The organism is Flavobacterium sp. W22_SRS_FP1 (assembly GCF_052113685.1).
In the GTDB taxonomy this organism is placed as follows: Bacteria; Bacteroidota; Bacteroidia; order Flavobacteriales; family Flavobacteriaceae; genus Flavobacterium.
This window is the reverse complement of the sequence record NZ_JBGQOE010000021.1, coordinates 1-56,193: the sequence shown is the minus strand read 5'-3', so window position 1 is coordinate 56,193 and position 56,193 is coordinate 1. Positions and strand designations below refer to the sequence as shown.

46 protein-coding genes, 1 tRNA gene, 1 other RNA gene and 2 pseudogenes are annotated in these 56,193 nt (G+C 35.1%); 18 read left to right on the top strand and 32 right to left on the bottom strand.

Annotated elements, in window-relative coordinates:
• The coding region (locus ACEN2H_RS11960; RefSeq protein WP_441732662.1) for a hypothetical protein at window positions 1-3,349 on the bottom strand (3,349 nt) is incomplete at its 3' end.
• A gap of 657 nt (window positions 3,350-4,006) precedes the next feature.
• Between ACEN2H_RS11960 and ACEN2H_RS11955 the strand changes: the two genes are divergently transcribed.
• The 3 genes from ACEN2H_RS11955 (at window position 4,007) to ACEN2H_RS11945 (ending at window position 7,526) form a co-directional block, all read left to right on the top strand.
• Entirely contained in the window at window positions 4,007-4,492 is a 486-nt protein-coding gene (locus ACEN2H_RS11955; RefSeq protein ID WP_441732661.1) for a SixA phosphatase family protein, read from the top strand.
• A gap of 8 nt (window positions 4,493-4,500) precedes the next feature.
• Window positions 4,501-6,570: a polyphosphate kinase 1 gene (gene ppk1, locus ACEN2H_RS11950; RefSeq protein WP_441732659.1), complete on the top strand. Its 2,070-nt coding sequence runs from the start codon at window positions 4,501-4,503 to the stop codon at window positions 6,568-6,570.
• A 65-nt stretch (window positions 6,571-6,635) separates the two neighbouring features.
• Window positions 6,636-7,526, top strand: coding sequence for a Ppx/GppA phosphatase family protein (locus ACEN2H_RS11945; protein WP_441732658.1), 891 nt, complete (start codon window positions 6,636-6,638; stop codon window positions 7,524-7,526).
• 193 nt (window positions 7,527-7,719) lie between these two features.
• On the opposite strand, the gene ACEN2H_RS11940 is transcribed toward ACEN2H_RS11945, so the two are convergent.
• The 4 genes from ACEN2H_RS11940 to ACEN2H_RS11925 form a co-directional block, all read right to left on the bottom strand.
• Window positions 7,720-8,169 carry a DNA polymerase III subunit gamma/tau gene (locus ACEN2H_RS11940; RefSeq protein WP_441732656.1) on the bottom strand — a complete coding sequence of 150 codons (450 nt, stop codon included), beginning with the start codon at window positions 8,167-8,169 and terminating at the stop codon, window positions 7,720-7,722.
• Between the two features lie 197 nt (window positions 8,170-8,366).
• Window positions 8,367-9,452: a DNA polymerase III subunit gamma/tau gene (gene dnaX, locus ACEN2H_RS11935; protein ID WP_441732654.1), complete on the bottom strand. Its 1,086-nt coding sequence runs from the start codon at window positions 9,450-9,452 to the stop codon at window positions 8,367-8,369.
• Between the two features lie 609 nt (window positions 9,453-10,061).
• On the bottom strand, window positions 10,062-10,361 hold the full coding sequence (locus ACEN2H_RS11930) for a hypothetical protein (RefSeq protein ID WP_441732652.1): 300 nt from the start codon (window positions 10,359-10,361) through the stop codon (window positions 10,062-10,064).
• Between the two features lie 80 nt (window positions 10,362-10,441).
• Entirely contained in the window at window positions 10,442-10,741 is a 300-nt protein-coding gene (locus tag ACEN2H_RS11925; RefSeq protein ID WP_441732651.1) for a hypothetical protein, read from the bottom strand.
• Between the two features lie 122 nt (window positions 10,742-10,863).
• Here ACEN2H_RS11925 and rnpB point away from each other — a divergent pair.
• Together rnpB and ACEN2H_RS11915 are read left to right on the top strand one after the other, a co-directional pair.
• An RNA gene (gene rnpB, locus ACEN2H_RS11920) (RNase P RNA component class A) lies at window positions 10,864-11,187 on the top strand.
• Between the two features lie 133 nt (window positions 11,188-11,320).
• Entirely contained in the window at window positions 11,321-12,256 is a 936-nt protein-coding gene (locus ACEN2H_RS11915) for a ketopantoate reductase family protein (protein ID WP_441732649.1), read from the top strand.
• A 105-nt stretch (window positions 12,257-12,361) separates the two neighbouring features.
• Here the strand turns inward: ACEN2H_RS11915 and ACEN2H_RS11910 are convergent, their stop codons facing one another.
• Window positions 12,362-12,958, bottom strand: coding sequence for an RsmD family RNA methyltransferase (locus ACEN2H_RS11910; protein WP_441732647.1), 597 nt, complete (start codon window positions 12,956-12,958; stop codon window positions 12,362-12,364).
• On the bottom strand, window positions 12,955-13,776 hold the full coding sequence (locus ACEN2H_RS11905) for a DUF3822 family protein (RefSeq protein WP_441732645.1): 822 nt from the start codon (window positions 13,774-13,776) through the stop codon (window positions 12,955-12,957). Before ACEN2H_RS11905 ends, ACEN2H_RS11910 begins: the two co-directional genes overlap by 4 nt.
• Window positions 13,777-13,929: 153 nt before the next feature.
• On the opposite strand from ACEN2H_RS11905, the gene ACEN2H_RS11900 reads away from it, so the two are divergent.
• From ACEN2H_RS11900 to ACEN2H_RS11890, 3 genes and pseudogenes are all read left to right on the top strand, one after another.
• The gene (locus tag ACEN2H_RS11900) at window positions 13,930-15,351 is read left to right on the top strand and encodes an ATP-dependent DNA helicase (protein WP_441732643.1); all 1,422 of its coding nucleotides are present in this window, start codon (window positions 13,930-13,932) and stop codon (window positions 15,349-15,351) included.
• Between the two features lie 202 nt (window positions 15,352-15,553).
• Window positions 15,554-16,036, top strand: a pseudogene (locus tag ACEN2H_RS11895) (ATP-binding domain-containing protein); the annotation flags it as partial.
• A 202-nt stretch (window positions 16,037-16,238) separates the two neighbouring features.
• Window positions 16,239-16,727 (top strand): annotated as a pseudogene (locus ACEN2H_RS11890) (ATP-binding domain-containing protein); the annotation flags it as partial.
• Window positions 16,728-16,882: 155 nt separating this feature from the next.
• Here the strand turns inward: ACEN2H_RS11890 and ACEN2H_RS11885 are convergent.
• From ACEN2H_RS11885 to ACEN2H_RS11830, 12 genes are all read right to left on the bottom strand, one after another.
• Entirely contained in the window at window positions 16,883-19,381 is a 2,499-nt protein-coding gene (locus ACEN2H_RS11885) for a hypothetical protein (RefSeq protein WP_441732641.1), read from the bottom strand.
• A 122-nt stretch (window positions 19,382-19,503) separates the two neighbouring features.
• Window positions 19,504-20,067 carry a hypothetical protein gene (locus ACEN2H_RS11880; protein ID WP_441732639.1) on the bottom strand — a complete coding sequence of 188 codons (564 nt, stop codon included), beginning with the start codon at window positions 20,065-20,067 and terminating at the stop codon, window positions 19,504-19,506.
• Window positions 20,068-20,192: 125 nt separating this feature from the next.
• Complete coding sequence (locus tag ACEN2H_RS11875) at window positions 20,193-21,059, bottom strand: molecular chaperone (protein WP_441732637.1); 867 nt, start codon at window positions 21,057-21,059, stop codon at window positions 20,193-20,195.
• A gap of 101 nt (window positions 21,060-21,160) precedes the next feature.
• Complete coding sequence (locus ACEN2H_RS11870; protein ID WP_441732635.1) at window positions 21,161-21,697, bottom strand: DUF4402 domain-containing protein; 537 nt, start codon at window positions 21,695-21,697, stop codon at window positions 21,161-21,163.
• Between the two features lie 633 nt (window positions 21,698-22,330).
• A complete protein-coding gene (pgl, locus tag ACEN2H_RS11865; protein WP_441732633.1) occupies window positions 22,331-23,050 on the bottom strand; it encodes a 6-phosphogluconolactonase in 720 nt (239 codons plus the stop codon).
• The gene (zwf, locus tag ACEN2H_RS11860; protein WP_441732631.1) at window positions 23,050-24,639 is read right to left on the bottom strand and encodes a glucose-6-phosphate dehydrogenase; all 1,590 of its coding nucleotides are present in this window, start codon (window positions 24,637-24,639) and stop codon (window positions 23,050-23,052) included. The genes pgl and zwf overlap by 1 nt, the downstream gene beginning before the upstream one ends.
• A 17-nt stretch (window positions 24,640-24,656) precedes the next feature.
• Window positions 24,657-26,063 (bottom strand): NADP-dependent phosphogluconate dehydrogenase, encoded by a 1,407-nt coding sequence (gene gndA, locus ACEN2H_RS11855; protein ID WP_441732629.1) that lies wholly within the window; start codon window positions 26,061-26,063, stop codon window positions 24,657-24,659.
• A gap of 77 nt (window positions 26,064-26,140) precedes the next feature.
• On the bottom strand, window positions 26,141-26,782 hold the full coding sequence (gene hxlA, locus ACEN2H_RS11850; protein ID WP_441732628.1) for a 3-hexulose-6-phosphate synthase: 642 nt from the start codon (window positions 26,780-26,782) through the stop codon (window positions 26,141-26,143).
• A 43-nt stretch (window positions 26,783-26,825) separates the two neighbouring features.
• The gene (hxlB, locus tag ACEN2H_RS11845) at window positions 26,826-27,392 is read right to left on the bottom strand and encodes a 6-phospho-3-hexuloisomerase (RefSeq protein ID WP_441732626.1); all 567 of its coding nucleotides are present in this window, start codon (window positions 27,390-27,392) and stop codon (window positions 26,826-26,828) included.
• A gap of 287 nt (window positions 27,393-27,679) precedes the next feature.
• Window positions 27,680-28,567 carry an AraC family transcriptional regulator gene (locus ACEN2H_RS11840; RefSeq protein WP_441732624.1) on the bottom strand — a complete coding sequence of 296 codons (888 nt, stop codon included), beginning with the start codon at window positions 28,565-28,567 and terminating at the stop codon, window positions 27,680-27,682.
• Window positions 28,568-28,915: 348 nt separating this feature from the next.
• Window positions 28,916-29,323: a response regulator gene (locus ACEN2H_RS11835; protein ID WP_441732622.1), complete on the bottom strand. Its 408-nt coding sequence runs from the start codon at window positions 29,321-29,323 to the stop codon at window positions 28,916-28,918.
• 69 nt (window positions 29,324-29,392) lie between these two features.
• Entirely contained in the window at window positions 29,393-30,154 is a 762-nt protein-coding gene (locus ACEN2H_RS11830; protein WP_441732620.1) for a LytR/AlgR family response regulator transcription factor, read from the bottom strand.
• Window positions 30,155-30,599: 445 nt separating this feature from the next.
• On the opposite strand from ACEN2H_RS11830, the gene kdsB reads away from it, so the two are divergent.
• The 3 genes from kdsB (at window position 30,600) to ACEN2H_RS11815 (ending at window position 34,185) form a co-directional block, all read left to right on the top strand.
• Entirely contained in the window at window positions 30,600-31,325 is a 726-nt protein-coding gene (gene kdsB, locus ACEN2H_RS11825) for a 3-deoxy-manno-octulosonate cytidylyltransferase (protein WP_441732618.1), read from the top strand.
• A gap of 141 nt (window positions 31,326-31,466) precedes the next feature.
• Entirely contained in the window at window positions 31,467-32,780 is a 1,314-nt protein-coding gene (locus ACEN2H_RS11820; protein WP_441732616.1) for a M16 family metallopeptidase, read from the top strand.
• A gap of 4 nt (window positions 32,781-32,784) precedes the next feature.
• Window positions 32,785-34,185: a M16 family metallopeptidase gene (locus ACEN2H_RS11815; RefSeq protein WP_441732614.1), complete on the top strand. Its 1,401-nt coding sequence runs from the start codon at window positions 32,785-32,787 to the stop codon at window positions 34,183-34,185.
• A gap of 105 nt (window positions 34,186-34,290) precedes the next feature.
• Here ACEN2H_RS11815 and ACEN2H_RS11810 read toward each other — a convergent pair whose 3' ends face one another.
• Both ACEN2H_RS11810 and ACEN2H_RS11805 read right to left on the bottom strand, forming a co-directional pair.
• On the bottom strand, window positions 34,291-34,995 hold the full coding sequence (locus tag ACEN2H_RS11810) for a potassium channel family protein (RefSeq protein ID WP_441732612.1): 705 nt from the start codon (window positions 34,993-34,995) through the stop codon (window positions 34,291-34,293).
• Window positions 34,996-35,059: 64 nt separating this feature from the next.
• The gene (locus ACEN2H_RS11805; protein WP_441732610.1) at window positions 35,060-35,725 is read right to left on the bottom strand and encodes a spermidine synthase; all 666 of its coding nucleotides are present in this window, start codon (window positions 35,723-35,725) and stop codon (window positions 35,060-35,062) included.
• 62 nt (window positions 35,726-35,787) lie between these two features.
• On the opposite strand from ACEN2H_RS11805, the gene ACEN2H_RS11800 reads away from it, so the two are divergent.
• Window positions 35,788-36,339 (top strand): 1-acyl-sn-glycerol-3-phosphate acyltransferase, encoded by a 552-nt coding sequence (locus ACEN2H_RS11800; RefSeq protein WP_441732608.1) that lies wholly within the window; start codon window positions 35,788-35,790, stop codon window positions 36,337-36,339.
• 37 nt (window positions 36,340-36,376) lie between these two features.
• On the opposite strand, the gene ACEN2H_RS11795 is transcribed toward ACEN2H_RS11800, so the two are convergent.
• Window positions 36,377-36,853, bottom strand: a complete 477-nt coding sequence (locus tag ACEN2H_RS11795; protein WP_441732607.1) for a helix-turn-helix transcriptional regulator — start codon at window positions 36,851-36,853, stop codon at window positions 36,377-36,379.
• Window positions 36,854-37,164: 311 nt separating this feature from the next.
• Here ACEN2H_RS11795 and ACEN2H_RS11790 point away from each other — a divergent pair, with 311 nt between their 5' ends.
• The 4 genes from ACEN2H_RS11790 to ACEN2H_RS11775 all read left to right on the top strand — a co-directional run bounded on the left by ACEN2H_RS11790 (window position 37,165) and on the right by ACEN2H_RS11775 (window position 42,091).
• Window positions 37,165-38,319 carry a M14 family metallopeptidase gene (locus ACEN2H_RS11790; RefSeq protein ID WP_441732605.1) on the top strand — a complete coding sequence of 385 codons (1,155 nt, stop codon included), beginning with the start codon at window positions 37,165-37,167 and terminating at the stop codon, window positions 38,317-38,319.
• An 80-nt stretch (window positions 38,320-38,399) separates the two neighbouring features.
• Entirely contained in the window at window positions 38,400-38,879 is a 480-nt protein-coding gene (locus tag ACEN2H_RS11785) for an Lrp/AsnC family transcriptional regulator (RefSeq protein WP_441732603.1), read from the top strand.
• Window positions 38,880-38,978: 99 nt separating this feature from the next.
• The gene (locus ACEN2H_RS11780) at window positions 38,979-41,564 is read left to right on the top strand and encodes a phosphoenolpyruvate carboxylase (RefSeq protein WP_441732601.1); all 2,586 of its coding nucleotides are present in this window, start codon (window positions 38,979-38,981) and stop codon (window positions 41,562-41,564) included.
• An 11-nt stretch (window positions 41,565-41,575) separates the two neighbouring features.
• The gene (locus ACEN2H_RS11775; RefSeq protein ID WP_441732599.1) at window positions 41,576-42,091 is read left to right on the top strand and encodes a DinB family protein; all 516 of its coding nucleotides are present in this window, start codon (window positions 41,576-41,578) and stop codon (window positions 42,089-42,091) included.
• A 1-nt stretch (window position 42,092) separates the two neighbouring features.
• On the opposite strand, the gene ACEN2H_RS11770 is transcribed toward ACEN2H_RS11775, so the two are convergent.
• The 6 genes from ACEN2H_RS11770 to aroB form a co-directional block, all read right to left on the bottom strand.
• A complete protein-coding gene (locus ACEN2H_RS11770) occupies window positions 42,093-42,569 on the bottom strand; it encodes a DNA-deoxyinosine glycosylase (protein ID WP_441732597.1) in 477 nt (158 codons plus the stop codon).
• Between the two features lie 9 nt (window positions 42,570-42,578).
• Window positions 42,579-44,693 (bottom strand): DNA helicase RecQ, encoded by a 2,115-nt coding sequence (gene recQ / locus ACEN2H_RS11765; protein ID WP_441732596.1) that lies wholly within the window; start codon window positions 44,691-44,693, stop codon window positions 42,579-42,581.
• A gap of 105 nt (window positions 44,694-44,798) precedes the next feature.
• Window positions 44,799-45,209, bottom strand: a complete 411-nt coding sequence (locus ACEN2H_RS11760) for a DNA primase (protein ID WP_441732594.1) — start codon at window positions 45,207-45,209, stop codon at window positions 44,799-44,801.
• A 9-nt stretch (window positions 45,210-45,218) separates the two neighbouring features.
• Entirely contained in the window at window positions 45,219-46,190 is a 972-nt protein-coding gene (locus ACEN2H_RS11755; protein WP_441732592.1) for a deoxyhypusine synthase family protein, read from the bottom strand.
• 88 nt (window positions 46,191-46,278) lie between these two features.
• The gene (locus tag ACEN2H_RS11750; RefSeq protein WP_441732590.1) at window positions 46,279-47,679 is read right to left on the bottom strand and encodes an arginine decarboxylase; all 1,401 of its coding nucleotides are present in this window, start codon (window positions 47,677-47,679) and stop codon (window positions 46,279-46,281) included.
• A 288-nt stretch (window positions 47,680-47,967) separates the two neighbouring features.
• Window positions 47,968-49,035 (bottom strand): 3-dehydroquinate synthase, encoded by a 1,068-nt coding sequence (gene aroB, locus ACEN2H_RS11745; protein WP_441732664.1) that lies wholly within the window; start codon window positions 49,033-49,035, stop codon window positions 47,968-47,970.
• A 92-nt stretch (window positions 49,036-49,127) separates the two neighbouring features.
• Between aroB and ACEN2H_RS11740 the strand changes: the two genes are divergently transcribed.
• Complete coding sequence (locus ACEN2H_RS11740; protein WP_441732588.1) at window positions 49,128-50,297, top strand: proline dehydrogenase family protein; 1,170 nt, start codon at window positions 49,128-49,130, stop codon at window positions 50,295-50,297.
• Between the two features lie 103 nt (window positions 50,298-50,400).
• Here ACEN2H_RS11740 and ACEN2H_RS11735 read toward each other — a convergent pair whose 3' ends face one another.
• Window positions 50,401-52,188, bottom strand: coding sequence for an ABC transporter ATP-binding protein (locus tag ACEN2H_RS11735; protein ID WP_441732586.1), 1,788 nt, complete (start codon window positions 52,186-52,188; stop codon window positions 50,401-50,403).
• 215 nt (window positions 52,189-52,403) lie between these two features.
• On the opposite strand from ACEN2H_RS11735, the gene ACEN2H_RS11730 reads away from it, so the two are divergent.
• Window positions 52,404-52,478: transfer RNA gene (locus ACEN2H_RS11730), tRNA-Val, on the top strand.
• Window positions 52,479-52,787: 309 nt separating this feature from the next.
• Here ACEN2H_RS11730 and ACEN2H_RS11725 read toward each other — a convergent pair.
• From ACEN2H_RS11725 to ACEN2H_RS11715, 3 genes are all read right to left on the bottom strand, one after another.
• Window positions 52,788-53,885, bottom strand: coding sequence for a peroxiredoxin family protein (locus ACEN2H_RS11725; protein WP_441732584.1), 1,098 nt, complete (start codon window positions 53,883-53,885; stop codon window positions 52,788-52,790).
• 322 nt (window positions 53,886-54,207) lie between these two features.
• Entirely contained in the window at window positions 54,208-55,107 is a 900-nt protein-coding gene (locus ACEN2H_RS11720) for a fibronectin type III domain-containing protein (protein WP_441732582.1), read from the bottom strand.
• A gap of 441 nt (window positions 55,108-55,548) precedes the next feature.
• A complete protein-coding gene (locus ACEN2H_RS11715; RefSeq protein WP_441732580.1) occupies window positions 55,549-55,830 on the bottom strand; it encodes a hypothetical protein in 282 nt (93 codons plus the stop codon).
• Window positions 55,831-56,193 lie beyond the last annotated feature (363 nt).

Here is a 56,193-nt window from a genome sequence, read left to right as displayed (position 1 = left end):
CACCAGTTGCAGTTGCAGTTAAAGTTTGTGTTGTAGTTCCATCTGTACACACAGTTTGATTGCTTGCAGTTGGCGCAGCAGGCGCATCATTTATTGTTAATACAACCGCAGTTCTAGTTAAAGAAGAACAAGTTGCGTTAGAAGCTTGAGCGTATACTGTTTTAGTTGCAGCAGTAGTACTTATTAAAGTTGCTGTAGTTGTGTTTCCACCAGTTTGTGCATCATACCAAGTGATTGTAGCACCTTCTGGTACGGTTGCCGTTGCTGTTAAAGTTTGTTCAACATCAGATTGACATACTGTTACATCCACTGGAGCAGTTGGAGCTGCAGGAGTTGCTGGTTGAGCAGCGATAGTTTTGGCAGTGGGTAACGAAGTACAGCTTACTGCATTAGTAGTTGTTACATTATAGGCACCAGCGGCTAAACCTGCAAAAACTCCAGTTGCATTTGTTACAGCTGCTACAGCAGGATTTGTTCCAGTAACAGTATAGGTAATTCCGGTTGCATTGGCAGGAGCAGTAACAGTAATCGTTCCAGTGGCTACTGCACAAGTTGGATTAGTTACAGTTGCAGTTGGCGGATTAACTAAAGCAGGTTGAGATATGGTTACTGATAATTCAGGCGAAACACACTTATCAGCATCTGTTACAATTACATTATATGTACCAGCGGAAAGGCCGGATTGGTCTTCGTCGGTCGGTTGTAAACCACTTCCGTTTTCAGTTGTCCAAGCATATGTGTATTTAGATCCTCCTGTTGCGGTAATATCAACGCTCCCCGTACCTCCATTGCAAGTAGGGTTTATTGTAACTCCTGTAACTTTGATATCTATCACCTTAACATCGAACAAACACTCATCAACAATTGGGCTTCCAGATAATGGGGTATATGTTGCTGTATATTTAACTGGAGTGGTTCCAGTAGAAAAAAGATCTCCAGGCTTGTGAGTAGAAGTAACTGCAAAGTTAATTCCCCCTGTACAAGCCGTACCTACTATATAAGCATTATAAAATACCCTGTCAACCTCAATTTTATCTCCTCCTCCAATAGTAGAGCTTGAAAAATTAAATTTCAATTTATATAAGCCACTGGCTACATCTGTATTTAGAATGGTTAAGGTTTTCTTACCACTGGTACTAATATTGGGTAGTGAATAGGTTTTAATCACCGCATTAGTAGTTGGATTCAGTACTATTAAAGACCATGTAAGTGAATTTGTAACGTCTTTTAATTCAATATTAACATCAGTTCCGTTTCTATTGTCAAAGTATTGCTGTGGACCGATGAAAAATGAGTCGGTTTCTTTACTTCCAACATTGCCTTGAGATTGAAATAATCTTAAATTATCTCCTCCTCCAACTCTTTGCGTGTAATTAAAAGTCCAACAACTTGAACTGAATGAACTTTCAGGTAAATTAAAATCCACGACATAAGAATATTTATCAGCCTCTAAACGTGTACAACATTGGTATGAAAAACTTGGCGGAGTCCAGGAAACTGCTTTTTGTCCTCCAGTACCATCATTGCATACTGGAGCTAAATCTGAAGGGGGACAATTAGCTTTACGAATAGCGCAAGTACTTACAGCTGGCTCTGTTAGTATGACTTGGATTGTCTTACCACAATCGTTTTGGTCAGTTATCGTTAAATTATAAGTACCCGCTCTTAAACCTGTTAAATCTTTATTTGAAGATGCAAAAGCAGCTGGTCCAGACCAAGCATAACTGTAGGTTGGTTCTCCTCCTGAAGGCGTAATCTTTATTTCGCCGTCGCTGCTTCCATTACATATTAAATCTACCTTGTTTACCGCCACTGAAATAGGAGGGTTTACTGTGATTGTAGAAATATATTTTGCCGTAATTGGATTTGCACAAGTGCCGGATGGGGTACTTTTAACGGTTAGTGTAACTTTGTATATTGTAGTCGAAGAAATTATAGAAGGTACTGTTATATTAGTTGTAGGACTATTTGCTGAGGAAAATGAAAGTGCACCGCCGTTTCCTGATAAAGTTTCAGACGCCCAAGCATAAGTAATAGTACCTGTTGCACCAGTAACTGAAGCGGAAGCAGAAATAACTGCAGCAGGACAAGCAGATTCTGTATTTGCTAAATTTGTCACAGTAATCTGCGGCGCTTTTTCTAAAGCTGATTGTAATAGAAAGTTTCCAAATAAACGGGCTTCGCCAACCCACTCGGGATTATTACCGCTGCTTATATGTGAGCCTTGATATAAGACTGAACCATAGTTTGAATTACCATAAGCTGGACCATAAGCTATTATAGCTGCTTTTCCAGAAGATTTATTATTAATAACGTCCGGATGTGTTGGGTCATAAAAACCAACCGTAGTGCTTGGCCTCCATGCACCATTATTAAGAGGTAAATAAACACTTTCAGAATTACCATCTAGCGCGTTATGTATTTTTCCCATAAATTGCATAATAGGATTTGATGCCGAAGATAAATCGTAAAGCACTTTATCCTTATCAAAGCCTTTCTCGTGTACAGGAAGTGTGGGAGTGAAGATACTCGTTGAACCATCATCTTTATAAGGCATCAAGCCTATTGTTGATAAAAAATTTAATTTTGAATTTGATTTACCAGTAGTTGTTAGGCTTTCAGAAATACTGACATCATGGCAACCCATCCACACATTTCCACCTCTTAAAACAAAGTCATGTATTATATTTACATCTGCCTGACTCCAATTTTTATCGGGCTCTGTATGATGTGACAATACATAAAACTGGTCACAAACTGTAAGATTTTCAGGCTTTCCAACTCGAAATGAGCCTAATATTCCTGCTCTATTGTAAAAACCTATTTCAATATCTGTTGAAGCTGTTGAGTTTAAATTTCCATCTTTCGGATAAATTACAATATTAGGAAATGAAGTAATTATTCCTCGTACTGGTGCATTAGTAATTGCATCTAACTGCCAATACACTGTCAGTCCAGGATTTGCAGTTACCCAAGATTGAATAATTGGTCCCGCTGTATCCATGAATTCAGCAGCAATCAAGAAAGGTCCTGCTTTTAGGTCTTTATTTCCAGTTGAAATAGTACCCGTACGTGTTGTTTTACCCGAAACTGAAAAGTCTTTCTGATCAACTTTATTTGATTCACTACCAAAATTTTTGTTAGGGTCGATTATCCAATTTATGGGAATTCCACTTTTTACTAATTCATATACTAGGCCATAAGGTTTTAAAGCATTATTATCTGTTTGAGGCGTAATACCCATGTCAATAACTGCAGCTCCTGCTTTAAAATTGGTATAAGTGGTTTGTGAATAAGCATTACCAACGAAGAAAAAGAAGGTTAGTAAAAGAAAAGTAATTTTATTCATAATGTTATTTTTAAATGTGATTTGGGGGGATACATTATAATACTATTCTAAAAAAAATAATAGTGAATTAATGAACGAATGTAATTACATTAACTAAACATTAATTACATTTTCCTTTATCAACCAAAAAACTCGATAAACGGCATGTTTTTAATACTTTTTTGTTAAAAAAGACAGAGAAGTTATCGTTAGAATCCGGTATTTAACTAAATATTTGTTAATTTAATCTCTATTAAAGCAATTCTAAAGCAATTATTTTAACAAATTAATTAATAATGTAGCGTTACTATTTAATATAATTCACTGTTTTTAAAGCTTTTATGTATTTTTTACTGCGAGACATGAAGCTATTGCTGACTTTTTTGTTTTCACCTATTGTTTTTTGAGGAGTATATTGTTTTTCCTGCTAAGCCAAAAATTTATTATAAAACAGCAGATTTTTATGGTTAAATATTTAGTTTACAAACGTTTATCTATTTTTTTTACGAAAATTAATTAATTAATAAAGTGATATAAAAACAAAAAAAGTATAAAATGATTATTTCAAAAGGCGAATGGAATTATGTAGTTTTTAATTAAAAAAAGCAAGTACACTAAATTATATTGTACCTTCTATGCGACATTACTCTTATTTAAATTAATTAGAAAATTTTATCTATGAAAAATCTAATATTGATTCGACATGCTAAGTCTTCCTGGGAGGCTCCGCTCCAAGATATTGATAGACCATTAGACCAAAGAGGAATTAAGGATGCTCACCTGGTTTCTTTAAATATTCACGATTTTATCCCTAAAACGTACCTACTTTGGAGCAGCATAGCTAAAAGAGCTGTGGACACTGCGGGAATTTTTGCGCAAAATATTTTATATCCCATCCAAGACATCGTTTATAAAGAAGATCTTTATACTTTTGACGAAAAACATTTGGAAAAATGCATCAAATCCTGTGACAATAAAATTGATAGTTTGATTATTTTTGGGCATAATCCAGCAATAACGAATTTTGTTAATAAATTTGGGACTGTTTTAATTAATAATGTGCCTACCTGCGGTTTTGTATCTTTGCAATTCGATACGGATTATTGGGAGAAAATTGAGAAGGCTAAAACCAAAAAAATAATAGTTCCAAAAGATTTTAAATAATACATATAGTGCAAGAAATAAAATATTTAGATAGAGAAAAGAGTTGGTTAGCATTTAATGCAAGAGTACTTCAGGAAGCCGCTGACGAATCAGTACCACTTTTAGATAGACTGCGGTTTTTAGGAATTTTTTCAAATAATTTAGATGAGTTTTTTAGGGTTCGGTTTGCAGCAATAAGAAGATTAAGTCTCTCTGGTAAATCAGGCGAAAAAATTCTTGGAGGCATCTCAGCACAACAATTAGTCAAAGACATTACTGAAATTGTAATTAATCATCAAACAGAAAGCTTATTGATTCTAAAGGAAATTGAAGACGAACTTCAAACTAAAAATATTTTCATTATCAAAGAAGATGAAATTTCTGAAGAGCAAGAAATATTTTTAAAAGATTTCTTTATTCAACAATTAAGTCCGGAATTAGTTACTATTATACTGAATGATTTATCAGAGTTTCCTTTATTACGAGATAATATAGGTTATTTAGCTATCAAGTTAGTAATGAAAAAAGATTCGGAGGTTCGTTATGCAATTATCGAAATTCCAAAAACGATGAATCGATTCGTTGTTTTACCTTCCTACCTTAATAAGCAATACGTTATCCTTATAGATGATGTAATTCGTCATAATTTAAAAAGTATTTTTAATATTTTTGACTACGAAAGTGTTTCGGCACATATGATAAAAATTAGTCGTGACGCCCAGCTAGATATTGATAGCGACTTGAGTAAGAGTATGCTTGAAAAAATCTCTATCAGTGTAAAGGACAGATTAGTAGGGGAGCCCGTTCGTTTTATTTACGATCAAATGATAGGAAAAGATACGCTGGCCTTTTTCTTAGAAAAAATGAAAATTGTTTCTACAGATAGTATTATCCCTGGCGGAAGATATCATAATAGAAGAGACTACATGAATTTTCCAAACTTAGGGAGATTCGATCTTTTATATCAAACAAATGACCCATTACCCATTCCAGGTTTAAGTCTTGAAGGTAGTATTCTAGAAAAAATAAGTCGAAAAGATTATTTATTAAATGCGCCATATCAATCCTTCTCCTATCTTACTAAATTTCTACGTGAAGCTGCGCTAGACCCTAAGGTGACAACTATAAAAATTACTCTTTACAGATTAGCAAAAAATTCCCAAATCATTAGCTCACTTATCAATGCTGCTAAAAACGGTAAAAAAGTAACCGTTCAGATAGAATTACAGGCCCGTTTTGACGAAGCTTCAAATATTTCTTATGCTGAACAAATGCAAACAGAAGGTATTGAACTTATCTTCGGGATAAAAGGCTTAAAAGTGCACAGTAAAATATGTGTTATCGAAAGAATTGAAAAAGGTAAAATAAAACGTTACGGTTTCATCTCAACAGGTAATTTTAACGAGGCAACAGCAAAAATATATACAGATGTCACCCTTTTTACCAGCCATCAACAGATTTTAAAAGATATTGCTAAAATATTTGAGTTTTTTGATATTAATTATAGGATACATCGCTACAAGCATCTTATTGTGTCGCCACATTATACTCGCATGAGGTTTTATAAACTGATTGACCGCGAGATTCTTCATGCACGCGCTGGCCGAAAAACACATATAAAATTAAAAATGAATAGTTTATCTGATTTTGAAATGATCGATAAACTTTATGAAGCCAGTAACGCGGGTGTAAAAATACAATTGGAGGTGAGAGGTATTTGTGCTCTTATACCTGGTATAAAAGGAATGAGTGAAAATATTGAGGCTATTAGTATTGTTGATAATTATTTAGAGCATTCTAGAATTTACATCTTTGGAAATGCTGGGCAAACGGAAGTTTTTATTTCCTCAGCAGACTTTATGAGACGAAATCTTGACGGTAGGGTAGAAGTGACCTGTCCTATTTATGACCAAGGGATAAAAGACGAATTAATTGACAACTTTGATTTAGGATGGAAGGGTAATGTAAAAGCTCGGTACCACTCTTATAAATTGGATAATAAATACCGTGAAAGAAATGACCAGCCTATATTTAGAGCGCAATTAGAAACCTATAAATACTATCAACAAAAAGTTGATTTAGTAGACGAAAAATCATAAAGTGTGAAATATTTATTTTTTACTTATTCTTAAGCAAAATAGTAGATTTAAAATCAGAATAGAGAATGATGAAAATAAAGAAATATGCCGCTATCGATATTGGGTCAAATGCCATGCGTTTATTGATAGTCAATATCGTGGAGCAAGAGGGCAAAGAGCCTCAGTTTAACAAGAGTTCATTGGTGCGCGTGCCTATTCGTCTGGGGCAAGATGCCTTTACGGTGGGTGAAATATCTGAAGAGAATGTTGATAGAATGTGCGATGCCATGAAAGCTTTCAATCTATTGATGAAAGTACATAGAGTAGAGTCTTACAAGGCTTTTGCTACTTCGGCAATGAGAGAAGCGTATAACGGAAAAGAAGTAGTTGATATTATAAAGGATAAAGCAGATATCATAATTGAAATTATAGACGGGAAAAAAGAAGCGGCAATTATCGCTTCAACGGATTTACATCATTTGATAAAAACAGATGAAACCTATCTGTTTGTAGATGTTGGCGGCGGAAGTACAGAGTTTACATTGTTTTCCAATGGTAAACTAGTCAACTCTAAATCATTTAAAGCGGGAACTGTTCGTTTATTAAATGAGATGGTTTGTGACGTGGTATGGGAAGAAATCGAAAAATGGATTAAAATAAATACCGCCGATTTTGAAGAAGTTACACTAATTGGGTCCGGTGGAAATATAAATAAACTCTTTAAAATGTCCGGAAAGTCGCAAGAAAAAGCCTTGTCCTATATTTATTTGAACTCACAATACTCTTTCTTGAATTCATTAACCTACGAGCAAAGGATTTCAGAATTAGGACTCAATCCAGACCGTGCAGATGTAATTGTTCCTGCGACTAGAATCTACCTAAATGCTATGAAATGGAGTGGTGCCCGACATATTTATGTCCCTAAAATAGGACTGTCCGATGGTATTGTAAAAGCAATGTATTACGGTAATATTTAAACAACAGACTTTAAATGGTATAGTTGTTTGAGCTGCATGAAACACAACTGCTGTAATGATAAGCTAGGACTTACAATGTTTAAATAGGCAGATAAAACAAGGTGAAAAACGAATTTTTTCTTTAGTGCTTAATGGAAAAAAAGCAAAGGAAGTAAATGATCTTTAAGATAGAACGGATTTTAAATCAGCAGTTTTAGGCATCTAAATCCAGTCCAAACGTCGTCCTTAAAAGTTCGATATTCGGGTTTATTTCATGAAGTCTATTATACCGGTCTTGGTCATTAAAGTTCTTTCTGTTTTGGACACTTTCGTTTACAATAACCTCTATTGTAATGTCATGATTGTGAAGATGACCGTGCAAATAGCCCAATAACCCCTTTAATTCTTTTTCAAAATCTAATTTCGATCCTTCATTAGGTAATTCAAGTGTGATAGCAACACCGCTTAAAACAGGATCGTTAATGAGTAATAATGATTCCATTATTCTGAAACCTTTTTCTCCTAGTCTTTTAGCGTATTTTGTCCAATGCAGTAACATTTCTGTTTCTGAAAAAGCTTCTGTTGGCAGATGAACTTCTTCCTTTACAAAGGCTTTATTACTTTCTTCTAGTGCTTTTTTGGCACGAACACTAGATAAGGACAATGCCGAAACTTTAGTCTCAGTTGAGCTAGGAGGATTAGTTTTTGCGGGTTCAATGGAATCCAGTTTATGCTCAGGCTTCTCATCTACCGGAGTTTCATCCGCTTTTATAGCAGGAATAACGGCAGCCGCAGTATGCTCAATAGTCTTTGTTTTATCAGCTATTGAATAGTCGTTTTTTCTAAAATGAGTGGGTGGGATTATAAATGCGTCAACTTTTTTTTTTCTCCATCAAAAGTGATAGAGGCTAATTGCATTAGACAAAGTTCAACGAGTAATCGTTGGTTTTGACTGAGCTTAAATTTTAGATCACAATCATTTGCAATTGTAATTCCCTTCAGCAAAAGATCCTGACTGCATTTTTGCGCTTGTAAAGCGTACATTTTTTGTGCTTGTTCTCCAACTTCCAATAATGATAAGGTGGAAGGAGTTTTACTTACTAATAAATCTCTGAAATGAGAAGCTAATCCCGATACAAAATGATGACTATCAAATCCTTTGGAAAGTATTTCATTAAAAGAAACCAATAATTCAGGAATCTTATTTTCAATTATTAAGTCGGTAACCGTAATATAGGTTTCGTAGTCAAGAACATTCAAGTTTTCAGTAACTGCTTGGCGGGTTAGATTAGTACCACAATAAGAAACAACTCTGTCAAAAATAGACAAGGCATCACGCATGGCACCATCTGCTTTTTGGGCAATGATATTTAAAGCATCGTCTTCGTAAACGATTCCTTGACTTGTGGCTACCTCTGCAAGATGTTCTTTGGCGTCTTTTACCGTAATTCTTTTAAAATCAAATATTTGACAACGAGATAATATCGTTGGAATAATTTTATGTTTCTCGGTCGTAGCCAAAATAAAAATGGCATGTTTTGGCGGCTCTTCTAATGTTTTTAAGAAAGCATTAAATGCTGCTGAAGATAGCATATGTACTTCATCAATAATATAAACTTTATACTTTCCAGTTTGAGGGGGAATACGAACCTGATCAATCAAACTCCTGATATCATCAACAGAGTTATTTGATGCTGCATCCAGCTCAAAGACATTAAAGGCAAAATCTTCTGTGGGGTCATCATAACCCGGCTGATTGATTTTTCTAGCTAAAATCCTAGCACAGGTAGTTTTTCCAACTCCTCTGGGACCCGTAAATAACAGGGCAGTAGCAAGATGATTGCTTTCTATGGCATTCAATAAAGTATTGGTAATGGCTTTTTGGCCCACTACATCGTTAAATGTCTGTGGACGGTATTTACGCGCCGATACTACAAATTGTTCCATAGGATTTTTTATTCGAAAGCAAATATAGGCAAAGCGGTTATATTATGGAAAGGATAGTTTGTTTAATTCTAAAATTAACACTTCCAGAAAAGGCGGCTAACTTGTGTTGGTCTGCAGTTACTAAAAAGTTAGAAAATTCAATGTAATAATGGGCTCTACTTCTATTTTTTTGTTGGGTCAGTACTCTGAAATCTGCTGATATATTGAGAAGCAGTTTCTTATAAAACTGGACTCGTCATTATCTACACGCCTTTGTGTAATGCTTATATCAAAGCGTCAGATTAGAGTTTTTTTTATGAGGGATAGTAGAAAATATGTCTTGGATATTAATTAAGAAGGCTTAAGCCCAGCAACTCAAAGTAGAAAATTTTTAGGTGGCCTAATAGTCTATAGTATTAAGGTATCCTAATCTTGGATAACAGAAAGTGATTTGTAGAAAAGAATTAAAGTACTACAGTTTTCTTTTTTTAACCTTCTCATGATTATTTCTAAAATTGTCATCACACGATGGTTAAAATCAGTTCTAAAAACAGCTATTATAGAAATGGAATTTTTGGAAAAGAATCCTCTAATTTTAAAAAAGCAAGTGATAATAGTAATCGTCTTCCTTTACTTATTTCTGTTTTGTATACTCAGTTTAATTAGTACTTCAGCTGCTTCTGAAACGGAGTTAGCAGCAAATCCTGTTACAAACACACCTTTCTTGCCTGATCTTGATTTAATTCCAAATACTACTGCCTCATCATCGGGGTTTGAATTTCCTTCGTACCGATAAACATGAACAATTTCATATTTGTCAGGGTTTTTGGGAATGTCTTCCTCGTGCAGGTTAAAATCGTAGGTAAAACCTAGTTCATTCAATTCATCCAATGCTTTGGAAACCGAGGCATAATGATAGATATTTTTCATAATGTATTATGGTTAGTTATGGAGTTTGAAAAAAGCTTCTCTTTTTAGTATTCAAGAAAAACGATAGCCTTGTCCGTGATTTACTTAATTCTATTTTTCATGCTTATTTGGATTAAGGCTTGGGCAGCTTCAGTAATTGAATTTGCAGAAAAACCGGTTACAAAGACCCCTTTTTTGCCTGAAGAGGATTGTATACCATAAACGACAGCGGCGTCTCCAGGATCAGTATCCCCTTCGTACCGATAAACATGTTTTATCTCATATTTATTGGGGTTTTTTGCTATATCCTCTTGATGAAGATTAAAATCATAGGTAAAACCATTTTCATTTAATTCGTCTAAAGCTTTTGAAACGGTCGCGTAATGATACATTTGTGTCATAATACAGAAAAGGTTAGCGGTTATAGTTTAAAGGTAATTATTTTTTAAATGTGTTTTTACAAAACTGTTGTTAAACTAAATTATTAAAATTGAACTTCATTGATAAATTGTCGTAAATTCGCGGAACAGACCGCCTTATCGCCGTTTTGAGCAATCAAGAAGGAGGAAAGTCCGGACACCATAGAGAAGCATAGCGGGTAACACCCGTCGGTTTTGTCCGCAAGGACCAGATTAGGACAAGTGCAACAGAAAGTATGTACAGGTAATGCTGTAGTGAAACCAGGTAAACTCTATGCGGTGAAATATCAAGTATATCAGCATTTAAGGGCGTCTCGTCCGTTGTTGAAGGGTAGATAGTTTGAGCTTATGAGTAATTGTAAGCCTAGATAAATGATAAGGGTTCGCCTCGGCGAATACAGAATCCGGCTTATAGGTCTGTTTTTTTTTATATTATTGAAATATTTTAGAAATATAAGTATTGTAAATCATAAGAAGAGAACCAGTATGAAATTAAATTTCAATAATTTCAATAATTTCTATACTGCTTAATGGTTTAATTATTATTACAAATCTTAAGGTATGCAAACAAGGATAGGGATTTTAGGATTAGGCGGTGTGGGCGGTTTTTTTGGTGGACTTTTAGCAAAAGCATATAAAGAGTCGGAGCAAATAGAAATAATCTTTATCGCTCGTGGAGAAACTCAAAAGGCAATAGCAGAATCAGGTTTGAAAATTATAGCTGATGAAAATGAGACTGTAGTATTTCCGAGTATCGTTTCAAATGACCCGGAAGTTATTGGGAAACTGGACTATCTTATTTGCGCCACAAAGACTTATGACATTGAAGATAGTCTGCAATCAACAAAAAAATGCATTAACAAAAACACTATTATTCTCCCACTATACAATGGTGTCGACGCTCCAGAACGAATAAGTAACTTATTTCCTGACAATAAAGTGCTACAGGGTTGCGTTTATATTGTTTCAATGATTGAAGCTCCAGGTGTCATAAAAAAAGTGGGGCCCTATCAGAAACTATTTTTTGGGTCCAGAACCGCTTCGATTTATAAACTGAATGCACTCCAAGCTATTTTTAAAAAAGCGAGTATAGATAGTCAGCTTATCGACGCAATAGAAGAAACTGTTTGGGAAAAATTCATATTTATTTCAGCTTTGGCATCGGCAACTTCGTACTTGGATCAGAATATCGGAGAGATTTTAGAAAATGAATCGAACCGTAAATTTTACCTTTCTTTGCTCAACGAAATCACCATGATTGCGGCAATAAAAGGATTGGAATTGCCCAAGGATATCATAATGAAAACAATTGTCAAATTAGAGAAAATGCCGCATGAAGCCACTTCTTCGATGCATCGTGATGTATTAGCAGGTCGCAAATTCGAACTCGAGTCATTGACCGAGTTTGTTGTCAATGAAGGTGTAAAATATGAAATGGAAACACCGAGTTATAATTTGGTTTTGGATAAATTGATTGGAATAGTTGCAGAAAATTAATTTTTTAGTTTGAGGTCTGAAAACTACCTTTTCAGTACGTGACAAGTCTACAAAAGCCTTTCTTTTTTAATAAGAATTTTTACAAATAAATTAAAACAGTAATAATCATTCTTCCTCCTTATCACTTTGCATTAAGTCATCATCTACTTCTTCAGTAGTTGCCTTTTCGGTTTCAAAGAAACTAAAAATCGAACCTCCGTAACTTTTTTTGAAAGAAAAGTGAATCATGTGATCCAGTTTAGTGTATTTAGAATGTTCAATAACCATCATTCCATCTTCATTAAGTGTGTTTTTTTCGAAAATAAGTAAAACAATTTTTTCGAATGTAGCTTGGTCTAGTGCATATGGAGGGTCTGCGAATATAACATCAAAAGAAGCTTTGTTTCTTTCTAAAAATTTGAAAACATCACTTTTAGTTGCTGCAATATTGAAATCATATTCCGTAGCCACTTGCTTGATAAACTTCACACAACCAAAATCGCCATCCACAGAAGTTATTGGCGAACTACCTCTTGAGGCAAATTCGTAGCTTATATTTCCTGTACCAGAGAACAGATCCAACACCTTCAGTCCTTCAAAACTAAAATGGTTATTTAAGACATTAAATAATGCTTCTTTAGACATATCGGTTGTGGGACGAACGGGTAATCCTTTGGGAGGAGAGATGCGTCTTCCTTTGTATTTTCCTGAAATTATTCTCATGAGTTGAAAAGTATAAAATGTTTTCTGTTTACGGCCTCAGAAAAATAATTATTCCATCGCAAGGCTTCCACGTCAATTAGTGAAACTTTACGGATGTATTTGTATGCAATTTTGAAAAATTCACTTTCTGAATCAATATCTCCTATTAATTCCAAAGGAAAATTCTCCGGATTCAAGTTCAATTGCTCTGCGGTAAACAAGACGTAATAAATAAAATCTTCTGGCGTCTCGTAATCAAAAGAGTTGAATAGCAACATTTTTTGATTTTGTATGACAATGATTTCAAAATGGCCTTGGCTAAAATGAACGGTCATTTTTTTGTCGTCTATGTTTTTTGAGGCATCCAAAAGGGTAGACACAAGCACACTGTTAGCATGTTTATAATCGAAAGTACCAAACTGGTCAATAAAAAAATTATTCATGTTTACATAAGGTATGTAAACGGAATTAATTTCATAATTACTGATTTCATCAAATGCAAAAAAATCAGTTTCAAAAACCTTAGTATTGTATTGCAAATAACTTCCTATGAAATTCTCGTCAAAAAGCGGAGCAGGTACAAATGTGGACAGATTGTTATTGTGCAAAACAAGAACATCGTCATATTCCTCATTCAACTCTGGATAATCTCTAAAAGCATTCGAAAACAAATCCTCGATCTTTATCTCTTTATGAAAGCTGCCAAACTGTATTTCATTAAAGGAAGTAACCGTATTATTTAGTGTGTCAAAACAACAAAAAGAAAGTCCGGTCAAGGAAACTTGAATGGACAGTTTTTTATATTTTTTTTCGGTAATATTTGTACTTTGTGTAGACATAATCTAATTTGAAACCTATTCTTTCTATACAATCCAGAAAGGATTTAATGCGACCACAAACTTACACTATTTTTTTATTCTAACGGTATTTAATGTGGTTCCCTCAATTTTGATTCCTATATTTGAACTTCATTTTACAGTAACCATTCCTCAATGAATTCCTCCTTGTTTTATAGCCTTTTACGAAATAATTTTCCCTTTGTTCCCACCTACAATCAGGATATTTTTTTTCAAAAAATTGCGATTTTTTTGACAGAACCAGATAATGATGCCGTTTTTGTGCTCAAAGGATATGCAGGGACCGGAAAGACTACGGTTATTTCGACTATTGTAAACAATCTTTTAAGCATCAATAAAAAATATGTTTTGCTCGCGCCAACAGGTCGCGCTGCCAAAGTAATTGCCAACTATTCTGAGAAACCCGCTTTTACTATTCATAAAAAAATCTATTTTCCTAAGAAATCTGCGGGTGGTGGCGTATCTTTCACCTTGCAACAAAACAAACATAAGAACACTATTTTTATAGTTGATGAAGCTTCGATGATATCGGATACCAATTCGGATTCTAAATTGTATGAAAGCAGTTCCTTGCTGGATGATTTGATTTCGTATGTCTATTCAGGAACTAATTGCAAGATGATTCTATTGGGAGACACCGCCCAGTTGCCTCCGGTTAATTTAGACATTAGCCCGGCATTAGATATCCAAACCCTGGGTTTGAATTACAATAAAGAAGTAGAGCACATAGAACTCGACGAAGTCATGCGTCAGGAAGAAGATTCGGGAATCTTATACAATGCCACCGAACTCAGGGAATTACTGAAGGATTCCTTCATTACCGATTTTCAGTTTGATGTCAAGAAATTTAAGGATATTGTCCGCCTAGTTGATGGATACGATATTCAGGATGCGATAAATTCTGCCTACAGCAATTATAGTATTGAAGATACGGCTTTCATCGTGCGTTCTAATAAAAGGGCCAATCAATATAATGAGCAAATAAGAACTAGAATTCTCGATAAGGAAAGCGAACTATCAACAGGTGATTTCTTGATGGTAGTAAAGAATAATTATTTCTGGCTAAAAGATTCTGATGAAGCTGGATTTATTGCTAATGGTGATATTATCGAAATTCTAGAAATCTTTAATATCAAGGAATTGTATGGTTTTAAGTTTGCCAAAGTTAAAATGCGAATGGTCGATTATCCAAAACAGATTCCGATCGAAACCATCTTATTATTGGACACCATAAAAAGCGAATCGCCATCTTTGACCTATGAAGAGTCTAACCGTTTGTACCAGGAAGTGCTGAAAGATTACGAAGGGGAAACTAAATTCAAACAATTCCAGAAAGTGAAAGCCAATGAATATTTTAATGGGCTTCAAGTGAAATTCTCTTATGCAATAACATGTCATAAATCACAAGGCGGGCAGTGGAACACTGTTTTTATAGAACAACCCTATTTGCCAAACGGCATAGATAGGGATTACATCCGCTGGCTATATACCGCGATGACCCGAGCCAAGAATAAATTATATTTGATAGGATTTAAGGATGAAAATTTCGTAGAATAAATTTTAAAAATAACCGCAAATTCGCAAATTTTTCAATTTAATTTTAAAATAAATAATTTGCAAATTTGCGGTAAAAAGATAGCTGTATATACAATGATAAATTAGTGTCAGCTTTCTTGAGTATGACCTCCGTGAAGATTATATAAATTATAAGTTTTATTTTTTTTCAAGTATAAATTCCAACGTATCGACATAAGCGATCGATTCCGATGAAGCTGGATTTATTGCTAATGGTGATATTATCGAAATTCTAGAAATCTTTAATATCAAGGAATTGTATGGTTTTAAGTTTGCCAAAGTTAAAATGCGAATGGTCGATTATCCAAAACAGATTCCGATCGAAACCATCTTATTATTGGACACCATAAAAAGCGAATCGCCATCTTTGACCTATGAAGAGTCTAACCGTTTGTACCAGGAAGTGCTGAAAGATTACGAAGGGGAAACTAAATTCAAACAATTCCAGAAAGTGAAAGCCAATGAATATTTTAATGGGCTTCAAGTGAAATTCTCTTATGCAATAACATGTCATAAATCACAAGGCGGGCAGTGGAACACTGTTTTTATAGAACAACCGTATTTGCCAAACGGTATAGATTATATCCGCTGGCTATATACCGCGATGACTCGAGCTAAGAATAAATTATATTTAATAGGGTTTAAGGACGAAAATTTTGTGGAATGATTTTAAAAATAACCGCAAATTCGCAAATTTTTCAATTTAATTTTAAAATAAATAATTTGCAAATTTGCGGTAAAAAGATAGCTGTAAATACAATGATAAATTAGTGTTAGCTTCCTTAAGTATGACCTCCGTGAAGATTATATAAATTATAAGTTTTATTTTTTTCAAGTATAAATTCCAACGTATCGACATAAGCGCCATCGATTCCGATGAAGCTGGATTTATTGCTAATGGTGATAGTATCGAAACTCTAGAAATCTTTAATATCAAAGAATTGTATGGTTTTAAGTTTGCCAAAGTTAAAATGCGAATGGTCGATTATCCAAACCAGATTCCGATCGAAACCATCTTATTATTAGATACTATAAAAAGTGAATCTCCATCTTTGACCTACGAAGAGTCTAACCGTTTGTACCAGGAAGTGCTGAAAGATTACGAAGGGGAAACTAAATTCAAACAATTCCAGAAAGTGAAAGCCAATGAATATTTTAATGGGCTTCAAGTGAAATTCTCTTATGCAATAACATATCATAAATCACAAGGCGGGCAGTGGAACACTGTTTTTATAGAACAACCGTATTTGCCAAACGGTATAGATAGGGATTACATCCGCTGGCTGTATACTGCGATGACCCGAGCTAAGAATAAATTATATTTGATAGGATTTAAGGACGATAATTTTGTGGAATGATTTTAAAAATAACCGCAAATTCGCAAATTTTTCAATTTAATTTTAAAATAAATAATTTGCAAATTTGCGGTAAAAAGAGAGCTGTAAATACAATGATAAATTAGTGTCAGCTTCCTTGAGTATGACCTCCGTGAAGATTATAGAAATTATAAGTTTTATTTTTTTTTAAGTATAAATTCCAACGTATCGACATAAGCGCCATCGATTCCGTTTTCAACTTCAAAAGTTTGGGAGAAAGGCTGCGCCTTCATCTGTAAGCTTTCTAATTGTAGCGAATCAATTTTTGCTATATATTGGCCCGATTTTAAACCTAAATAACTAAAATAACCATCGGATTCAGAAAGAATACTGGTAATTAATTTATCGTGAAGATCATAAATAGCGACCTTTAAACCTCCGGTGCCTATCAGTTGTTCATTTTCTTTTCTGTAGACCATTCCTGAAACTTCTCCCAAAACTTGAACTGGAATTTCAATAATTTTTAATTGATTGGGGTTTAGCGTACAACTTAAAGTTTTGTTTTTTATGCGCCAAGCTATCGAATTAATTTTGCTGGTATTGAGTTCTACATAATTTTTGATGTAGGGTTCTAATCCGGTTATGATGGTAGTTCCATCTGGGTTAACAAGATGACGATTACCTGCCCTTAAAATGATTTGAACTCCTTTTACCAATGGTTCTTTAGCTCCTCTCTTCCCATTTGCATCGATGTCTAAAAATGGAACGAATTTTACACTCGCTCTGCCCACATTCGATTGATTATTAAAACTTACAAAATCAGCTTGGGGTTCAAAGATTAAGCTTCCGCTTGCGGACTGTGAAAACGAAGCGCTATTTTTATTAAAAATGCTGGAAAATCCGGTATTAATTTTATCGAAATTTTGAGTAAAACCTATTTGAAAACTTGCATCCTGATTATTAAAATTATAATTGAAAGAAGCCTGAATAAAGCCTTTTTTAAAAATGGGTTTTCTCAATTGTGTTTGCAATGTCGTCATAGCATCGGCATCGTATCCATAGCGCAATTGGGGAACAAGGACAAATCTTTTGGGAAGTCGCAGCGAAGTCGAAAAATTGCTGTACACTCTTGGTTTATTGTTTTCGGTAAAAAAAGCATTGGTTGTAAAATTAAAATTAAAACCATGAGAACCTCCGGACAGCAAAAATTCAGAAGTTGTAAATTTTGTAGAATTAATAAGGTTTTGCTGAACGTTAAACCGGGAAGTTCCTGAGAAAAAAGAACTGCGAATGGGCAAGGAAACGCTGGCTCTTCGAATTTCGGTATAATTGAATCGAATAGCTTGTTGGTTTTTGTCGTATTTGGTATAATCAAAGTCAAACCGGAGGTTTCTCGGCGTGGTATAATTTAAATTAAGATCTAACAGCACTTTTGAATAATAGCTTGCTGTAAGAAATAATTGGGACGACAATCGAAAGGAAGAATTCAAAAACGGAATGCTTTTATTTGATTCTAATGAGGAAACATATTCCACTCCGGCGCCCAAAGTTACATGATTGGAGAGTCCATAATTTACTTTTGCGTTGGTGAAAACACTGCCTTTACCATCCTCAATAATCCCGGAACTAATCGTGTATTCTACTTCCTTTTTTGGAAGGAACGCAGTGGGGACCACGAATTGATTGCTAAATAGCTGCTCTTCGCCCCAAGGCCCATAATACCGCAGCGAAACTTCGGAACGCCCATACATAAGTGGTACGTCAAAGGAAAAGAAGCCGTTTGCATCTGCCTGCATATAATCGATCAATACATTGTTGATGTAAAGTTCCACCGTCCAATTGGCTTGGGTATGATCACTCAATATATAGGTCCCAAAAGATTTTCGGATTTTAGTAGAGGCATTTGTAATCTGAGCTCCGGTGACGGGAAACAAAATAGTCGATTTTGTAGATGCTCCAATTTTACCTAGTGTAACTTGCTTAATATATTTATTGTCATTGTTTACATAACGCCAGCGATAATATTGGTTTCTGGCCTTTATAGGTTGGTTGCTAATTAAATTTAGAGAAGTTGTCAACTCGCCTCCTGCCACAATGCCTCCTAAATTGAGGAGCATTCTTTCTGAATGGCCTCCTTCAGATCGTTGGATTGTATTGACTGCCCAATTGGCTGTTCCAAAATGGAGAAGGGGCTTATCTCGTATTACAGTCGTATCGGCTACAAATTCCATTTTTATTTTGTTAAGATTGTCGCGCAGGACTTGTAAACGGGCTTCTCTGATAGCGGGAAGTTCCAGTTTTGAAGACATGCCAACTGATAAACTTCTAAAACTAAAACTGTTTTCGAGACCAAATATTTGATTGAAATAGGAAGCTTTCAGGAATAAGTTTGTGCTGCTGTGAATGAAATCGCCTGATCTCAGGCTAAAAACCTCCTCTTTGTAGCTAATGGTATTGGTACTTTGGTCAAATTTGAAGGTGTTTTTTTGATTAATAAAAAAACCTTCAATACTTGTAAAATTTGAATTGGGCGTGTTTTTTATTTTTATAAAATCCAAAACTTCGGACACAGATAAATAGACTTCTGATCCACATATTACGGATAAAATTTCTTTTTCGCCAATGTATTTGATCTTAAGCAGCACTAAAACTTCATCGCAGTCTTCCTCTTGAGCAGCAGCAGAAAAGGGCATCATAGAAATAAGCAATAGGTACAGGATACGAGACAATTTAGTCATAAAGAGCGGAGAGAAAGCAATTATTTTGCTAAAGAAAAGTGATTTTTAATAAGGTATTGCTTGGCATCTGCTAATAATAATTAGTATTCCTTTGTTTTATCCGTGTTTTGAACTCGTGCTTTTTCTAAATGTTCTGTCAAAGTAAATGTGAAGCTGTCCAGTTCAGTAACAGAGGTTTTTAGATGATTGCTTAAACTTTCTAACTCTTCCTTTGTTATAGTAAGAGAATCAATATGATTTGTTAGACCTTGAATTCGACATAAAGGACTTCTAATTTGATGGGAAACGATAAAGTGCATTTTAGTAATACAAGATTCGTAGTTCTCGTTTTCTTTATCTTTTTGCTTCCTTAGGTCTTTGTATCGAATAATGATATAGCAAAAGATCCAGATTAAAATAATAGACAAGATTATGTTAGTAAAAATGCTAGGATGCATCTCGGGATTATAATAAAGGGCTGTGTCCATGATCGTCAAAATGGTAGATATAGCGGCAGCTGTGATTGTTTTTCTGTTGCTTAGGGTAAGGGAAATACCTAAAGGAACTACATATAATATAGAGATTGCAGTTCCCAGAGGAACAGCGAGGTCAATTATGAATATAAGTAGTATTATACTAGGCGTTAGAAATTTTGACCTAATCAATTGATGCATTTTATTAAATAGTTTGTAAGTAAAAAACTTAGCTATAATGTCCGTTCTCTCTGATTGAACTTAAGTTTTAAGCTTGATCAATTTAAAAAGCAAAAAAAATGGTGAAGGAAACCTTCTTATTTGGTATCAGCAGCACTAGTTTCTAGTGAATATTCCTCCGTAGATGACAAATTCAAGAAAGCCTCGGCGTAAGTGGCTACTCGATTTGGAGTAGTATAAGTTACCTGTAATTTTCCTTTTGTATAATCAACAGATACATCGGTTTTAAGTTTAATCTTAGTGTGGCGCAAATTTCCCGGAGCATAAACGGCATAGCCTTTTATTATCCCAACTTTAGTACTAATTCCCTCTTGAGATATATGATTAACATGCAGTTCCCCATAAGCCGATTGATTGCCGGTCCTGTGAATATCTAAGGATAAAATCTGTGAAGGAAGCAATGTCAAATTAGTCAAACTAACTGCTGTAGTTGCAGTACCTATCGTAATAATATTTGCAATTGAAACACCAAAAATTGGTGTTAATTGAATGTCCATCTTTTTTGGTTGCAGCGTATCGCTTGTGATTGTTTTATTATCTAAAACTTTTATTTTCGGAACTGCACGGAAATAAAGATGGGATCGGTATTCTCCGTCTTTTAATTCGCTCGTCTTGATAAGCTGTATTTTTACGACCTGAGATTCATTGGGCGCCAGAGTGATGGTGCGGGGATAATACCGAAGATAGGTTGAGGCAAAATTTTGATTGTATTCCGGATCTTCAATAGAATTAAACTTACCATCTTCATCCATTTTAATCTCATTATAAGACAGCCTGTAGGTTGCCGTGTCCTTGCCAGTATTCGATAAATTAAGAGTTTGCACCCTACTTTGAATTCCATCAAAGATAATGCGTTTTGGGAATACCATTAAATCGCCTTGTGCCAGCAATGCAAAAGAACAATTTAATATTAGGACTAGAATAAGAATACTTTTTTTAGTCATAGGAATATTTAATTTATGGTATTTTTCATTTATTTCAATTAATTAAGCTACTTAAATTATATTAAAAAGGGCGCTTATTTCTAAGCACCCTTTTCGTCAATTTAGTTGTAATTAACAGTGACAGTAAAACCTGTTTCATTTAAGTAAGTACCAACAAGTTGTTCCGATCCAACAGTAAGTAGAGCTCCAACGGTGAAGGCTTCTGATCCATTAGTTAAAGTTCCAGCTGTTCCAATTGAGCTTTCAAAAGCACTGACAACCATCGTTTTTGTACCCGTTTCGGTACTAGAATTAGTAAGCGTAAGGTCAGTTGGGAGTGTAATTGTGTAAGTATAAGCTCCTTCACCTGTTACTGCAAATGCAGCAGCAGTTGGAGATCCATCAGCTGACGAAGTCAATTTAACTCCATTGAGAGCTGTTCTGACACCTGAGGGACTTAATTCAAGTGTACCTCCAGTAGATAAAGCTGCAAAAGAACCAAAATTTAATGGCGTTGTAGTAGTAATTGCAATTGGAGCTACAATAGTTGTAGTGGTATTGCTTGAAGTTGCAGAAGCAGGCGCATCTTGTGCCAAAGCACTTGTGCTGAATATAGCAGATACTGCCATAATAGATAAAATTGATGTAATTTTTTTCATCGTAAAAAAAGATTTGGGGTTAAAATTAAGAAGCAGGTACAGCTCTTGTCCGGATTCTTAATCAATTAAATAATTTGTTTTGTATTGGCAAAAGCGCCAATCAGTCTGCGAATGTATATGGTTTTCTTATAGTTGTAAAACATGAAGTAACAAGTGTAGGTCTGCATTAATAAGTGTTTAGCTTGGTCTTTGTATAGAAAGTAATAAAAATCAATAAAAGTTTTAATTCTACCGTTTTAATGTTTTTTTAAGCTTCAAAAAAACATTAAAAAGTTTAATTTAACAAAATATAAGGATAATTTATAATACAGTTATATTTTTATAAAAGTATCGTTTTGAAAAATTATATTTGATTTTGGGAGAATCAAAAAGGGAGCTTAAATTTTGTTTGATTCAATTTTTATTCACTGCGAGTAGTGACAAAAAGTATGGTTTTTAAAGCAAATAGCCAATAACGCAATTTTTTTTTATAGTAATTTTATGCTATTGATTTCTTCAAAAAAAAATACCCTCAGTATATGAAATAGAGGGTATTTATAGGATAATACTGAAAGTGTAAATCTTTCTTTATGGTAAACTTAGGTTCAATAGAAAAAAGTGTTTTTTCCTTGAGTTAGCTAACTATAAAAGGATTTAGCTTTCTATACTTGTTGCAGCTTTATCGGTCAAGAATAATAATTCTCCATCCAAAGGTTTAATTAATTGCGTAGGATATTTTTCGGGATTATAAGCTCCGTGCAAAACTTCGTTTAATGCCTGCGCTTTATTTTCTCCAAAAGTGATTATCACGATCTGCTTCGCTTTATTAATAATCGTTGCTGTTAGTGTGATTCTAAACATAGTTTGAGGCTCGAGATAATAGGCTGCTACCCATTTATCTTGTTCTTGCAAAACGGCTTGCCCTGGAAAAAGGGAAGCGGTATGGCCATCATCGCCCATTCCGAGTAAAATAAGGTCAAATTGGCCGTCCTCGCCCGTTATGCTTTTAATAGATTCTTCGTATTCCACTGCATAAGCATCAGCTGAAACTCCTTCTTTATACATAGGAAATATATTGTTTTTTGGTATATTAACATGACTTAGCAGTGTATCGTTAGCCATTTTAGCGTTGCTAAGTGCATCATCAAGAGGAACCCAGCGCTCGTCACCCCAAAAAACAAAAACCTTTTCCCAATCTATTTTTTCCTGATAAGCGGGTGTCGCTAAAAGTTTGTAGAGCGCTACAGGCGATGATCCTCCGGTAAGTACAACCACAAATTGACCTCGTTTTTGTATAGCGTTGTGAGCAGCAGTTACAAATAGATCGGCGGCTTGGCTTGTTATTTCTTCTTTTGTATTAAAAATCTTTACCATCAGCTGCTACTTTTAGTTGTTTGTTCTGCTTTCTTATCTTTTGCTGCTTTGTCCGCTTTTGCTGCCTTTTTTCGTAGTTTTGCTTCTTCGGCATCTAGTGTGTTTGATGCCCAAGAATGACCCTGACGAGCCAATAATTCATTTGCCGCTTCAGGACCCCAGCTACCAGCTTCGTATTTGTGTAAACTTGAAAATTTATCATTTTCCCAAGCTTCCTGAATTGATGTAACCACATCCCAAGCTTCTTCGACCTGATCGGAACGCATGAATAAAGTAGGGTCTCCCTGCAATGCATCTAATAAAAGGGTTTCATAAGCTTCGGTTGCTTGAGTAGAGCAGGAGAAATAGTCAAAAACCATTTCAGCTGGTTTTAACGAAAGTGACAAGCCTTGTTTTTTGGTCATAAACTGCAGCCTAATATCCATTGCGGGCTGAATGTTTATAATTAATCGGTTTGGCATCATTCCTTCTTTTCCAAAAGAAAAAGTAGAATGGGGTACTGGCTTGAACTGTATAACGATAGAGGATTGTTTTTTCTGCATTCTTTTACCTGTTCGAACATAAAAAGGAACACCTTGCCAACGCCAGTTATCCAAATAAAATTTCATCGCTACAAAGGTCTCTGTATTAGAGTTTACATCAACTCCCTTTTCTTTCAGATATCCGGGTACAGGCTCGCCGCTTATAGATCCCTTATCGTATTGGCCTCTCACGGTGTAGTGTTCCACTTCGTCAGGAGTTATACGTCGTATCGCTTTCAAAACGTCGGCTTTACGATTTCTGACCTCATCAGCTTCTAAGGACGTGGGAGCCTCCATGGCAACCATGGTTAAAATTTGCATCAGGTGGTTTTGTATCATATCCCTTAATGCTCCGGCACCTTCATAAAATCCGCCACGGTCTTCAACACCCACTTCTTCGGCAACCGTAATCTGAACGGAATCAATGAAGTTTCGGTTCCAGAGTGGCTCAAACATAGAATTTCCAAAGCGGAAAGCGAGGATATTCTGTACTGTTTCTTTGCCCAAATAGTGGTCAATTCTGTAGATTTGTTCCTCTTCGAAGGTTTGTGCCAATAGCTTGTTTAAAAGCTCAGCAGAATTTTTATCGTAACCAAAAGGTTTTTCAATAATAATACGATCTTGTTCCGGATTAGCGGCAAGGTCTAATTTCTTAATATTATTAGAAATCGTTTCAATGAAAGAGGGTGCTATTGAAAGGTAAAAAAGTCGATTGGCACGTTCACCAAAAGACGCATCTAAGGCGTCCAACTTTTGTTTCATTAGCAAGTATGATTCTTCTTTGTCTATATCATTTTGCAAATAGCTAATATGAGAAGCAAATTGCTCAAATTCTTCTTTTGAGGTTATTTTATTTCTGGAAAACTCGGTCAGGTTCTCGCTCACCAAGCTTCGGTATAGTGCATCGCTGTTTTTTGCCCTTCCAAGTGCAATAATCTCAAACTTTTCGGGCATACGACCATCAAGGTAAAGATTATAAAAAGCGGGGAAAAGCTTTCTTTTTGCTAAGTCACCCGTAGCCCCAAAAACAAGAATGATAGTAGGCTGTATAGTATCGGGATTATCCATTATGTTCCATTTAAAATTTAGTCATTCCACTCGGTGTGGAATATACCGTTAGTATCCGTTCGTTCATAGGTATGAGCCCCGAAGTAGTCGCGCAATGCTTGTATTAGGTTTGTCGGAAGTTTTTCTGATCGATAAGCATCAAAATAGGCTAAGGAATTCATTAGGCCTGCAATAGGTATCCCTTTTTGAACGGCAAATTGAACTGTATTCCTTATGCTGGATTGATTCTCGTTTAAGGTCTTTGCGATATTATCATCGAGCAGTATGTTTTTAAGTTCCCCGTTTTTGGCATAAGCCTGACGGAAATCTTCTAATACTGTCGAACGAATAATACATCCACCGCGCCAAATTTTAGCTATGGTCTCTAGATTCAGATCATAGTTGTATTCAGTTGAAGCTTTAGTTAACAAGGCTAAACCTTGGGCATAAGTAATTAATATAGAAAAATGTAAAGCGCCTTTAAGAGTTTCTATTGCTGAAGGAAGGTCAGTATTAGTTTGTTCTGCATTCCAAATCAATTTTGAGGAAGCCTCAATCCTTTCTGGTTTGTTTTTAGACATTTCCCTCATTGCAACGGCAGCATCTACTGTTGAAAGGGGAACTTCTAAGTCCATAGCATTTTGAGAAGTCCATTTTCCAGTTCCTTTGGATTTCGCCCAGTCGGAAATCCGATTTATTAGCATCTCTCCATCTGTATCTTTTTTCTTTAGAATGTGTCCTGTTATTTCAATCAGGTAGGATTCGAGTTCGGTATCATTCCAGTCTTCAAATACTTTTTGAATTGTAGTATCATCTAGTTCGTAACCGCGTTTCATAAGATCATATGCTTCCGAAATAAGCTGCATAATTCCATATTCAATTCCGTTATGAGCCATTTTTACGTAGTTCCCAGCAGATCCGTTCCCTAGGTATTCTACGCAGGGTACTCCATTAACTTTTGCTGCTATAGATTCAAAAACAGGACGTAACGTTTCATAGGCTTCTTTATTACCTCCTGGCATAAGGCTAGGACCAAAACGTGCTCCTTTTTCGCCTCCGGAGATTCCCATTCCAAAAAAATGGATTCCTTTGGCTGATAATTCTGTAAATCTTCGGTCGGTATCTGTAAAATAGGTGTTTCCACCGTCGATAAGAATATCTCCTTTATCTAAGTAGGGTAGTAGGCTTTCAATAGCTTTGTCTACAGGCTTTCCTGCTGGGACAAGCAACATGATTGCACGTGGCTGCTTTATCAGGCCTACAAACTCTTTAACATCTACAGTTGCCTTGATTCGGTGTTGTGGATTCGCTTCCTCTGACAGAGAAAGAACTTTATCTGCATCTAAATCTAAGCCAGCTACAGCATATTTTTGGTCAGCCATATTTAAGAGCAGGTTGCGCCCCATTACACCCAAGCCAATTATACCAAAATCAAATGTATTCATAATTCTTATCTAAATTTATTATTGCAAAAAAAAGGCTGGACTTTATACAAATATAAAGTCCAGCCAAAATTAGTCAATTATGCTACAGTAACGCTATTTATAGCTTCTTTTAATGCTTTTGCAGCAGCAGCGGGATCTTCAGCACCATAAATGGCACCACCTGCAACAGCAACTTCTGCACCGGCAGCTACAACATCTTTTATTGTATCGATGTTTACACCACCTGCTACAGAGAAGGGAACTTTTGCTTGTCTACCTTCACTAATAAGTGTTTGTACAGAGTATCCTGCTAAAGCTTGTTCGTCAAGACCAGCATGTAACTCAACAAAAGCAACTCCAAAAGCAGTTACTTCTTTCGCTCTTTGTACTCTGTCTTTAACTCCAATAGTATCAACTACTACCTTTCTACCGTATTTTTTGGCTGCTTCTACGGCACCTTTTATGGTAGCATCATCTACAGCACCCATAACGGTTACTAAATCTGCTCCAGCCTTAAATGCTATTTCAGCCTCTAGTGAACCAGTATCAGCAATTTTCATATCTGCAAAAATTAATTTGTCAGGAAAAGCTGTTTTCATTGCGGTTACCACTTGAATACCTTCGGCTTTGATTAGTGGTGTTCCTAATTCTATAATATCTACGTAAGGTGCTACTTTATGTGCTACCTCTAATGCTGCTTCTGTAGTAAGTAAATCAATTGCGACTTGTAATTTTGTCATGTCTAAAATGTTTAAAAAAATTAATAATATATAAAAAAAATCGTTATTCTAAATTGGCGTGTTTGGGCCATAGGTCTTCTTTGGTCAATTCTGATTCTTGCCAAAGGGACATAAATACGCCTTCCAATATAAATAATGTAAATTGTTCAAAAAGGCTGCCTGCATACTGCTCTGAGACCGAAACCCCAAAGTCTGTTTTTGTTGCTGCTTTTATGAATATGATATGGTCTGCCACTTCTGCTAATTTGCTATCTGCATCTGCAGTTAGCGCTATAACGGTAGCTTTTTGTTTCTTTGCTTTCACCGCTGATGAAACTACTGAAGAAGTTGAACCTGATCCGGACGCCAACAGTAGTAAATCTCCTTCAAGAATGGCCGGTGTATTAGTTTCTCCTACTATAAATACGGTATAGCCCAAATGCATAAACCTCATGGCTACCATTTTTAATGCAAGTCCGCTTCTCCCAGCCGCCATTACAAAAATTCGTTTAGCTGCTTTAATTTCGTTAACCAAAACCTTTATCTGCTGGGGGTCAATCTCATCTGCTAATTTTAGGTTTTCCTCTAAAATTAAATGTAGATTTTTGTTTGTCAAAGTATTTATGCTCATGTTGTTTTCTTTTTTAAATAAGATCGTTTGCTCATCAAATCGGCCAAATTATTACTCTAATAAAATCAGGTAAATTTGACGACTGTTTTTTGAGTGTCCACTTATTAGTTTTGCTAGACTGCAACCACAGGAAACATTTATGTATTAATTCTTCAGATGCCGAATTAAACGAAATAATGAGCCCGTAATAGCTTTTTACGCAACAACACTTCCTATTTATTTGGATAGTGTTAATTGCTTGTGCAAAGATACAGCAGCAAGGAAGGAGGTATGTTATATAAACAAGACTATGCGGTATAAATTTGCGCCAGTTCGTTTTGAAGGTCGGTTGGAGTTTCCTTCAGTTTTGATTTTACAAATTTATTAAGTGCAGATGGAGAACTAAACCCTAGGTCAAATGCAATTTCTTTGTGTGATAGATCAGAAAACAACAATTGTCTCTTAATTTCTGTAAGTATTCGGTTATGAATAGCATTAATTGCTGTTTCTCCAGAATACTTTTTATTTAGTGCATTGAGCTTTTTACTACTGATAGCAAGTTCTAATGCATAGTATTGTACGGTACGCTCGCTTTTATACTGATGATTCAAAAGCTTTTTAAAGGCGATATAAGTGTTTTGGTTTGCGCCCTGAGTATCATGCTGTAAAACAGGATGTAGACCATGTATCGATTCTATGAGCCCTAAAAGAACAATTTTGATATAAAAACGGCCCTGTTCCTTTTTAACAAGACTAGGATAATTGTAAATATCTTGTATGTTTTTTATAATAGGAAGTACCTGTTCAAATTCAAGGCTAGAGAGTGCAGTATTATTAAGGTGGACTGATAAATTAACGTTGTAAGGACTGAGTTCATTTTTCAAGATATCCGAACAAAACAATACTTCTTCAAATAATATAATTTTGCCTGTCAAATCAGTAGACAGATTAGACACAAAGTGTATTTGATCTGGAAATAGAATAGAAATTTTTCCTGAATTTAACAGATGTATTTTGTCTTCGATATGTACTTTAATATTTCCAGATTCCACTAAGATAATACAAAAATGATCCTTTTTATGTGGTTTCAAATAATCTACAACACTTGCTGTTCCAAGATCAAAAACGCGGAAGGACAAATTTTTATCATCCGTTTTTTGAATATTTTTCTTAATTTCAAACCTCTTTAAATACATAGGATATTTTTTAGATAAGTGCCAATCCATGTCAAATCAGCAACTTTAATTCAGAGGTCACTTGGAATATAAAATCCCATGCTACTTCTAACGATTATTTATTAAATTTATAACGCTTATTTAGTCTAATTGTTTTCATTTAATAACTTGCAATCAATGCAGGGCACTGTAAAACATATTAGTAATAAACAATCAATAAAATATCTTACAAATATACGATTTATTGATTTTAAGAGAATGATTTAACTTAAAATTAGATTTTGACTAAATTCAGTGCTGTTCTTAGATCAATAGTGAGGATTTTTTGTTTTTTAAATAAATGAATTTAACTTACAGGTAACTTTATTATCAGTCAACTGTAATTCCGTCCAAGAACTCCTTGGTAATAGGTTTTTGCTGGAAGGAAACTACATTTGGATCATTGCAAACTCTAGTAATATCCTCATTGCTAATAGTGCTTGAAACAATAAAGACTTTAGATTTTTCCTTTACAGCTTCGGGTAGTTTATTGTAGGCTTCCAGAAATTCAAAACCAGATAGATAAGGCATGTATAAATCTAAAAAAATTATCTGTGGTAGCTCACTCATATTGTGGTTCTCCTGTAAATAAGTCAACGCATCGCTCGCTAGTGAAAACGCTACTGTTATTTCACTAAAGTTATTATTGACAATTACTCGAGAGTACACATAATGCTCGAAAAGGTCATCATCAATGATTATCACTTTTTTGAATTTTTGTAGTAGTTCGGTTTTCATTTTTTTTGGTTTTTAGGTACAATCATATGGTAATATTTAATACAAAAGAAAAAACAGCTTGCTTATTTGTTAGTCTTTTATTTTAATAAATTTATTAAAGTCTTCTTGTCGTCTTTTTGCCACAGGCAAAAAGATTCCATTAGGAAATTCGCAGTAGTAGCCGTCTTTTTTTGAGATCTTCAGAACGTGATGTAGGTTTACTATATAGGAGTGATGGATTCTAAAAAAAAGATTAGAATCGAGGATTGAATTGTATTCCTTTAAATTTTTACTGGACGTAACCTTTTTACCGTTAATGAGAAAAAAAGTAGTATATCTTCCGTCGGCTTGGCAGTACATAATTTCTTCCATTGGGATGAGTTCAATATTATCTAAGGAGGAAACGGCAACAAAATCATTTGGCTGACTTGAAGAGTTTAAAATATCTATGGTATTAATTTTCTGGTTTTGGTAGGAGCGTTCCATTTTAATGTATTTGATTGCTTTATAAACTGCCAAAATAAGGTCGTTGCACTCGACTGGTTTTAAAATGAAGTCAATTGCACTTTGTTTGAATTCCATTAAAGCATCTTCTTTGTGATCAGAAATAAATACCAGTTTTGGAAGGTGCTGCTCTAACTGCGAAAACTTTTTAAAAAAAGTATCTTTTTTAAATGCGATACTTAAGAATACGAGATCTGGTTTATGTGCTTTTATACTTTTGATTCCTTTAACGATAGAATTAGTATCGCTAACTATTTTGAGAATCATAAAATTTTCTTCCTCAAACTTTTTTATCTTTTGGGTAACGTCATTTTCTTCTACGATAATAACGGCATTAATAGTAGCCATAGGTTTAGGTATAGATTATTGGGGGCGGGGGACTGATTTTTTATATTTCACGAACACTTTTAGTCCTGAAATTAGCGGTAGTAGGATGGAGTTAAGCAGTTAAATTTACCTTTGTTATTTTGTATTTTTTTTAATTTAATAAGGAAGTAAACAATATCTCTTTAGACTGATTTAGAAGTAATTATGAAATTAATAAATTTTAGTTGTTTTGTCCGCAATCTAATGCTTATTTAGCAATAAAAACCCATTTTTATCAAATAATACTATGCTAAGCTCCTTATTTTTATTATCTAAGACGTTAAAAACTGCAATATATTTATGCTGGCTTTTTTATCGCTGGATAAGAAATAGAGAATTCGTTTCATACAAAATTAATAGGAGTAAAATCAATTGCTAGTAAAACCAAAAAATACTACTTAACTTAGCCATTTAGCATTTGAAAACAATGAAAATAATAGCCGTCATTCCCGCTCGTTACGCTTCAACACGATTTCCTGCCAAACTTATGCAGGATTTGGGAGGTAAAACAGTCATTTTAAGAACTTACGAAGCCGCCTTGAGCACTCAGTTGTTTGATGATGTTTTTGTAGTAACGGATTCAGATTTGATATATGACGAGATAGTTTCGCATGGAGGCAAAGCAATCCGGAGCATCAAAGAACATGAATCGGGTAGTGACCGCATTGCTGAAGCAATTGAAAATCTCGAAGTGGATATCGTAGTAAACGTGCAAGGGGACGAACCTTTTATCAATGAGGAACCGCTGGCAAAACTAATAGAGATTTTTAGGAAAGATTCTTCAAAACAAGTAGACTTAGCTTCTTTGATGCGAGAAATCAAAGAGGAAGACGAAATAAAAAACCCTAATAATGTGAAAGTTGTTACGGACCAAAACGGCTTTGCATTGTATTTTTCACGTTCCGTAATTCCGTTTCCTAGAGAGAAAAATGTAGGGGTTCGTTACATGCAGCACATAGGAATTTATGCCTTCCGCAAGCAGGCATTATCTGATTTTTACAGTTTACCGATGAAATCATTGGAAGCTTCCGAAAAGCTGGAGCAATTGCGTTACCTAGAATTTGGAAGACGAATTAAAATGATCGAAACAACCCATGTCGGAATCGGAATCGATACGCCCGAAGATTTGGAAAAGGCGAGAAGAATGCTTTAGTACATCTTAATTTTGCAGTTTTAGATGGTGGTTTCCGTAGTTATGCTGTTAGTTTTATGCTTTCAGCTTAAGCTTATTGTTATAAAATTTAAAACATTCATTTAAATGTAGTAGTTTTATCGGTAACTAATTTATTTATAGATGAAAAAAATAATGTTCCATCTTTTTCTTTTGCTGCCCTTATTGGGACAAGCGCAAATGAAGGCAGATGACGTAAAAACCTTTACCTTGAGCAACGGAATGAAGTTTCTGGTTGTGGAAGACTTTTCTATCCCAAATGCGAATATGTATTTGTTCTACAAGGTAGGAAGCCGAAATGAATATCAAGGTATTACAGGCCTCTCTCATTTTTTTGAACACATGATGTTTAATGGTGCAAAAAAATATGGTCCAAAACTTTTTGACCAAACTATGGAGCTTAATGGAGGGGCAAATAATGCCTATACCACGGAAAATGTCACAGTATACACAAACTGGTTTCCGGCCTCCTCTTCAGAAGTTATATTTGATCTCGAGGGTGACAGAATTTCAAGCTTGAGTATCGATTCTACGATGGTGGAAAGCGAAAGAGGCGTTGTTTTAAGCGAACGTCGTACAGGTCTTGAAAACTCCCCTTGGCGACTTTTATCGCAATCCCTTCAGGCAACTGCTTTCCAGGAACATCCGTATCATTGGCCTGTAATAGGTTATGAAGATGATATGAAAAACTGGAACCAGAAAGATTTGGAACGCTATTTTAAAACATATTACGCACCAAACAACTGCGTAGTTGTGGTGTCAGGAGCGATTAAATTAGAAAAAGTCAAGGAATTTGCCAAAAAATATCTTGAACCAATTCCTGCGCAAATAGCACCGCCTCAAGTTCACATTGTGGAACCAAAACAAATCGGTGAGCGAAGAATTATGGTACAAAAAGAGGTAGCAACCCCTTACCTTATGATAGGCTATCACACACCCGAATCTAAAAATGAGGACTATTATGCGTTGAATATTCTTAGTTCAGTACTTTCAAAAGGGAATTCTTCAAGACTTTATTCGTCTTTAGTTGACCAAAAGCAATTAGCGACGCAAGTATTTACTGATTTTGGAGATAGTTTCGACCCCAATCTTTTCAATTTTTATGCCGTTGCTAATAAAAATGTGAAAGCAACCGATTTAGAGGAAGCCATTTATGTAGAGATTGAGAAGATAAAAAACGAAGGTATTAGCGAAACGGAACTTCAAAAAATCAAAAACCAGAAATTAATGGAATTTTATGGACAAGTAGAGACTATTGACGGAAAGTCTAACAATATAGGTACTTATGAAGTGTTTTTTGGAGATTACCGAAAAATGTTTGATGCTCCGGCTAACTACAATAAAGTTACGGCTGTAGAAGTGAAGAAAGTTGCTAATAAATATTTTTTTAAAAGTAACAGAACTGTGGGGATTTTAAAAACAAATGTAGAAGACTAAAATTATGGAAGGAATTAAGAACAAACTAATGAGATTCAGCCTGCTGCTGATTTCCAGTATTACAGTTTCGGCCCAGAGCTTTAAATTGCCTAATTATACTAGCTTTAAATTAGTAAACGGTCTTACCATCAATCTTATGGAGCAACATGACGTGCCAGTCATCAGTGTTTCAGCCATATTGCCTGCGGGTGCAATTTACGACTATGATAATTCAGGACTAGCATCACTTACGGCTACAGCACTAAGACATGGCACTAAAAACTTTACAAAGGAAAAAATTGACGAAGAATTAGATTTCATAGGGGCCAATGTGGCCACTTATGCATCGAAGGAATTTTCAGGTCTTTCGTCCAAGTTTGCCACTAAAGATAGAGCTAAAGTGTTGGCAATCATAAAAGAACTACTGCTTAGTCCAGTTTTCGACGCTACTGAGTTTGAAAAAGAGAAAAGTCGCCTATTAGTTAAGTTAGAGCAGCAAAAAGAGAGTCCTGGATCAGTTATAGGGCCTTATTTTGATACTCTTCTATACGGTAATCATGCATATGGGAATGTAATTAATGGAAACAAGGCTACTGTAAGTAAACTGACAGTAAGTGATTTAAAAGGCTTTTACTCAGCAAACTATAATCCGAACGGTTCGGTAATCAGCGTTGTTGGGGATTTTGAAAGCAATGAGATGAAAGCAGTATTAACAAAGTTATTCTCGGGTTGGGAAAAGTCAGCTGTTGAAAAAGAAAATCCAGCATCTAAATCGATCACTATACCTACTGAAAACAGAGTGCTTTTAGTAAATAAAGCAGACGCAAAGGAAACTACATTTTATATTGGATCAGCAGGAATTAGTAGAAACAATCCTGATTATGTAGCTATTGAAGTTGTCAACACCCTTTTTGGAGGGCGTTTTACCTCAATGCTAAATGATGAGCTAAGGGTAAATTCAGGTTTAACATATGGCGCAAGCAGCAGGTTTAGTGCTTTGAAGACTGGTGGTTCATTTGTCATCAGCACCTTTTCCGCGGTCAAAACAACCGAAGCTGCCATTGATAAGACTTTGGAAGTTCTTGATAAATTACATCGCAATGGTCTCGAGGAAAAGTCATTGATTTCTGCAAAGAATTATGTAAAAGGACAGTTTCCTCCACGCTATGAAACAACTGGACAATTATCCAGTTTATTGTCACAAATGTTTTGGTATAATTTTGACAAATCATTTATAGATAATTTCGAAAACAATGTTGATGGTCTAAACTTAGATAAAGCGAATCAAATTATTGATAAATATTTCCCTAAGGATAAATTGCAATTTGTATTAGTGGGTAAAGCCGAAGAGATAAAGAAAATAGCTGAAAAATACGGCAAAGTATCAGAAGTTGAGATAGATAGCGATATCAAAAACAGAAATTAAAAATGGAAGTTACTTAAAAAAAAAGAGAGGACTAGTCCTCTCTTTTTCTTTAAGTAATCCTATATTCCAAAAAAGCTTTATACACAAAAATAGGGGATGACATGCCTAATTATCTTGGTCAAAATAGCCCTTTGATTTAATTTTGGTAGAGAAAAAATTTAAAAATAACACTACATAAAGTAAAACAAATAAAGATTGCATGCTAACTAAAAACCTACCAAAAGTTTTAACGGGATAAAAGTCTCCAAAACCTATTGTTGCTGAAGTAGTGGTACTAAAATAAATGGCATCAAACCAATGCGTAAAAGGCCTATTTAAATAATTATCACAACTATACAGCACGGCAAAAGCAAATACCATTTCGATGTAATTAAAAAATAACAAAAGCATCGATCTTTTATAAGAACGTGGTTTAGAAAATAAATCAGATGCGAAAATTAACGTTGGAATATATAAAACGGTTTCCAGCATTACATAAACCATTACCATCAGAATAAAAAAGTTGTTTTGCCAGTGGTTTATCAAAATTAATAAAGGAAGTGATACTTTTAGCAGAACATAACAGTCTAGAGCTAAATCCTTGTATTCAGTACCTTTTTTTGCAGCTAAATATTTAATGTAAATCCCGGGAAAGAATAATAGCGACGAAGATAGAAATAAACGTACTATCTTCTCAATGCCGTTGTCGTCCTGATGGTCATTATTCCATATTGCTTTTATGTTCTGGATGCACTTTTGAATAGGATTGAATTTTGGGCGTTCTGCTTTTGTGATATTTCCTAAGAGAAGCTTTCGTATGATTTTTTTCATCTGTTTAAGCTAAAGTTCTATCTAATTTAAAACTATTTATCCGAAATATAAAAGTAAAATAGCTTTAATGTTTTTTCTCAATCACTATTAATTCATTATGTCTTTCTACTCTTGGAATTGATTTAACTACATAATCGGCATCATTAAAACTCTTGAAATACTCTGAATTTCGTTTATTGTGGTTTTCATTCAAAAGCATAGTGTTAAAGAGAATAACACCTTTACTATTCAATAGGAAACAGATTCGATCAGTAAAAAAAGTTTCAAATAAAAAATTAGGCATTGTTAGGTCCTGGAAAACATCAATAATAATTAAATCGTACTTATCTTTTGTTTTTAAAACAAATTCAAACGCATCATCAATTATAATTTCAAGTTGTTCAATTTCGTCCAACTTAAAATATTGATTGGCAATTTTTATTATTTCAGGATCAATTTCTACTCCCGTTATTTTACCTTGGAATTTGATTTCATTAACCAATGTCTTTATAACACTTCCCCCAGCTACTCCAAGAACCAAAACATGGTGCATAGTGGCTATTTTATCAAAGCCAATTGTTTTTAAGCCTAATTTTAAAATACGTTGTAAATTGCCATAAGAATAGTTGGCATTTTCGGAATCCATAACCAATTCTCCTTTCGACCAAATCACTTCAATAGATTTACTTATTGCAGAATTTACGGTATGAATTTTAATAGGAGTAAAATAACTTAATATTTTCTTGATCATCAAAAGCAGTTTTAAGTAAAAATAAGTAATATATTATATATTTTGCACTAATTTGCCGCGCAATGAAGAAACAAATATATAAATGGATATTTTTCAAGCTTATGGGCTGGAAGATTGTGGGAACTATCGAAGCAGATATTAAAAAATGCGTCATGATGGTAATGCCACACACTAGTGCGCATGATTTTTACCTAGGTGTTTTTACAAGAGGGATAACTGGTATAGAAATGAATTTTGTGGCTAAAAAAGAGTTGTTTGCTTTTCCTCTAGGGTATTATTTTAAATTCATGGGCGGAGAACCATTGGATCGATCTGGCGGAAGGAACAAAGTAGATTCGGTCGCCGCCATTTTTAATAAAAAAGAAATTTTTCGTCTGGCAGTTCTGCCGGAAGGAACTCGGAACAAAGTAGCAGAAATCAAAACGGGATTTTATTATATCGCTTTAAAAGCAAAAGTGCCCATTATTCCGGTTGCATTTGATTTTGGAAAAAAACAAGTGAATTTGGGTAGCCCATTAATTCCATCAGGAAATATAGAAAAAGACTTACCCATTCTTCTCGAACATTTTATCGGGGTAGAAGGTAAAATTTCCGAAAAGGGATTTAAAGTCTGATTTTTTATTGAAATAAATCGCAGGATTAATTAAGCAGCTAATTCGGCTTGAATTCCTTGAATGTTCCATTTTTATAGAAAAACACGATTTTTTCTACTTCCTCCGAAATAGATTCGTTAACAATATTTTGAACCTCCTCTTTCTTCGGGTTCTTCAGACCTTCCTTACTAGTATTATTTTCTTTTGAAAATAAATGTTCAGACACTACAGGTTCACTAATTGGATTAGCCGACTCTGGTACAATTTCGTTAGACTGTTTACTTTCCAGATTTGGCGTTGCTTCATTAATTTTAGGAAAACTTCCTTTGCCATTTAGAATCCAATATAAATCTACATCAGGAAAGACCTCCAAAATTTTAAGTATAAAGTCTAAGCTCGGTTTGTTTCTTCCAGATAGAAGGTGAGACAAACTAGAGCGCTGTACCCCAATTTTATCTGCAAATGCAGACGCATTCAAGCTGTAATATTCCAGTATGATTTCAAGACGTTTAATAAATTCCTCAGTGTTTACCATTGTAAATTATAATTAGAAACAAACTAATTACAAATGTAACAAAAATAGAGGTCAACACCAAATTCACAAGTGTAAATAGTAAAAAAATGGTAATTTTACTTAAAGTTTAATGTGATATAAATAAATATAAATTACTAATATGTAGATATTTATAATTAACAATTTAAATGGTTAACATTTGTTACTTAAGCACCCTTAAAGCCTGGTAGTATGTGTTACAAATTTGATTACATTTCTAAATTAATCTACTTTTTACTTGTTTACAATTGTTAAATTAAAGTTGTTTACTTTTGTAAATCAAATAATACAACATGGAATTAGAACAATTATTTATTGATAATAAGGAGAAAACTATCTATGGCAGATACCTTACTTTGGAATCGATTGAACCTTTATTGGAGAAAATGAATACCAATAATCAACTTTCGATTATTGGAAAATCGGTTCTTGAAAAGCCAATTTATAAATATCAAATTGGTGAAGGAAAAATAAAAATCCTGCTTTGGTCCCAGATGCATGGAAATGAAAGTACCACAACAAAAGGATTAATTGACTTTCTGAATCTGCTAAACAGCGGGTCTGATTTTGCAGATAAATTGCTTAATCGGTTTACTTTCTATTGTATTCCGATGCTAAACCCAGACGGCGCCAAGTTATACACCCGTTTAAACGCGAATGAAATCGACTTAAATAGAGACTCACAAAACCTTACTCAGCCGGAAAGCAACGTGTTGAGAAGGTCTTATGAAAGCTTTAAGCCCGACTATTGTTATAACCTGCATGACCAGCGCACTATTTTTGGAGTTGGAGATACTGGTAAACCAGCTACAATGTCTTTTCTTGCACCTTCTTATAACCAAGAGAGAGAGGTTAACGAGTCGAGACTTAAAGCAATTAATCTTATTTCAGGTATTAATGCCGTTTTGCAAAGGTATATTCCAAATCAAGTGGGTCGGTTTGACGACTCTTTCAATATAAATTGTATTGGAGACACTTTTCAAGCTCTCGGAGCTACCACTTTACTATTTGAGGCCGGGCATTTTGCAGGAGATTATCAAAGGGAAGAAACTAGAAAATACGTGTTTATGTCATTAGCTTCTAGTTTTATGATACTTAGCGAAAACGATATAGTTAACAATGGAATTGACAATTATATGAATATTCCTCAAAATAAAGTCGTTTTTTATGATTTTATATACAAAAATGTCAAATTAAATTATGATGGTGTGGAAAAAATCACGAATTTTGCTGCGCAATACAAAGAAGAGTTAGTTGAAAATGAAATATGTTTTAATGCTTATATTGTAGAAATTGGAGATTTGGAGGGGCATTACGGTCATTTTGAGTATGATGCGAAAGAAGCAAAGTATAAAGATGAGTTCGGTGGATTTCCACAATTAAATCAAAAAGCCAGTTTTTATTTAGAAAATAGCATTAGATTTGTTAATGGATTGATAAAAAAATAATTTTGAAGTCATTTTGTTGTTTTTTTTATTTGCATCTTTTATCCTTTGTTATTGCCATTAATAATATTAATTAGAGAAATATGAGTAAGTTCCGTTTAGATGAAGTAGATCACCAGATTTTAGATATGTTGATAGACAATACGAGAGTTCCGTTTACGGATATTGCAAAAAAATTATTAATTTCTGCAGGAACTGTTCATGTTAGAGTTAAGAAAATGGAAGATGCCGGTATCATAATGGGTTCTTCTTTAGTACTTGATTATGATAAGTTGGGCTATTCTTTTATCGCTTATGTAGGTGTTTTTCTTAACAACACTTCCCAAACTAAATTTGTTTTGCAACGCATCAATGAGATTCCTTTTGTTACGGTAGCTTCTGTGACGACAGGAAAATTTAATGTTTTTTGCAAGATTAGAGCAAAAGATACTAAACATGCTAAGGATGTTATTTTTATGATCGATGATATCGATGGTGTTTATAGAACCGAAACTATGATTTCACTTGAAGAAAGTATCAACGATAAAAAACGCTTAATGCATACGATTTTTAAGAATATGTAATAAACTTGATTCCTATATAAAATATAGCCTCAAGTTAGTTCTTGGGGCTATTTTTTTATAACTATTTTCCGCTAAACCAAATTAACTGTAACAAAAACTATGTACACTCTACCTAAAATAGAACGTTTTAATCAAAATGTGCTCTCAAAATATAATATATACAATAGCGTTTTTATTACTTTGCCCTTTCAGTCTATCGATAATACTGGAGTTTTACTCCCTTTATTTACAGATGTTTGTGAAAGTGGTTTTAAAAAGCTCGAAACGCCGAAAGAAATTATTGAATCTTTCTCTAAAAAATATCTACATAGCGATGTTGAAACTGATAAAATTGATCTAATGTTCCGTTTTATACAGTATATTGAACGTCAAATTGTTTTATTTGATGCCGTTGAAGATGCAGCTTTCCCTGTTGTGAATAATATGGAAGGTAGAGGCTCTTTAAGGGATATCAAAGAAAAAGCAGATGCAAAAGGCAAGAGAGAAGAATTGATTGGATTCCTGGAAGACTTTAATGTTAGAACAGTTCTAACGGCTCATCCTACCCAATTTTATCCAGGTTCTGTTTTGGGAATTATCAATGATTTGACAGAGGCCATTAGAGAGAATAATTTACTGGACATTAAGGAACTGTTAGCTCAATTGGGGAAAACTCCTTTTATAAAACAAGAAAAGCCCAACCCCTTTGATGAGGCGGTAAGCTTAATTTGGTATCTTGAAAATGTTTTTTATAGCACTTCTGGAGACATGGTGCATTATCTTCAGAAAAATGTTTTTCATGGCAATTCGATTCAGAATTCATTAATCAAACTTGGTTTTTGGCCAGGAGGAGATCGCGATGGTAATCCATTTGTTACAACAGAAATCACATTGAATGTTGCGGAGCGTTTGAGGACTTCTATTTTAAAGTGTTATTACATAGAAATAAGAGGTCTTAAGAGGAAGCTAACGTTCTCAGGCGTTGATGTTTTGATATCTGAGCTTGAACATAAGCTTTATCGTTCTGTTTTTTATTCAAAAGGTGAAATCTATATTACTTTAGAGGAATTTATCGGACAATTAAATAAAATTAAAACCATAATTATCGAGCAACATCAATCGCTCTACTTAGATGATTTGGAGGCGCTTTTAATAAAAGTTAATTTGTTTGGTTTTCATTTTGCAACTTTGGACATTCGTCAGAATAGCAAAATACACGATGCGGTTTTTAAAGACGTGCATGACTTTTATTTAAATTCAAATAGTACTATTTTTCCTGAAAACTATTATAGTCTAACAGAAGATGAGAAGTTTGAGGTACTATCAAATGTCAAGGGAGACCTTAATCCAGATGATTTTGAGAATGAAATAACAAAATCTACTATTGAATCTATCCAAGCAATAAAGATTATCCAGGAAAACAATGGGGAGCTTGGAGCAAATCGCTATATCATTAGCAATAACGAAAGCGCTCTAAATGTAATGGAAACCTTTGCTTTAATCCGTTTAAGTAATTGGGAAAAACCTACGGTTGATGTGGTTCCTTTATTTGAGTCAGTAGATGACTTGCGTAATGCGCACAACATTATGGAACAATTGTACACAAATCCAATGTACGCAAATCATTTGGTCAATAGAGAGATGAAGCAAACCATAATGTTAGGTTTCAGTGACGGAACAAAAGATGGAGGCTACTTAATGGCGAATTGGAGCATTTATAAAGCTAAAGAGGAGCTTACCGCTATTTCAAGGAAATATGGAGTTAAAGTTATCTTTTTTGACGGTCGTGGTGGGCCGCCAGCAAGAGGAGGTGGTAAAACACATAAGTTTTACGCTTCGTTAGGGCCAACTATCGAGAACAAAGAGATTCAAATAACTGTTCAAGGGCAAACAATTAGTTCTAATTTTGGAACGCTGAATTCTTGTCGTTATAATTTGGAGAATCTATTAAGCGCAGGGGTTACAAACCAAGTCTTTAGCAAAAATAAAAATGAATTGTCGATTGATGAAAAAGCAGTCATGGGACAATTAGCCGATTTAGGCTATCAAAAATATTTAAGCTTTAAGAACCATACCAAGTTTATCCCGTATTTGGAACAAATGAGCACCTTGAAATATTACGCTAAAACTAACATAGGAAGCCGACCTTCAAAAAGAAGTAAATCAGCAGAATTGGACTTTAAAGATCTAAGGGCAATTCCTTTTGTGGGTTCTTGGAGTCAATTAAAGCAAAATGTTCCCGGATTTTTTGGCGTAGGTACTGCTCTTAAGCATTTTGAAGATGCGGGACAATGGGACAAAGTCCAGGATCTATATGATAACTCTTTATTTTTTAAAACACTCCTAGAAAATAGTATGATGTCTTTGGCAAAATCCTTTTTCCCACTAACGGCTTACATGAAAAAAGACCCTGAATTCGGTGTTTTTTGGCAAATTATATATGATGAGTTCTTAGAGTCCAAGAGGTTATTATTGAAAATTGCAGGTCATAAAGAACTAATGCAAAATTACCCAGACGGTAAAGCATCAATTCAAGTTAGAGAACGTATTGTATTGCCATTGTTAACTATACAGCAATATGCTTTATTGAGAATAAATGAACTTAATAAAGAAAATACTCCTGATGAAGACCTAATTAAAGTATATGAAAAAATAGTAATGCGCTCCCTTTTTGGAAACACAAACGCAAGTAGAAATTCAGCATAAAAAGAACAAAAATGAAATCAAGCCAATTGCCTGTTAGTGAGTATTCTCCTTTTTATAAGGACTATCTTCAAACATTAGAGAATGTAGAATTGATAGAAGAGTTAGAGATTTGCGTGCATGAGTTCATCAGGTTTGTGCAAAACATCCCGATGGACAAATTTGATTACCGCTATGCCGAAGGCAAGTGGACTATAAAAGAAATCATTCAGCACCTTATCGATACGGAGCGAGTATTTAGTTATCGTGCAATGCGAATATCCAGAAATGATAAGACAGCCTTGCCTGGTTACGACGAAAACCAGTATGTTGATAACACAAACGCCGACGCGAGGAGCCTTCAGGAATTATTAACTGAAATGGCTGTTGTCAGACAGTCTACTTTGTCTTTATTTAAAAGTTTTTCAGAGGAACAGTTGCAACGAATAGGTACTGCTTCTAATAGCGCAGTTTCTGTTCGTGCAATTGGTTTTATCCTCATTGGGCACCAAAAACACCACCAAAATATTTTTCAGGAAAGGTATTTGTAAATCAGAAGAAACAGCTTGACCAGATTTTCAACTTGTTTTCAAAGGACATAGTATTTGCGGGACTTGTGGAAGGCATTACATAATAGGTAATGCCTTCTATTTGTCCAAATTTCTTACTGAAATAGCGATAACTTTCTTTACCGTTAAAAACTATTTTAGTAATGCCCGGAAATTCCAGAAACAAACTTTCGAAATCATTTTCAGTTTGATTCTTAATATGAACGTCCAAACTTCCTTTTCTGTCACAATTTTCCAAAACGTCCCACAATCCAATTCTATTGTCTTGCAAAAAACTTATTTTTTCATTAAAAACTGCCGAAACGGGCATATTGTCAAATAAGGTATATATTATTTTCCAAAAATGATTTCTTGGGTGCGCATAATATTCCTGCTTCTCAAGTGATGCAATTCCTGGCATTGTACCTAAAATCAGAATTTCGGTATGCGAACTGACAAATGGGGGAAACGAACGAATCATATAACTGTCTTAAGTAGGTCTGTTTTCTTTTTCTATAATTGCCAGTGCTAATCTTATTTTATCGTATCCTAGCTTCTCTTCAAGGTAATCAAAATAAGGCTTTAGGGCAGTTGTTTTTTCAAGTATAAGATGAGCGTCATAAATTAGTTTCACTTCCTGTTTAGAGACAAACTGATGCAAATCTAAGGTCTCTCCATCCAAATATAACTTTGCTAAATGAGAGATAATGGTTCCTAAGCCCAATTTTCTTTTTAAAGCGATTTTATCAACCGTTAATCCACTTTGAAAAAGAAGCAGTGTTTCTTTGTAGGTGCCAGCTTCTTTTTTGGGCTTTACCGTTTTATTCTTTTGGAATTCGATAATAATATTTATAAAAGCATCGCCATATTTTTCTAGTTTTGCTTTTCCGACACCATCAATGGCAATCATTTCCGCATCACTCATAGGTCTTTTGTTTTCCATTTGACGCAAAGCTGCATCACTAAAAATTACATATGCTGGAACATTTTCCTCTTTGGAGATTTCGTAGCGTAATTTTCTTAATTTTTCAAAAAGAGAGTTAGCTGCAGGTTTTGTTTTCAGATCTTTGCTTCCTGTTTTTTCAAGAATGTTTTTTTGAACTGTTGTAAGCTGTACTTTCTCTCCTTCAAATAAGACTTCGCGCGCTAGACTTGTGAGTCTTATATTGTTTTGCTGGTGGAAAGCAATTTCGCAATATCCCTGATTAATGAGTTGAATTATGTATTGATTGCAATCATACCAGGATATATCCGCGGCTGCTCCATATGTTTTTAGATTCTGATATTCTTTTTCGAAAATATAGGAATTCTTGGAACCTCTTAGAAAATCAACAATTACTGGTAATGGTTCTGATTCCTTTAAACGGATAATGGCAGATAATACTTTTTGGGCAATTATGGTACCGTCAAAAAAGTCTGGAGGACTTTTACAGATGTCGCAATTCCCACAATTTTCAGTGACTAATTCACCAAAATAGGAAAGCAAAATTTTCCTGCGACAACTCAAAGCATCGGCATATTGCTTCATCCTTTCGAGCTTTGCCAGCTGCACTTCTGCATTCAAGCCTTGAGAGGCAAATTTTTGCAGTTGGATTACATCACCATAACTTTCAAACAGGATTGTCTCAGACGGTAACCCATCACGACCCGCACGACCAATTTCCTGGTAGTATCCTTCAATATTTTTTGGTAAGTTGTAATGTATAACCCATCGTACATTCGATTTATCAATTCCCATTCCAAAAGCAATAGTAGCACAAACTACTTGGCAGTCATCATTTATGAAATCATCTTGTGTTCTAGAGCGGATTGAGTTATCAAAACCAGCGTGATAAGCTTTAGCCTTGATGCCCGCTTTCTGAAGCTTTTCCGCAAGCTCTTCGGTTGTTTTTCTGCTTAAGCAATAAATGATTCCCGATTCGGACGGTTTATTACTTATGAAATCAATAATTTGTTTCACTCTGTCTAGTGCCGGGCGAACTTCTAAACTTAGGTTTTTCCTATCGAAAGAAGAGATAAATGACATAGGTTTTTTTAAACTTAACTGTTTGCTAATGTCCTTACGAGTAGCTTTATCGGCTGTTGCAGTTAAAGCCAAAACTGGAGTAGAAGGGAAGCGCTTTTTAAGATAACCTAAATTCGTATAAGCAGGACGAAAATCATGGCCCCAAGACGAAATGCAATGTGCTTCGTCAATTGCAATGAGACTGATACTTATTTGGCTAAATAGATTTTCTAAATAGGACAAACTTTCTGGTGCCACATAAACAAGCTTCACTTTATTGTCTCTTAGACTATCAAAATGTGATTGCCGTTCGATTTCTGTTTGAGTGCTGTTTATAAAACAGGCTGCGATCCCGTTTGCCTTCAAACTGTCCACTTGATCTTTCATTAAAGCAATCAATGGAGAAATCACTATCGTTATTCCTGATAGTAGCAATGCCGGTAGTTGAAAACAAATCGATTTTCCTCCGCCCGTAGGCATAATTGCTAAAGCATCTTGGCCTGATAAAATGGCATTTATTACCTGCTCTTGATTGACTCTGAATTTTTCAAAACCAAAATTATCCTTAAGCGTTTTATGTAATATTTGAGATGTAATCATGAGGAACTATTGCAGCGTTAGGTAAATACTAATTATAATTGTTTTGAAGCTATATTAAAAAAAGGAACCCGTTTGTGAGTTCCTTTTTTTTGCATTTACTTATATTTAATCTTCATCTTTCTCGTCATCATCATCGTCATCTTGAGAATTAGGGGAATCCTCCTCATCATCATCATCATCATCATCAAAATCTGGTCTGTCAAGATTATCATCTTCTTCGTCGTCGTCCATATCATCATCGTCCATACCATTACCCTTCATAGGAATTACAGGCTCAATAACGTCATCCATTTCTTCATCCTCATCGTAGTTTTCAATTCGATCCGCAAGTTTAGTACTTACTTTCACTAGATAAATAGTATCATCAGTTCGAACTTCAACAGCTTCAATTAATTCGTTTTTTGCATTTCTAAAACGCACGATGTTTGAATCGTCATAACCATCAGGAAATTTTTCTACCAGAAGGTTTAAGATTTCATTGGTAAGTTTTGCATAATCAACAATTACTCTTTTCATAAGGATATTCTATAGATCTAACAAATAAGCAAAAATTAGAGGTGCTACAATTGTAGCGTCGGATTCGATAATAAACTTGGGAGTTTTAATGTCTAATTTACCCCAAGTGATTTTTTCGTTTGGCACTGCTCCAGAATATGAACCGTAACTGGTAGTTGAATCTGAAATTTGACAGAAATAACTCCAAAAAGGTGTTTCTGGCATTTCCATATCTTGGTACAGCATAGGAACTACACAAATCGGGAAATCTCCTGCTATACCTCCACCAATTTGGAAAAATCCAACACCATTAGCGGAATTTTTAGGATACCAATCAGCTAAAAATGTCATGTATTCTATTCCAGATTTCATCGTAGAAACTTTTAAATCTCCTTTAATGACGTATGAAGCAAAAATATTTCCCATGGTACTGTCTTCCCAGCCTGGGCAGATAATTGGTAAGTTTTTTTCTGCTGCTGCATACATCCAGCTGTCTTTTAAATCAATTTCGTAATATTCTTCTAAAACGCCCGATAAAAGCATTTTATACATAAATTCATGCGGTAAATAACGTTCTCCTTTGTTATCTGCATCTTTCCAAATTTTGTAAATGTGCTTTTGTAAACGACGGAAAGCTTCATGCTCAGGAATACAAGTGTCAGTTACTCGATTCAAGCCTTTTTCTAGCAAATCCCACTCATCTTGTGGAGTCAAATCACGGTAGTTTGGTACTCTTTCATAGTGAGAATGAGCTACCAAGTTCATGATGTCTTCTTCTAAATTTGCACCTGTACAAGATATAATTTGCACTTTGTCTTGGCGAATCATTTCTGCAAAAATCTTTCCGATTTCGGCAGTACTCATTGCTCCGGCAAGAGTCACCATCATTTTAGCTCCATTTGCCAATTGTTGCTCGTATGCTTTTGCAGCATCCACTAAAGCTGCAGAATTGAAATGCAAATAATGCTTTTCTATAAACTGACTTATAGGTCCTTTACTCATTTTTTCGGGTTTAATGATTTAAAAATCAATTAAGTGAATACATATAAATATAATGAATTTTTAAATTGACTAAATGTATATTTATTGTTTATTTTTTGTTGTAGCCTAGAATTTTTAATACATCATCAGAAGTTTGTTGTTCTGAAAAGACCTCGGTAGCTAATATTCCATTTTCATCTCGATCAATCAAAATGTGTTTGGGTTGCGGAATTAAGCAATGGTGTAAACCTCCATAGCCGCCTATCGTTTCCTGATAGGCCCCGGTATTGAAAAAACCGATATACAGTGGTTTTTCCTTGTTGTACTTAGGTAAATAGATGGCATTCATGTTTTGCTCAGAGTTGTAATAGTCATCACTGTCGCAAGTTAAACCTCCAAGTAATACTCTCTCGTAGGTCTCGTTCCAGCGATTGATAGCCAACATGATGAAACGTTTGTTGATTGCCCAAGTGTCTGGTAACGTAGTAATAAATGAAGAGTCAATCATATTCCATTTCTCTCTATCATTTTGCTGTTTTTGATACAAAATCTGGTAAATGGCGCCACCACTTTCACCTACAGTGAATGAACCGAATTCAGTAAAAATATTCGGAACTTCTACTTCAGCTTCGTCACAAGCAATTTTTATTTGATTGATAATCTCATCAATCATGTATTGATAATCATATTCGAACGCCAATGAGTTTTTGATTGGAAATCCGCCACCAATGTTTAAACTTTCAAGTGTTGAGCACTCTTTCTTTAGCGCAATGTACACTTTTATACACTTTACCAATTCATTCCAATAGTAAGCGGTGTCATTGATACCAGTATTGATAAAAAAGTGCAACATTTTCAGTTCGAGCCTATCGTTTTCCTGAATTTGTTTTTTGTAAAAACTCACTATGTTTTTATACCCGATTCCTAATCTGGAAGTATAGAACTCAAATTTTGGTTCTTCTTCTGCAGCAATACGAATTCCAATTTTAAACTTTCCTTTTATTTCAGCTTGAAGTAAATCTAATTCTTCAAAGTTGTCAATCATTGGAATAGTATTTTTGTGGCCATTATTAATTAATCGCGCAATATTTTCAATATATTGATCTCTTTTGAAGCCATTACAAATCACATAAGTGCTTTTGTTAATTTTACCGGTAGCCATCAAATTTTCAACTATATTGATGTCAAATGCGGACGAGGTTTCAACGTGAATATTGTTCTTAAAAGCTTCGTTCATTACGTATTCAAAGTGGGAACTTTTCGTACAGTAGCAGTAATAGTATTTTGCCTCGTATTTATTTTTCTCCATCGATTTACGAAACCAGCTTTTGGCTTTGTTGATGTTATTAGAAATTTGTGGTAGGTAGGTAAATTTTAAAGGGGTACCATATTGTTCCACTAATTTCATTAGATCAATATTATGAAACTGAAGGTTGTCTTTGTTTAATTTAAACTCTTCTTGTGGAAAATAATAGGTTTGATTTATTAAATCGGAATATTTAGTATTCATTTAGCTTGTAGTAATTTAGATTAATTAAATTGAAATAAAATAAGCTAAAATTCAAACCCTAATATTTGCATATCTAATCTGTAGCTTTTCGTGGTCTACTTTTAAGTATCGAGTTAGATCAAAACTGAAGTTCTCGATAGTCCAATGCCACCATTTAAAGATTCTTAAAACAGAGATCTTTTTTTGGTTCTCATACGAGCGATAATTCCTTTTGTTTCGACGGTTTTTCATTACGGCAAATGTAAAAAATAATTGGTACGTAATGCAATCCTTTTTACTAAAAAATAATTATGATTTATAATCATTAAATGCTCTAAGAATTAATTCATTTTCAACAGATTGATTGATTTTTATTTTTCCAATACCTTCTATCAAGGCAAACTGAATTGTACCATACTCATTTTTTTTATCATGAATTAGTAACTCGATGATAGGTTCAATGTCGTTTTCAAAAAAATTCACATCGCTAAAAATAGACTTTATGGTTTTCTTTATAAGCTCATATTCCACAGTGCTAATCAATTTTTTGTCTAATGAAATATAACTCTCCAAAATCATTCCGACAGCAATCGCTTCGCCGTGCAAGAGTGTAGTTTTATTTTCGTTTTCCAAAAAGTAACTTTCAATGGCGTGACCCAAGGTGTGGCCAAAGTTTAATGATTTTCTAATGTTTTTTTCCGTAGGATCTTGAGTGACAATTTCATTTTTAATAGCTACAGATCTATATATTAGTTCGTCAAAATCAGCGAAATCAATAGCTTTTAAATCTAGAAATTTATCCCAATATACCTTGTCATATATTAAGCCATGTTTTAGCATTTCGGCAAGTCCGGAGCGCATTTCGTTTTGCGGCAGCGTTCCAAGATATTGCGTGTCAATAAGAACCATTGTTGGAGTATTGATAACTCCAATTTGGTTTTTTAAATTACCTAAATCAACACCGTTTTTCCCACCAACAGATGCATCTACCATCGAAAGTAGGGTAGTTGGGACATGGATAAAGTCTACTCCCCGTTTAAATGTTGAGGCCACAAAACCACCCAAGTCAGTTACTACACCACCTCCAAGATTGATTATCAATGTTTTCCTGTCTGCACCAAGTTCGGTCAAGACATTCCAAATTTGAACACATGTTTCAATGTTTTTATTTTCTTCCCCATTTTCAAATTCAACTATCTCTATGGTTAAGTTAGTCTCTATAAAAGGCAGGAATTTTTGCAAACAAAACTCGTTTGTATTGCTGTCAACTATAATGAATAAGTTAGAATACTTATTTTCTTTTAAATGAAGGTTTAGTGCTTTATAGCCTTCTTCATTAAAATGAATAGGGTAATTGTTGGCTTTGATTGATTGCATCATTGTCTATTAATTGAAACCGCAAAATAAGGTAATTTTTACTAAACAATAATGAAAAGTCTCTCTATATTTGTTCAAAAATATCACAATAGATGGAAAAATTATTCAATAATACACAAGTTGCTTTCGAATTAAAAAGTGATACCGAACTCGACCGAGCTTATTTTCTTTTTAAAATGATAGCAAACCAACCCCTAGTAAGAATTGGAGCTGCAGTTACTAATTTTGCATTGAATGCAAATCTTCCTGTTGAAGGCTTAATACGCGCTACTGTTTTCGATCATTTTTGCGGAGGCGTAAACGAGAATGACTGTCTTTCGGTTGTTGATAAGATGCATACTAAAGGAGTTTCTTCGGTTTTAGATTATTCTGTCGAAGGTAAAGAAGAGGAAGAGCAGTTTGATATGGCATTAAAAATGACTCTAAAAACAATTGATTTTGCCAAGGAACGCAAAGCAATTCCATTTGCAGTATTTAAACCAACTGGGTTTGGACGTTTTGAACTGTATCAAAAACGAGGAGAAAAACAAGCATTGACAGCAATAGAACAATTAGAATGGGATAGAGTGGTAGCTCGTTTCGATCTAGTATGCAGTGAAGCTCACAAGAAAGACGTTGCTTTACTAATTGATGGAGAAGAAAGCTGGATGCAAGATGCAGCCGATGATTTGGTGACGGAAATGATGCAAAAATACAACAAAGAAAAAGCTATTGTTTTTAATACACTTCAAATGTATCGATGGGACCGTTTAGATTATTTAAAAAAGATACATGAACAAGCTAAAAAAGATGGATTTTTTATAGGAATGAAATTAGTTCGTGGGGCATATATGGAAAAAGAAAATGTACGTGCCATAGATAAAGGATATCCTTCACCGATTTGCTCTTCTAAAACATCTACTGATCTTAATTATGATGCAGCAATAACTTATATGGTCGATCATTTAGCTGATATGTCAATTTTTGCTGGAACTCATAATGAGGAAAGCACTTATTTTTTAATGAATTTGATGGAAGAAAAAGGAATCAAAACAAATGATAACAGAATCTGGTTCGGTCAATTATATGGAATGAGTGATAATATTAGCTATAACTTAGCAAACCATGGTTACAATATTGCTAAATACTTGCCATTCGGCCCAGTAAAAGACGTTATGCCTTATTTAATACGTCGCGCCGAAGAAAACACTTCAGTAGCTGGGCAAACTAGCAGAGAGTTAGGATTGATAAAAGCGGAAAGAAAAAGAAGAAAAGGAAATTAGATTGCTAAGAATATGGTTTGTTTAACAGATCATTTTTTTTATTAAACAAAGAAGCTCCAATTGTATTGATTGGAGCTTTTTTTATTCTCTGTTTTATCAAGTTTTAAGAGTTGCTAAACTGCAGATTACTTAGGTTTTTATAGATTCCATTTTCCAAGATGATGAGTTCTTGATGTGTTCCTTGTTCAGAGATAATTCCGTTATCAAGTACTAAAATTTGATCTGCACTACGAATGGTAGAAAGTCTATGGGCGATAATAATACTCGTTCTTCCTTGCATTAATATTTCAAGAGCTTCTTGAACTAGTTTTTCACTTTCACTATCTAATGAAGATGTAGCTTCATCAAGGATTAAAATACTTGGGTTTTTAAGTAATGCTCTAGCTATAGCAATTCGTTGTCTCTGACCGCCGGAAAGTTTTACGCCTCTTTCTCCTACCAATGTTTCAAATTTCTCTGGGAAACTTTCGATAAAATTGAAAGCATTGGCTTGTTTTGCAGCAAGTATTAATTCCTCTTCTGTTGCATCTGGTTTTCCGTATGCAATATTTTCTTTTATAGTTCCTCCAAATAAAATAACATCTTGGGGAACAATGGCCATATTTCCGCGAAGATTTTCCAAATCGTAATCGTAAATGTTTTTTCCATCAATTATTATTTCACCGCCATCAATATCATAAAAGCGCAATAATAAAGATGCAATAGTTGATTTTCCGGTTCCACTTGGACCAACAATGGCAATTTTTTGTCCGAAACTCGCTGTAAAATTGACGTCTTTTAAAACTTTTACCTCTTTTCTGGAAGGATAACTAAAATTTACATTTTTGAATGTAACATTTCCTTTTATTTTTTCTTTTGCCGCTGCATTTTGCTCCGAGTTTATTTTTTCAGGAGTTTCCTCCAATAATTCAAAAACGCGTTCGGTTGCTCCAATTGCTTTTTGGATTTGGGCATACAATTCTGCAATACCTCCAAACGAGGCACCTACAAAAGTAGAGTAAAGAACAAAGGATATTAATTGTCCAACACTCATTTCGCCACTAATGCTTAGACGGACACCAAACCAAACAACGGCAACGATGGCTCCAAAAAGACAAAAAATGATAAAAGAAGCAAAATATCCTCTATATTTCCCTCCCTTAATAGCGATCTTAACGACCTCTTTAATTTTTCCGTTGTAGCGGGCAATTTCGTACCATTCATTGGCGAAAGCTTTAACCACACTAATGCCTTGCATGGTTTCTTCAACAATTACTTGACTTTCGGCCACCTTGTCCTGAACGGTTTTCGAATATTTTCGAATGAAGCGACCAAAGATTACAGCAGCCACTGCTACTAAAGGAACAACGGACAGCATTAATAGCGTTAGTTTAAAACTTTCGGTTGCCAATAAAGCTACACCACCAATAATTAATATAAATTGTCTTAAAAACTCGGCAATTGTAGACGTTAAAGTATCTTGAATCTGTGTAATATCAGAACTAATTCTACTATTAAGTTCACCCACTCGTTTTTGCGAAAAGAATGACATCGGAAGTTTCACTAGATTACTGTACAGTGATAATCTCAGGTTAGCTAAGGTGTGTTCTGTAAAGTTGATAAATAAGGATAATCTAAAAAACGAAAAAATGGATTGCATAAAAAGAATACCAATTAAAAGTAAAGCAATATTATTCGCCTGTGTGTAGCTTTTATTTTTTACGCAATCAATCAACATTCCCATTAATTTTGGGAAAGCTAAAGCCGTTGCTCCAGTCAGTAATAAAAATACCAAGCCAACATAAAATTTCCAACGGTGATTGTCAGCATATTTAAAAATAAGGGTTGCTTTTGTTAGTGAACTCGCTGTAATTTTTGATTTTGGTAAATCATTTTCTTTGAACCTTGCCATTAGATGTTATTTATGATGCAAATGTAATACTATAGTGAATGATTACAAAAAAATAGTAGATATAGAAAATAGTATTAACGCGTTGTAATAGAGTACCAAAGGAATTAGCATTGATTTTTTATTAACTTATTTTAAAATTTTGCTTGAAAATACAAATTCTAAATGTATATTTGCACCAGCAATAAAGAACAAGAAATTATTCGAATTGTGAAATAGGGCAATTAGCTCAGCTGGTTCAGAGCACCTCGTTTACACCGAGGGGGTCGGGGGTTCGAACCCCTCATTGCCCACAGTAGTACCAAAAACCTCTAAAGAAATTTAGGGGTTTTTTTTTAGGAAATTTTTTCAACAAAGTCCGCTAGAAATGCTAAGATTTGATTTGAAAGTCATGAAGCAAATTGTGAAAGAATCGGTCAATATATACTATGAATTAAGACTTCATTGTTCTGACTATAAGCTTAGTTCGAACAAAATATACCTACAAAATCAACTTAAAATGAGAACATATAAAACAAAAAACAGTTGCAAAAACGTTTTTGCACCTGTTTAATTAAATATTTATTTTCTAATAATCTGTATCGGTTATTTAGGACGAGACACTAGTCTTTTTTGCCGCTTTGCAAATAAGCATCCAGCTGTATCATGGAAATAGGACGTAGCATTATTTTTTGATCTTCATCTAACAAATACATCGTAGGCGAACTGGAAACAAAATACGCTTTGGCAGCGGGAGTGTCCCATTTCTTGTAATCGCAGCTGCTGATAAAAGGCATCTGGATGGCAAAATCACGAAAGGCCTTTTGATCTGTATCTAAGGATATAAAAACGACTTCTACTCCTTGTGATTTCCATTTTTCATAAAGCGGAATTAATTGCTTTAGTTCTTCTACACAATTAGGGCACCAGTTGGCTCCAAAAATAACAAGCTTATACTTGACTCTCAATGCTGATAAATGAGCTGGAGTTGTAATCGCTTTTCCATTTTGAAAAACATCCCCTTCAAAAACAATATCTGGGGCGGTATTCCCTTTTTTCATGGCGCGGTAGGACTCTAGTTGCTGTCCTAAACTGAGCTCTATCCTACAACTATTTTGCGTTAAGGCTTGGTTTGCTAAATACTCACTTGCCGTGAACAAACTGTGCTTTTCAAAATAGTCAAACAAGTACTTCGTGACTAAATTAAAGGCAGTTTCGTTTTGAGACAGGCTTTGTAACAAAGAATCTGTAGAGCGGTTCATTTCTACATACATAGCATCTAGTGGAAGTCCCCTGTTTTCTAGTAACCAATACTGGCTTTCTATAGCGTCTTTTAGCAAGCCACTGTGGTACCAGCGGGGATCAGCATAATCCAGTTGCCTAAAGGCGGCAATGGTATTGGGAATTTCCTCGATATTGTATTGTGCTACCGTCCCCACAGCACTAATTAATTTACGCAAGGGCAAATACCACTTCATATAAGACTGAGGCGCTAACTGATTTAAAAAGGCGGCATCCTCATTATTAATGCGGCTCCTTTCGCTTGCAATAGCTTGCTGCACCGGCTTTTGATTACTAAAAAGGAGGTCGCCCTCATATATTTTTTGTAGATATACCCAGGCGCTCAGGGCTTGTTCCCGTTTTCCGTGTGCTGTGGCATAGTTGACAAAAGCCTTGTTTTCAGTTCCGGTTATTGTACGAATCCCCTCTGGGGCACTCAAAAGTTCCCCGGTAAGCTGGAGCTGTTCTTGAGCGAGTACAACGAGATAGGATTTATTATCTGGAACATTAATGTAGCTAATACCTAAATCCTGATCCGTATACGCTAGCGTAAAACTACCTTGATCTGAAACAGTGGCGCTATCTATGGTATAAATCCCTAAAAACTATGAGTTGCACTTTTTGCCCCTTTAGTAAAGGAAAATCCCCCTTAATACTATTTTGTGCCCTAGCACTCATGGATAATATAGTTACAAACAGTACGATTTTTAGTATCCCTATATTCATAATTCATTAATTTAATCTACTACGTAACAATGGCTACTAATTTTGAATACATCGCACAGCGAAACCGTTTGCTCGGCTGACGGAGAACATGGAGGAACCGTTGTTAACAATGTTCAGGCGGAGCGATGTGGAGGAGCTAACCGTACTGGACCAATAGACGCCGGAGACACCGACATTGGTGAGCCCACCAGCGTTGTTGCGGTAGCCCGTCACGGGCAATTTTAGCGGAGAGGCAAAAGCACCGGCTGTATCGTTAGGGCTCCAAGTTGCACGTTCAGCTACCCATTCGGCCTCCGTTGGCAGTCGATACCCACTTGGACACGGATTGTTAATGCCGTTTACGCCCTGCCAGAGGTTGTCGGGAGCGGTGCCATTGTACCAATTATTTGATCCTATAATAAAGGTGTTCCCCGGGCTAGTTGAGCTGCTTTGTACAGTTGTTGTACCGCTTGTTCTTATTTGGTGACCATCGGTGCCACGCCCCCATTGGTATAAGTCACCATAAGAAGCGGCATCAGTACTGCTTGTTGCTACTTGCGTAGCACCTAAGTTGCGGTCCATCCAAACTCTACCTGTGGTAGGATTGGTTACGGTGGTTACGCTTGGCGCTGCTGCAGGCGTTACCGAATTAGAGGCGGCACTTGCGGCACCTATACCTACTGAATTGGTAGCGGTGACGCTAAAGGTATAGGCCGTGCCGTTCGTAAGTCCGGTGATCGTAATTGGACTGCTAGCACCCGTTTTGATGATTCCACCAGGAAATGAAGTGACGGTGTATGTAGTGATTGCACCACCACCATTATTGGCCGGCGCCGTAAATGTCACTGTTGCTTGAGCATCACCTCCGGTAGCTGTTCCTATTGTGGGTGCATCGGGTGCTGTGACTTCCTTAATGCAACGTACAGCGAGCCCGACTGCTCGTATGTCGATGCTCATTATGGCATCGCTATAAGTCAACCTCAAGCGGATCGAATAGGTGCTGCTAACCGTACTGCTCCAATAGTAGCCGCCGGAACCGAGGAGCGAACCATCCCAGCCCTGGCGGAGGCCCGGCATGGGCAATTTTAGCGGAGAGGCAAGAGCACCGACTGCATCGGGAGTGCTCCAAGTTGCACGTTCAGCTACCCATTCGGCCTCCGTTGGCAGTCGATACGCACTTGGGCATGGGTTGTTAATGCCGTTTACGCCCTGCCAGAGGTTGTCAGGATTGCTGCCAGTGTACCAATTTGATGATCCATAAATAAAAGTGCTTCCCGGGCTAGTTGAGCTGCTTTGTACAGTTGTTGTACCGCTTGTTCTTATCTGCTGTCCGTCAGTTCCACGTCCCCACTGGTACAGATCACCATAAGAAGCGGCATCGTTACTGCCGGTAGCTACTTACGTAGCACCTAAGTTGCGATCCATCCACACTCTACCTGTTGAACTTGTAATATCAGTAGATAACGGCGCATCTATAATAACTCCAAATCGACTGATACCTTTCCCAGAACCTATGGCTCCGTATTGATTAATGGCTTGTAAAGGATCTGAGGTTAGGCCTCCGGTTTTAGTTAGCCAACTCTGTGCATAGCCAGTACCTGCAACAGAGAATAAAGCGAAGCATAAAAAAACAATGCTTCTATTAGAAAATAAACCCAACCCTTTAGTAAACTTTTTCATTTTATTCAATTTAAAATATCTAAATATGTAAGAAAGACCCGAACTATCTTGACGATGTTTTTTATTCATTAAAATGTCCAAGTCAAAAACCAATAAAATATTAGCTATTCTTTATCCAGGCATTTTCGGGATAGAATATCAGTTAAATCCCGACTTTAGGTTGTTCTGCTGTTTTGCGTTAGCCGGTTTGAAGCCTGTTCTTAATTGTGTGTACTAGTGGATTCTTATATATTAATTAAAATGTTTTAAGCCACTCATGCCATTTTCATTCGTCTTATCTAGGCTCCTGATGTATTGACCCCTTAAATAATCGGACACAATTATAAATCAAAAACTATAATTTTGTACGATGGAAAAACGAAA

Bases quoted from the DNA above. Each gene is read 5' to 3' on its own strand.
- ACEN2H_RS11925 (WP_441732651.1), bottom strand. From the start codon at position 10,741: ATGACACAAATGTATCATTACGCGACCGTTTCAAAAGCTTTAGACGAA.
- ACEN2H_RS11775 (WP_441732599.1), top strand. From the start codon at position 41,576: ATGAAATCAAGCCAATTGCCTGTTAGTGAGTATTCTCCTTTTTATAAG.
- ACEN2H_RS11810 (WP_441732612.1), bottom strand. From the start codon at position 34,995: ATGAAAAAAATCATACGAAAGCTTCTCTTAGGAAATATCACAAAAGCA.
- ACEN2H_RS11720 (WP_441732582.1), bottom strand. From the start codon at position 55,107: ATGAGCATCGACATACGAGCAGTCGGGCTCGCTGTACGTTGCATTAAG.
- ACEN2H_RS11875 (WP_441732637.1), bottom strand. From the start codon at position 21,059: ATGACTAAAAAAAGTATTCTTATTCTAGTCCTAATATTAAATTGTTCT.
- ACEN2H_RS11715 (WP_441732580.1), bottom strand. From the start codon at position 55,830: ATGAAAAAGTTTACTAAAGGGTTGGGTTTATTTTCTAATAGAAGCATT.
- ACEN2H_RS11770 (WP_441732597.1), bottom strand. From the start codon at position 42,569: ATGATTCGTTCGTTTCCCCCATTTGTCAGTTCGCATACCGAAATTCTG.
- ACEN2H_RS11785 (WP_441732603.1), top strand. From the start codon at position 38,400: ATGAGTAAGTTCCGTTTAGATGAAGTAGATCACCAGATTTTAGATATG.
- hxlA (WP_441732628.1), bottom strand. From the start codon at position 26,782: ATGACAAAATTACAAGTCGCAATTGATTTACTTACTACAGAAGCAGCA.
- ACEN2H_RS11885 (WP_441732641.1), bottom strand. From the start codon at position 19,381: ATGATGCCCTTTTCTGCTGCTGCTCAAGAGGAAGACTGCGATGAAGTT.
- ACEN2H_RS11735 (WP_441732586.1), bottom strand. From the start codon at position 52,188: ATGGCAAGGTTCAAAGAAAATGATTTACCAAAATCAAAAATTACAGCG.
- aroB (WP_441732664.1), bottom strand. From the start codon at position 49,035: ATGCAATCAATCAAAGCCAACAATTACCCTATTCATTTTAATGAAGAA.
- ACEN2H_RS11835 (WP_441732622.1), bottom strand. From the start codon at position 29,323: ATGAAAACCGAACTACTACAAAAATTCAAAAAAGTGATAATCATTGAT.
- ACEN2H_RS11820 (WP_441732616.1), top strand. From the start codon at position 31,467: ATGAAAAAAATAATGTTCCATCTTTTTCTTTTGCTGCCCTTATTGGGA.
- ACEN2H_RS11910 (WP_441732647.1), bottom strand. From the start codon at position 12,958: ATGAGAATAATTTCAGGAAAATACAAAGGAAGACGCATCTCTCCTCCC.
- ACEN2H_RS11815 (WP_441732614.1), top strand. From the start codon at position 32,785: ATGGAAGGAATTAAGAACAAACTAATGAGATTCAGCCTGCTGCTGATT.
- zwf (WP_441732631.1), bottom strand. From the start codon at position 24,639: ATGGATAATCCCGATACTATACAGCCTACTATCATTCTTGTTTTTGGG.
- pgl (WP_441732633.1), bottom strand. From the start codon at position 23,050: ATGGTAAAGATTTTTAATACAAAAGAAGAAATAACAAGCCAAGCCGCC.
- ACEN2H_RS11840 (WP_441732624.1), bottom strand. From the start codon at position 28,567: ATGTATTTAAAGAGGTTTGAAATTAAGAAAAATATTCAAAAAACGGAT.
- kdsB (WP_441732618.1), top strand. From the start codon at position 30,600: ATGAAAATAATAGCCGTCATTCCCGCTCGTTACGCTTCAACACGATTT.
- ACEN2H_RS11945 (WP_441732658.1), top strand. From the start codon at position 6,636: ATGATGAAAATAAAGAAATATGCCGCTATCGATATTGGGTCAAATGCC.
- dnaX (WP_441732654.1), bottom strand. From the start codon at position 9,452: ATGGAACAATTTGTAGTATCGGCGCGTAAATACCGTCCACAGACATTT.
- ACEN2H_RS11800 (WP_441732608.1), top strand. From the start codon at position 35,788: ATGAAGAAACAAATATATAAATGGATATTTTTCAAGCTTATGGGCTGG.
- ACEN2H_RS11790 (WP_441732605.1), top strand. From the start codon at position 37,165: ATGGAATTAGAACAATTATTTATTGATAATAAGGAGAAAACTATCTAT.
- ACEN2H_RS11905 (WP_441732645.1), bottom strand. From the start codon at position 13,776: ATGTCTACACAAAGTACAAATATTACCGAAAAAAAATATAAAAAACTG.
- ACEN2H_RS11750 (WP_441732590.1), bottom strand. From the start codon at position 47,679: ATGAATACTAAATATTCCGATTTAATAAATCAAACCTATTATTTTCCA.
- recQ (WP_441732596.1), bottom strand. From the start codon at position 44,693: ATGATTACATCTCAAATATTACATAAAACGCTTAAGGATAATTTTGGT.
- ACEN2H_RS11830 (WP_441732620.1), bottom strand. From the start codon at position 30,154: ATGGCTACTATTAATGCCGTTATTATCGTAGAAGAAAATGACGTTACC.
- gndA (WP_441732629.1), bottom strand. From the start codon at position 26,063: ATGAATACATTTGATTTTGGTATAATTGGCTTGGGTGTAATGGGGCGC.
- ACEN2H_RS11795 (WP_441732607.1), bottom strand. From the start codon at position 36,853: ATGGTAAACACTGAGGAATTTATTAAACGTCTTGAAATCATACTGGAA.
- hxlB (WP_441732626.1), bottom strand. From the start codon at position 27,392: ATGAGCATAAATACTTTGACAAACAAAAATCTACATTTAATTTTAGAG.
- ACEN2H_RS11740 (WP_441732588.1), top strand. From the start codon at position 49,128: ATGGAAAAATTATTCAATAATACACAAGTTGCTTTCGAATTAAAAAGT.
- ACEN2H_RS11805 (WP_441732610.1), bottom strand. From the start codon at position 35,725: ATGATCAAGAAAATATTAAGTTATTTTACTCCTATTAAAATTCATACC.
- ACEN2H_RS11870 (WP_441732635.1), bottom strand. From the start codon at position 21,697: ATGAAAAAAATTACATCAATTTTATCTATTATGGCAGTATCTGCTATA.
- ACEN2H_RS11780 (WP_441732601.1), top strand. From the start codon at position 38,979: ATGTACACTCTACCTAAAATAGAACGTTTTAATCAAAATGTGCTCTCA.
- ACEN2H_RS11915 (WP_441732649.1), top strand. From the start codon at position 11,321: ATGCAAACAAGGATAGGGATTTTAGGATTAGGCGGTGTGGGCGGTTTT.
- ACEN2H_RS11955 (WP_441732661.1), top strand. From the start codon at position 4,007: ATGAAAAATCTAATATTGATTCGACATGCTAAGTCTTCCTGGGAGGCT.
- ACEN2H_RS11900 (WP_441732643.1), top strand. From the start codon at position 13,930: ATGAATTCCTCCTTGTTTTATAGCCTTTTACGAAATAATTTTCCCTTT.
- ACEN2H_RS11755 (WP_441732592.1), bottom strand. From the start codon at position 46,190: ATGAGTAAAGGACCTATAAGTCAGTTTATAGAAAAGCATTATTTGCAT.
- ACEN2H_RS11760 (WP_441732594.1), bottom strand. From the start codon at position 45,209: ATGAAAAGAGTAATTGTTGATTATGCAAAACTTACCAATGAAATCTTA.
- ACEN2H_RS11930 (WP_441732652.1), bottom strand. From the start codon at position 10,361: ATGAAAAATATCTATCATTATGCCTCGGTTTCCAAAGCATTGGATGAA.